The organism is Nonomuraea composti (assembly GCF_012034275.1).
Taxonomy (GTDB): Bacteria; Actinomycetota; Actinomycetes; order Streptosporangiales; family Streptosporangiaceae; genus Nonomuraea; species Nonomuraea composti.
The window spans coordinates 1-47976 of record NZ_JAATEP010000071.1 but is presented as its reverse complement, the minus strand read 5'-3'; the positions used below and the strand labels follow the sequence as shown (position 1 = coordinate 47976).

Annotated in this window: 45 protein-coding genes and 2 pseudogenes; 16 read left to right on the top strand and 31 right to left on the bottom strand. The window is 71.1% G+C overall.

The annotated features are described in order from the left end of the window. Positions 1-108: 108 nt before the first annotated feature. Positions 109-753: pseudogene (locus HCN51_RS51220) on the bottom strand (DUF4158 domain-containing protein); the annotation flags it as partial. A gap of 840 nt (positions 754-1593) precedes the next feature. On the opposite strand from HCN51_RS51220, the gene wrbA reads away from it, so the two are divergent. Together wrbA and HCN51_RS51210 are read left to right on the top strand one after the other, a co-directional pair. Next, complete coding sequence (wrbA, locus tag HCN51_RS51215) at positions 1594-2199, top strand: NAD(P)H:quinone oxidoreductase (protein WP_168020293.1); 606 nt, start codon at positions 1594-1596, stop codon at positions 2197-2199. A gap of 24 nt (positions 2200-2223) precedes the next feature. After that, positions 2224-2628: an FtsX-like permease family protein gene (locus HCN51_RS51210; protein WP_168020291.1), complete on the top strand. Its 405-nt coding sequence runs from the start codon at positions 2224-2226 to the stop codon at positions 2626-2628. Here the strand turns inward: HCN51_RS51210 and HCN51_RS51205 are convergent. The 11 genes and pseudogenes from HCN51_RS51205 to HCN51_RS58635 form a co-directional block, all read right to left on the bottom strand. Continuing rightward, entirely contained in the window at positions 2570-4219 is a 1650-nt protein-coding gene (locus HCN51_RS51205) for a Na+/H+ antiporter (protein WP_168020289.1), read from the bottom strand. The two genes, HCN51_RS51210 and HCN51_RS51205, sit on opposite strands and share 59 nt — an antisense overlap. 24 nt (positions 4220-4243) lie before the next feature. Next, positions 4244-5311, bottom strand: coding sequence for a PQQ-dependent sugar dehydrogenase (locus HCN51_RS51200; protein WP_206068882.1), 1068 nt, complete (start codon positions 5309-5311; stop codon positions 4244-4246). A gap of 127 nt (positions 5312-5438) precedes the next feature. Further along, positions 5439-6227, bottom strand: coding sequence for an SDR family NAD(P)-dependent oxidoreductase (locus tag HCN51_RS51195; RefSeq protein ID WP_168020287.1), 789 nt, complete (start codon positions 6225-6227; stop codon positions 5439-5441). Further along, on the bottom strand, positions 6224-7588 hold the full coding sequence (locus HCN51_RS51190; protein ID WP_346434106.1) for an amidohydrolase family protein: 1365 nt from the start codon (positions 7586-7588) through the stop codon (positions 6224-6226). Before HCN51_RS51190 ends, HCN51_RS51195 begins: the two co-directional genes overlap by 4 nt. A 13-nt stretch (positions 7589-7601) precedes the next feature. Next, entirely contained in the window at positions 7602-8171 is a 570-nt protein-coding gene (locus HCN51_RS51185) for a flavin reductase family protein (protein ID WP_168020276.1), read from the bottom strand. A gap of 59 nt (positions 8172-8230) precedes the next feature. Then, a complete protein-coding gene (locus HCN51_RS51180) occupies positions 8231-9004 on the bottom strand; it encodes an SDR family oxidoreductase (RefSeq protein WP_168020274.1) in 774 nt (257 codons plus the stop codon). 51 nt (positions 9005-9055) lie between these two features. Beyond that, on the bottom strand, positions 9056-9904 hold the full coding sequence (locus HCN51_RS51175; RefSeq protein WP_168020272.1) for an oxidoreductase: 849 nt from the start codon (positions 9902-9904) through the stop codon (positions 9056-9058). Between the two features lie 12 nt (positions 9905-9916). Next, the gene (locus HCN51_RS51170; protein ID WP_168020254.1) at positions 9917-10756 is read right to left on the bottom strand and encodes an SDR family NAD(P)-dependent oxidoreductase; all 840 of its coding nucleotides are present in this window, start codon (positions 10754-10756) and stop codon (positions 9917-9919) included. A 99-nt stretch (positions 10757-10855) separates the two neighbouring features. After that, a pseudogene (locus HCN51_RS51165) lies at positions 10856-11491 on the bottom strand (carboxylesterase family protein); the annotation flags it as partial. Positions 11492-11506: 15 nt separating this feature from the next. Continuing rightward, positions 11507-12502 (bottom strand): amidohydrolase family protein, encoded by a 996-nt coding sequence (locus HCN51_RS51160; RefSeq protein ID WP_346434105.1) that lies wholly within the window; start codon positions 12500-12502, stop codon positions 11507-11509. Further along, positions 12499-12741 (bottom strand): hypothetical protein, encoded by a 243-nt coding sequence (locus HCN51_RS58635; protein ID WP_206068881.1) that lies wholly within the window; start codon positions 12739-12741, stop codon positions 12499-12501. Before HCN51_RS58635 ends, HCN51_RS51160 begins: the two co-directional genes overlap by 4 nt. A gap of 48 nt (positions 12742-12789) precedes the next feature. Here HCN51_RS58635 and HCN51_RS51150 point away from each other — a divergent pair, with 48 nt between their 5' ends. After that, positions 12790-13248 carry a hypothetical protein gene (locus HCN51_RS51150; RefSeq protein WP_240974112.1) on the top strand — a complete coding sequence of 153 codons (459 nt, stop codon included), beginning with the start codon at positions 12790-12792 and terminating at the stop codon, positions 13246-13248. Positions 13249-13330: 82 nt separating this feature from the next. Here HCN51_RS51150 and HCN51_RS51145 read toward each other — a convergent pair whose 3' ends face one another. After that, entirely contained in the window at positions 13331-13819 is a 489-nt protein-coding gene (locus tag HCN51_RS51145; RefSeq protein ID WP_168020242.1) for a DUF6326 family protein, read from the bottom strand. 360 nt (positions 13820-14179) lie between these two features. Between HCN51_RS51145 and HCN51_RS51140 the strand changes: the two genes are divergently transcribed. Continuing rightward, complete coding sequence (locus HCN51_RS51140) at positions 14180-14854, top strand: TetR/AcrR family transcriptional regulator (RefSeq protein ID WP_168020240.1); 675 nt, start codon at positions 14180-14182, stop codon at positions 14852-14854. Positions 14855-14987: 133 nt separating this feature from the next. On the opposite strand, the gene HCN51_RS62790 is transcribed toward HCN51_RS51140, so the two are convergent. The 3 genes from HCN51_RS62790 to HCN51_RS51130 all read right to left on the bottom strand — a co-directional run bounded on the left by HCN51_RS62790 (position 14988) and on the right by HCN51_RS51130 (position 22911). Further along, the gene (locus HCN51_RS62790) at positions 14988-16499 is read right to left on the bottom strand and encodes a glycoside hydrolase family 2 protein (protein ID WP_206068880.1); all 1512 of its coding nucleotides are present in this window, start codon (positions 16497-16499) and stop codon (positions 14988-14990) included. Positions 16500-16507: 8 nt separating this feature from the next. Beyond that, positions 16508-18637 carry a discoidin domain-containing protein gene (locus tag HCN51_RS58625; protein ID WP_206068879.1) on the bottom strand — a complete coding sequence of 710 codons (2130 nt, stop codon included), beginning with the start codon at positions 18635-18637 and terminating at the stop codon, positions 16508-16510. A 65-nt stretch (positions 18638-18702) separates the two neighbouring features. Continuing rightward, positions 18703-22911, bottom strand: coding sequence for a GH92 family glycosyl hydrolase (locus HCN51_RS51130; RefSeq protein WP_168020238.1), 4209 nt, complete (start codon positions 22909-22911; stop codon positions 18703-18705). 434 nt (positions 22912-23345) lie between these two features. On the opposite strand from HCN51_RS51130, the gene HCN51_RS51125 reads away from it, so the two are divergent. Continuing rightward, complete coding sequence (locus HCN51_RS51125) at positions 23346-24038, top strand: hypothetical protein (RefSeq protein ID WP_168020236.1); 693 nt, start codon at positions 23346-23348, stop codon at positions 24036-24038. Here the strand turns inward: HCN51_RS51125 and HCN51_RS51120 are convergent. Beyond that, the gene (locus tag HCN51_RS51120) at positions 24027-24680 is read right to left on the bottom strand and encodes a TetR family transcriptional regulator (protein WP_168020234.1); all 654 of its coding nucleotides are present in this window, start codon (positions 24678-24680) and stop codon (positions 24027-24029) included. The two genes, HCN51_RS51125 and HCN51_RS51120, sit on opposite strands and share 12 nt — an antisense overlap. Positions 24681-24774: 94 nt before the next feature. On the opposite strand from HCN51_RS51120, the gene HCN51_RS51115 reads away from it, so the two are divergent. Beyond that, positions 24775-25581 (top strand): SDR family NAD(P)-dependent oxidoreductase, encoded by an 807-nt coding sequence (locus tag HCN51_RS51115; RefSeq protein WP_168020232.1) that lies wholly within the window; start codon positions 24775-24777, stop codon positions 25579-25581. 570 nt (positions 25582-26151) lie between these two features. Here HCN51_RS51115 and HCN51_RS51110 read toward each other — a convergent pair. Next, positions 26152-26991: a helix-turn-helix transcriptional regulator gene (locus tag HCN51_RS51110; protein ID WP_168020230.1), complete on the bottom strand. Its 840-nt coding sequence runs from the start codon at positions 26989-26991 to the stop codon at positions 26152-26154. Between the two features lie 161 nt (positions 26992-27152). Between HCN51_RS51110 and HCN51_RS51105 the strand changes: the two genes are divergently transcribed. Next, a complete protein-coding gene (locus HCN51_RS51105; RefSeq protein ID WP_168020228.1) occupies positions 27153-27524 on the top strand; it encodes a beta/gamma crystallin domain-containing protein in 372 nt (123 codons plus the stop codon). Between the two features lie 368 nt (positions 27525-27892). Then, complete coding sequence (locus HCN51_RS51100) at positions 27893-28222, top strand: transposase (protein WP_168020226.1); 330 nt, start codon at positions 27893-27895, stop codon at positions 28220-28222. A gap of 373 nt (positions 28223-28595) precedes the next feature. Here HCN51_RS51100 and HCN51_RS51095 read toward each other — a convergent pair whose 3' ends face one another. Next, the gene (locus HCN51_RS51095) at positions 28596-29183 is read right to left on the bottom strand and encodes a CGNR zinc finger domain-containing protein (RefSeq protein ID WP_168020224.1); all 588 of its coding nucleotides are present in this window, start codon (positions 29181-29183) and stop codon (positions 28596-28598) included. Positions 29184-29348: 165 nt separating this feature from the next. Here HCN51_RS51095 and HCN51_RS51090 point away from each other — a divergent pair, with 165 nt between their 5' ends. Together HCN51_RS51090 and HCN51_RS51085 are read left to right on the top strand one after the other, a co-directional pair. Next, complete coding sequence (locus HCN51_RS51090) at positions 29349-30680, top strand: MFS transporter (RefSeq protein ID WP_206068877.1); 1332 nt, start codon at positions 29349-29351, stop codon at positions 30678-30680. Between the two features lie 52 nt (positions 30681-30732). Further along, the gene (locus tag HCN51_RS51085; RefSeq protein ID WP_168020221.1) at positions 30733-31854 is read left to right on the top strand and encodes an epoxide hydrolase family protein; all 1122 of its coding nucleotides are present in this window, start codon (positions 30733-30735) and stop codon (positions 31852-31854) included. 605 nt (positions 31855-32459) lie between these two features. Here HCN51_RS51085 and HCN51_RS51080 read toward each other — a convergent pair. Both HCN51_RS51080 and HCN51_RS51075 read right to left on the bottom strand, forming a co-directional pair. Beyond that, the gene (locus HCN51_RS51080) at positions 32460-33653 is read right to left on the bottom strand and encodes an MFS transporter (protein ID WP_168020219.1); all 1194 of its coding nucleotides are present in this window, start codon (positions 33651-33653) and stop codon (positions 32460-32462) included. A gap of 30 nt (positions 33654-33683) precedes the next feature. Then, on the bottom strand, positions 33684-34421 hold the full coding sequence (locus tag HCN51_RS51075) for an SDR family NAD(P)-dependent oxidoreductase (RefSeq protein ID WP_168020217.1): 738 nt from the start codon (positions 34419-34421) through the stop codon (positions 33684-33686). A 3-nt stretch (positions 34422-34424) separates the two neighbouring features. Here HCN51_RS51075 and HCN51_RS51070 point away from each other — a divergent pair, with 3 nt between their 5' ends. Further along, positions 34425-34565, top strand: a complete 141-nt coding sequence (locus HCN51_RS51070) for a hypothetical protein (RefSeq protein WP_168020208.1) — start codon at positions 34425-34427, stop codon at positions 34563-34565. On the opposite strand, the gene HCN51_RS51065 is transcribed toward HCN51_RS51070, so the two are convergent. Next, a complete protein-coding gene (locus HCN51_RS51065) occupies positions 34546-35118 on the bottom strand; it encodes an NADPH-dependent F420 reductase (protein ID WP_168020205.1) in 573 nt (190 codons plus the stop codon). The genes HCN51_RS51070 and HCN51_RS51065 overlap by 20 nt on opposite strands. A gap of 120 nt (positions 35119-35238) precedes the next feature. Here HCN51_RS51065 and HCN51_RS51060 point away from each other — a divergent pair, with 120 nt between their 5' ends. Then, positions 35239-35730, top strand: coding sequence for a MarR family winged helix-turn-helix transcriptional regulator (locus tag HCN51_RS51060; RefSeq protein WP_168020203.1), 492 nt, complete (start codon positions 35239-35241; stop codon positions 35728-35730). Continuing rightward, the gene (locus HCN51_RS62785; RefSeq protein ID WP_346434104.1) at positions 35727-36170 is read left to right on the top strand and encodes a CocE/NonD family hydrolase C-terminal non-catalytic domain-containing protein; all 444 of its coding nucleotides are present in this window, start codon (positions 35727-35729) and stop codon (positions 36168-36170) included. Before HCN51_RS51060 ends, HCN51_RS62785 begins: the two co-directional genes overlap by 4 nt. A gap of 274 nt (positions 36171-36444) precedes the next feature. Here HCN51_RS62785 and HCN51_RS51050 read toward each other — a convergent pair whose 3' ends face one another. After that, a complete protein-coding gene (locus HCN51_RS51050) occupies positions 36445-36813 on the bottom strand; it encodes a hypothetical protein (RefSeq protein WP_168020201.1) in 369 nt (122 codons plus the stop codon). A gap of 303 nt (positions 36814-37116) precedes the next feature. On the opposite strand from HCN51_RS51050, the gene HCN51_RS51045 reads away from it, so the two are divergent. Both HCN51_RS51045 and HCN51_RS51040 read left to right on the top strand, forming a co-directional pair. Then, complete coding sequence (locus HCN51_RS51045) at positions 37117-38328, top strand: GDSL-type esterase/lipase family protein (RefSeq protein WP_168020199.1); 1212 nt, start codon at positions 37117-37119, stop codon at positions 38326-38328. Between the two features lie 89 nt (positions 38329-38417). After that, the gene (locus HCN51_RS51040) at positions 38418-38849 is read left to right on the top strand and encodes a hypothetical protein (RefSeq protein WP_168020197.1); all 432 of its coding nucleotides are present in this window, start codon (positions 38418-38420) and stop codon (positions 38847-38849) included. 269 nt (positions 38850-39118) lie between these two features. Here the strand turns inward: HCN51_RS51040 and HCN51_RS51035 are convergent, their stop codons facing one another. Then, entirely contained in the window at positions 39119-39718 is a 600-nt protein-coding gene (locus HCN51_RS51035; protein WP_168020195.1) for a TetR/AcrR family transcriptional regulator, read from the bottom strand. Positions 39719-39816: 98 nt separating this feature from the next. On the opposite strand from HCN51_RS51035, the gene HCN51_RS51030 reads away from it, so the two are divergent. Then, entirely contained in the window at positions 39817-41307 is a 1491-nt protein-coding gene (locus HCN51_RS51030) for a carboxylesterase/lipase family protein (protein WP_168020193.1), read from the top strand. A 550-nt stretch (positions 41308-41857) separates the two neighbouring features. Here HCN51_RS51030 and HCN51_RS51025 read toward each other — a convergent pair. The 7 genes from HCN51_RS51025 to HCN51_RS50995 form a co-directional block, all read right to left on the bottom strand. After that, the gene (locus tag HCN51_RS51025; RefSeq protein WP_168020191.1) at positions 41858-42823 is read right to left on the bottom strand and encodes an NAD(P)-dependent alcohol dehydrogenase; all 966 of its coding nucleotides are present in this window, start codon (positions 42821-42823) and stop codon (positions 41858-41860) included. 24 nt (positions 42824-42847) lie between these two features. Beyond that, positions 42848-43864: a permease prefix domain 1-containing protein gene (locus HCN51_RS51020; protein ID WP_168020189.1), complete on the bottom strand. Its 1017-nt coding sequence runs from the start codon at positions 43862-43864 to the stop codon at positions 42848-42850. Further along, positions 43861-44199 carry a PadR family transcriptional regulator gene (locus tag HCN51_RS51015; protein ID WP_218156036.1) on the bottom strand — a complete coding sequence of 113 codons (339 nt, stop codon included), beginning with the start codon at positions 44197-44199 and terminating at the stop codon, positions 43861-43863. The genes HCN51_RS51020 and HCN51_RS51015 overlap by 4 nt, the downstream gene beginning before the upstream one ends. Before the next feature lie 544 nt (positions 44200-44743). Next, positions 44744-45037 carry a hypothetical protein gene (locus HCN51_RS51010; RefSeq protein ID WP_168020187.1) on the bottom strand — a complete coding sequence of 98 codons (294 nt, stop codon included), beginning with the start codon at positions 45035-45037 and terminating at the stop codon, positions 44744-44746. Between the two features lie 685 nt (positions 45038-45722). After that, positions 45723-46331 (bottom strand): Rossmann-fold NAD(P)-binding domain-containing protein, encoded by a 609-nt coding sequence (locus tag HCN51_RS51005; protein WP_168020163.1) that lies wholly within the window; start codon positions 46329-46331, stop codon positions 45723-45725. A 203-nt stretch (positions 46332-46534) separates the two neighbouring features. Next, positions 46535-46723 (bottom strand): hypothetical protein, encoded by a 189-nt coding sequence (locus HCN51_RS51000; protein WP_168020161.1) that lies wholly within the window; start codon positions 46721-46723, stop codon positions 46535-46537. A 141-nt stretch (positions 46724-46864) separates the two neighbouring features. After that, the coding region (locus tag HCN51_RS50995; RefSeq protein ID WP_206068876.1) for a LacI family DNA-binding transcriptional regulator at positions 46865-47976 on the bottom strand (1112 nt) is incomplete at its 5' end.

Sequence of the window (47976 nt, the reverse complement as noted above, 5' to 3'; positions counted from 1 at the left end):
TAGCGGCCACGTCTGGGTCGACTGGTGCGGCAACAACAACAGATGACCGCTGGCGCCGATGAGGGGCCCGGAGGACCTGGCGGTCCTCCGGGCCCCGGTCATCGGGGATCAGCACTCGCCGCTCCACCGGGCCCGCACGATTGCTGGCCACGGCGGGACGCGACGGCACGGCCCGGATGTGGCGGATCGCCGACCGGCACCGTCCCGAGCCGCAGCTCGGCCGGCTTCACCGGCGCCACCCGGTGCGGTCCACCGCCCGGTGCCCAGCCCCAGCACGTACGAGGTGCGATCCAGCGCCTGCTCCGTCCCGGTGCCCGACAGCCTGGTCACCGCCGTACGCATCCACTCCAGAGTGGAGACCTTCCTGCCATCCGGCACCTGCAGGGTCGCCTCCAGTTCGGCCCGGCGCACCTCGGTGTCCAGCTGGGACAAGGTGGTGATGCCAGGCAGCAGCACCCGGTTGATGATCAGCCACAGCACCGCCCGGTCGAACAGCTCCCGGCGCGAGTCCCGGCTCTTGCGCACCCGAGAGGTGATGAACGTCGCCACCTTCTCCTCTGCGGCTGAGAGCTCGCGATAGCAGAGCATGGTCCCGATCTTGGAGGCATGCTCGTACGGCGTCTGCGGGCGGTCGCCGTACGACTTCGCCACCGAGACGTCGGAGATCCCCAACGGCTCGGCCACGTACTCCACCACCACCCGCGGCACGTCGGCCGGCCCGGAGTCGGTCAGGAACGTGCCGAGCATGCGCCCCGTGCCCCACTGGGGGGATCAGCCCAGGCGGTTGTGCGAGCGCCGTTTGTCCCGCGCTTCCTTCAGCGCGGCGGCGTCCAGGAAGAGGAAACCGCTCCAGTTCTTCCGGCGTCGGGTCCGCCACGAACCGGCAATACCGGTCAACTTGTGCGGCGGACAAATCCTCCGGCGCCCACAAGCCGTTACACTGCGCGCATTCTGGATTACTATCAGCTGGTTCGTCCAGATCGAGCCGGGCTCGCTCGATGCTCTCCCGCCATGATCCCGACGCCCTCCATGGCCCGCATACCAGGCGCTCGGAGGCTTCGCGAGATTTCCGGCCGAATATGACCAGGACCGCATCCCGGCGTCGGGGGCGTGGTCAGCGTCCTCGGCCTCTTCTGGCCAAAGGACCGGCGCCTGGCGGCCTATGCGGATCGACCACCGGGGAGGGCCGCATCACCGCTACGTCTGCTCTCGCACCATCGGTCCCTGACCTGGGCCCCCGGAAGCACGGCCGTATCGATGCCGCCACTCGCCTCGCCCCCGACTCATCACCCGAGCCGAGCCGGCGGAGAATCCCGGCAGCTAACGAGCTGTATCAACGAACCCATTCCTGACCTGGGGTGACGTAGGGTCCGATGCTGAAGGTTGTCACTTCAAAGGTCACCCCTTCCCGCAGTGAGCCGGCCACGGCTGTCCCCTCCGCAGGATCCAGCCGGGCCGCGCCGAGCGGTGCGGCCGAACCCGGTTAAGCAATTGTCGCCGAGGCCGAAGACGAGGCGGCATCGCCATGCTTGATGGACGCACGCGGCAGCGCAGTACTCGAAGCCGCAGGACGAGCGAGGAGTCCCCATCACCATGGACAGAACCATCAACGTGGCTGTCATCTACTATTCCGCTACAGGAACCGTCTTCCAGCTTGCCAAGGCCGCCGCCACCGCCGCAGAGAAGGCCGGGGCCGACGTCCGGCTGCGAAAGGTGGCCGAGCTGGCCCCCGAGGAGGCGATCGCCACCAACCAGGGATGGTCCGACCACGCCATGGCCACCCAGCACATCGTGACCGCGGCCTTGAACGATCTGGAGTGGGCGGACGTGGTCCTCCTCGGTGCGCCGACGCGCTACGGCCTGCCGGCCGCGCAGATGAAGCAGTTCATCGACACCACCGGCCCGCTGTGGAGTCAGGGGCGGCTGGTGAACAAGGTCTGCTCGTCCTTCACCGCCAGCGCCACGGCGCACGGCGGCCAGGAGAGCACCATTCTCGCCATGAACAACACGTTCTACCACTGGGGCTGCGTCATCGTTCCGCCAGGCTACGCCGACCCCGTCCAGTTCCAGGCCGGTAACCCGTACGGCACCAGCCACGTCTCCCAGAATGGCGAGATTCCGCCCGGTGAGATCCAGCTCTCGGCGATGGAATTCCAGACGCGCAGGACCATCGAGATCGCTCAAGCACTCGTGCGCTGAGGGCATCTCGCGTCCGCAACCACCATGAGCACCTCCACGCCGCTGGTCGTGCTCGGGCTGGGCGGTTTGTACGCGTTCATCGGCATCATCAATTCCGTGGTGATCGCCGGGTCGGAGCGGCGGAGCGAGTTCGCGGCGGCGCGGGCGGCCGGTCTGACACGGCGCCAGGTCGTCCGGATGGCACTGATGGAGAGCTGGGCGGTGGCCGTGGCCGGGCTGTTGCTGGGTTGCTTGGCCGCCACTGGGACGCTCACGGCGGCGCTGGCCGTCACGAGCGGCGTCACCGGGGTTGCGACGGTGGCTGTTCCCCGACCGCTCGCGGGCGGCGTGCTGGCAGGCGTGCTGCTGGCGACCGGGGTGACGAACGTGCTCACGACCCGTGCCGCTCCGCGTCCCGCTCTGGTGTCGCTGCTGCGGACCCGTGAGTGACGCTGCCGTCGCGCACCTCGGCCGGCGCGGCTCGAGCGTTGTCCTGGTCTTCGTCGAGGCGGAGTTGTTCGGCGTCCAGCCGGGCCTGCAGGTGGCGCAGGACGATGTCGTCGATGTGCCGGTGGTCGCGGAGCCGGATCAGGGTGGCGCGCTGTACTTGGAGCAGGGCCAGGCGCAGCCGCCGGGCATGCTCGGCCGTCTCCGCCTGGCCGTGGCGTCCGGAATCCGCGAGCTCGCGGGCGAGCGCGTCGGCGACGGGCGCGGGGGTGCCGAGGCGGGCGGCCTGCTCGGGGAGGGCGGTCAGGGCGGCGCGGGTGATCTCACGTACGGCCAGGCGCTCCTCCTCGGCCTGGGTGGGGTCGGCGGGCAGGCGGGCCCAGCGGATGAGGGCGGGCAGCGGCGGTCCGAGCAGGACCAGGCTGATCAGGATGACGACGGTGGTGATGAACACGATGACGTCGCGATCGTGGACGGGCAGCCCCTGCGCGGTCAGGGCGGGCACGGACAGGGCCGCGGCCAGGGAGATGGCGCCGCGCATGCCGGCCCAGGCGAGCGGCAGCCGGTGCCGGGCCGCGATGCGCCGGTCGCGCTGGCCGGGCCGCCGGTCAAGGAGCCGCACCAGGTAGGGGACGGTGTAGAACCACAGCAGGCGCACGCCGATGACGACAGCGCTCACCCCCGACGCGAGCAGCAGCGCGTGCGGCAACGCGAAGGACGCCAGGCCGCGCACCGCGGCCGGGAGCTGCATACCGACCAGGACGAACAGTGCTCCGTTGAGCAGGAACGTGGTGACCTCCCAGAAGGAGACGGCCTGCAGACGGGCGGTCGGCGGGATGAGCCGGGGGCCGGCCTGGCTGAGGGCCAGGCCGCAGGTGACGACCGCCAGGACGCCGGAGGCGTGCAGCAGTTCGGCGGGCAGGAAGGCGGCGTAGGGGGTCAGGACGCTCAGGCCGCTGTTGAGCATGGGGTCGCGCCAGCGGCGGCGGATGAGGACGATGATCCCGGCGGCGGCGAGCCCGGTGGCGATGCCGCCGGCGTAGGAGAGGGTGACGCGCAGCGTGGTGCCGCTCCAGGAGAATGGCACGCCCTCCACGGCCGCTTCGAGCGCGACCGCGAGCAGCACCAGCGCGGTGGCGTCGTTGATCAGGGATTCGGCGCGCAGCATGGTGACGGTACGGCGGGGCAGGCCGCCGGCCACCGCGGCCACGGCCACCGCGTCGGTGGGGCCGAGCACGGCGCCCAGCACGAAAGCCAGGGGCCAGGACAGCCCGGCCGCGTGGGCCAGGACCGCTACCGCCGCCGTGGTGAGCACGACCAGGCCGGTGGCTTGCAGGGTGATGGAGCGCAGGTTGGCCCGGATCTCGCGTAGCGAGGTCGTCAGGGACTCGTAGTACAGCAGAGCCGGCAGGAAGAGGAACAGCACGACCTCGGGCGGCAGCGGGATGTCGCCGAAGCGGGGCAGCAGCCCGATCAGGGCCCCGCCGGCCAGCAGCAGCATGGGCTCGCTGAGCCGGAATCTCCTGGCGAGCCAGGTCAGGGCCAGCACGGCCGTCACCACGACGACCACGATCTCGATGCTTCGGTGGCTCATCGGCGGGGTTTCCTCGAAGGGTCGTCACTGGTGGGGCACAAGGCGGATGAGACGGCCGGGGGCGGCGTCCTCGACGTACCAGACGGTGCCGTCGTCGGCCACGGCGACGTCCCGGGTGCGGCTGCCCATGTCCCAGCGTTCGGCTTCGCGGGCGCGGCCTGCGGCATCGATGGTGACGCGGACCAGGGACTCGGAGGCCAGACCGGCGAGCAGGAGGGAGCCGTCCCAGGCGGGGAAGGCGTCCCCGTAGGAGAAGGCCATGCCGCCGGGACGCAGCAGGTTGAGCTCGTCGCCGCCCTGCGGGCCCATCTCGCTCTGCCACAGGCTCCCGTCCGGGGCGTGTGCCAGGCCGTAGCTGGTGCGGTGGCCGCTGGTCCAGACCTGGCCGCGCACGCCGCCCGCGGCGGCGTCGGGGTTGTCGGCGGGGGTGGAGCCGTCAGAGTTGAGGCGCAGCACCTTGCCCAGGGAACGGTCGCCGTCCTGGGCGCCGGACGGGTCGGTGGAGTTGCGGGCGGAGTCACGGACGGCCAGGAACAGGTGGCGGCCGTCCGGGGAGAAGGTGATGACGCCGCCCCAGAAGCTGCCGTTGTTCCTCTCCTGCCGCCAGATGATGTCGATCGCGGTCAGGCGCGCGGTGGCGCCGCTCTCGTCCAGCCGGGCCCGGGCCAGGCGCAGACCGCCGTCGGGGCCGGGCGCGGAGTAGGTGAAGTAGAGCAGGTGGTCGGTGGCGTGGCCGGGCGAGACGGCGATGTCGAGCAGGCCGTTCTGGATTCCGGCGGAGACGGGCGGGATCCCGTCGACCGGTTGGACGAAGCCGCCTGTGGTGATCAGGAGGAGTCTCCCGGCTCTCTCGGTGACCAGGACGCGGCGGTCGGGCAGGAAAGCGAGAGCCCAGGGCGTGTTCAGGGTGGCGATGGTGACCGGTTCGAACGGACGGCTCTGGCCGGTATCGTTCTGATCGGTGGTGCTGGGGACGGCGATGGCGGGGGTGGTGACGCCGGGACCGGCGGGTGCCGCGGTGCCGGCGCAACCGACGATCATGATGAGGGCCAGGGCCGCACCCGCCAGGACGGTCGGCACGGTTCGTGGCATGGTTTGTTCCTTCTCCAGGTGGGGTGCGCGGGTGCGGGGTGCGCCTCCCGCCGGTGGCCGCCGCCGATGGCGAGGGTGGGGAGCGGCCGGCGGCGGGATCGTCGAGCCCGCCGGGCTGGGCCGAGGGTCAGAGCCAGGGACGCAACAGGCGGGTGGTGGCCTGGCGCAGCGCGTCCTGCGCGGTGTGATCGCGGGCCTGGCGGCCCGGCCGGGCGGGCTCGCCGTCGTCCAGATAGGTGCCGGCGGGCAGGCTGGGGGCGGTGGCGGCCTGGACGACGTTGCGGGCGCCGTGGCCGGTGGGGGCGCCGCCGGCGCCGTACATGGCGTGCAACAGGCCGGTGCTGATGACGCCGGGACTGATGGCCACGATCGCCGGGCCGGGGTGGCGGGCCTGCCACAGGGCGTGCATCACCATGGCGAGCTTGGAGCGGGCATAGGCGATGGTCGGGCTGTAGGGGTGGCGTTCCAGGCCGAGGTCGTCGGCGTCGAGACTGGCGGACAGGTGGGTCGCCGAGGCCACGTGCACCACCCGGCCGCCCCGCAGGAGCGGCGCGAGCCGCTCGGTGAGCAGCACCGCGGCCAGATAGTTGACCTGGAAAGTGATCTCGTGACCGTCGCGGCTGAGCGACCGGGCGGGCGGCCCCGGCCGGCCCGCGTTGTTGATCAGCACATCGACGTGGCCGGTCAGCTCGCCGACGCGGTCGGCGAGCGCGGCGGCCTGGCCGAGGTCGCCGAAGTCGCCGGGCACGTAGTCGATCGGGGCCGGTGCGGGCAGCTCCGCCAGCAGGGGCTCGACGGCCGGGCGGGGCTCGGGACCATGCAGGATGAGCCGGTGACCGGAGCGGGCGAGCAGCCGGGCGGTGGCCAGGCCGATGCCGCTGGTCGCGCCGGTCAGGACGATCGTGCGGGCGGTCATGACCGGTGGCCCGCGGCGTGCAGGACACGGTCGCGGGAGGCGCGCACGTCCTCGCGCAGCGCGGCCGGATCGACGTCCAGGACGGTCCCGGCCCACTTGCGGACCCGGCCGGCGATGAAAACGGCGTCGATGTTGCGCGCGTCAGAGCCGAGGACGAGGGTGCCGATGGGGTCGTTGAGCGGCATGTTGTTGAGGTCCTCGGCGTGTACGACGAGCACGTCGGCCTGCTTGCCCGGAGTGAGGGAGCCGGTGACGTCACCCAGGCCGATGCTCCTGGCGCCCTGCAAGGTGGCGAAGTCGAGCACGTCGGCCACGCCGATCCGGGCGGGCTGCTCGCCGGTGCCGTAGGCGGCGTGGGCGGCGCGCATGCGCTGGATGGCGTGCAGGGCGCGCATCTGGGTGAACATGTCGCTGGCGAGGGCGACTTCGACGTCGATGCTCAGGCCGGGGCGGATGCCGGCGGCGAGTGCCTCGTCGATGGCGGGGATCGCGCTTTCCAGGCCGATCTGGGCGTCGGAGGTGGGGGCGAGCGCGACGCCGGCGCCGGTGTCGGCCATCGCCTGCCAGGCCTGGGGGGTCAGGCCGGTGCAGTGGATGAGGCAGACGTCCGGGCCGAGCAGGCCCTGCCTGGCCCAGCCGAGGATGGCCTGGGAGGAGGCCGGGCCGAAGACGGCGTCGATGCTGACGCCGATGCCGAGGTCGCGGGCGGTGCGGGCGAGATGCTCTCCGTAGGCGAGGTCGGGGCCGGCGACCTCGTCGGTGGCCAGGGCGGCCAGGCGCAGGGTGAGCAGGGGGTTGCCGGCGATGTGGGTGTCGTGCAGGCGGGTCAGGTCGGCGGGCCACTGCCCGTCCCAGTCACCGAAGTGCGGGCGCATGGAGGCGTGCACGCCGCGGATGCCGGTGTCGGCCAGCGCACGGACGGCGGCGTCGGAGTGGGCGGCGGTTCGGGAGTTGTGGGAGAAGTCCAGCATGGTGGTGATGCCGCTGTCGATGGCGGTCAGCGCGGCCAGGCGGGTGCCGACGTACATGTCCTGCGGCTGGTAGGCGGGGGCGAGGCCGGCCAGGGTGGAGGTGACGTACTCGCCGAGGTCGTTGACGTCCGGCATGATGCGGCGCAGTTGCGCCTCCCAGGCGTGGCGGTGGGTGTCGACGAAGCCGGGGGCCAGGACGGCGCCGGTGACGTCGATGACCAGCGCGTCGCCTGCCGGCAGGTCCGCGCCGACGGCGGCGATCCGGTCGCCGTCGATGAGCAGGTCGCCCCGGGGCAGGACGCCCAGCTCCGGGTCCATGGTGACGACGGCGGCTCCGGTGAGCAGGATGCGGCGGCCGGGACGGCGCAGTTCGTCCAGGGTGGGGGTCACGGCGTTGTCTCCTTCAGGGCTGGGTGAGGTACTGCCACTTGGTCATGCGGTGGCGCAGGTCAACGGTGGCGGCGTTGGCGGAGAAGGTGCCGTCGCCGCGGTGGTGGAACTCGCCCGCGCCGCGCCGGTCCGGGTCGATCCAGGCCCGATCGGCGCGCAGGATCCACAGGTGGTGGTCGCCGGCGAGCCGGTCGTCGGCCACCGTGCACTCGAGGTTGGCGAAGCACTCGGCCACCAGCGGCGCCTCCACGGTGGCGGCGGGAACGGGCGTGAAGCCGAAGCGCCGCCACTTGTCGGTGTCGCGGCCGCAGGTGTTGCCGACGTCGACCACCCGCTCGGCCAGGTCGACGGACGGGATCGCCAGGACGCACTGCCCGCGCTCGCGCAGGGCGGCGTAACTGTGGTCCCACGGGCCGACGATGAGGCCGATGAGCGGCGGCTCGTGCGAGACGGGCATGTTGAAGCCGTTGGTCATCAGGTTGGCCCGGCGGCCGTCGAAGGTGGACACGAGCAGGACGGGCCCGGGTTCGATGAGCCGGTGCACGTGCTCCAGCGGGTAGGGGATGAATCCGGCGGGATCCATGAGGTGCTCCTTGGTCCGGCCGGCCCGGCTCTCCGAACGGAGCCGGGCGGGAGGCGGGGTCAGACGGCCTGCGCGGTGGGCAGGATGGTGATCTCGGTGAGGTTGACGTGGCGGGGTGCGGCGGCGATGAAGGCCACCGTCTCGGCCACGTCAGCCGATCGCAGCGGGTCGATCTCGGTGAGCAGCCCTTCCATGAGGGCGCTGGCGTCGGGGTCGGTGACGTGGCTGGGCAGTTCGGTGTCGACCATGCCGGGCTCGATCGTGGCCACCCGGATGTTCTTCGGACCGAGTTCGACGCGCAGCAGCCGGGTGAGGTGGCTGATGTAGGCCTTGGTGCCGGAGTAGACGGAGAACTTCTCCAGGATGCGGGTGGCCGCGATCGAGGAGGTGGTGATCAGGTCCGCCGGACGGCCGGAGCCGGCGGCGGCGGTCAGGTGCGGCAGGAAGGCGCCGATGACGTTCATGACGCCGGTGATGTTGAGGTCGATCTGGCGCTGCCAATCATCCTGGCGAAGGTCGGTGATCGGCGAGATGAGCTGGACACCGGCGTTGTTGACCACCAGGTCGGCGGTGCCCAGCCGCTCGGCCACCTCGGCTGCGGCGTCGTTGACGGATTCCCGGCCGGTGACGTCCACGGGAAGGGCGATCGCGGTGCCGCCGGCGGCCTGGACGGTGGCGACCAGGTCGTCGAGCCGATCCTTGCGCCGGGCCATGACGGCGACCTTGGCGCCGAGTCCGGCCAGGCGCAGAGCGGTGGCGGCGCCGATGCCGCTGGACGCGCCGGTGATCACGGCGACGCGGCCGGCGAGCGGGGTTCCGGTGAGTACGGTCATGACGAAGTCCTCCTGAGAATGAGTGCGATCAGTTCTGCGCGGACGGCGAGGTCACGCCTGTCCGCCGCTTTCGGGGAAGTCGGCCGCGTGGGTGGTGCTCTCCCACGCTTCGAATTCCGCGCGCAGGGCCGAGAGCTTGGCCATCGCCGTGTCGTACGCCTCGTTGCCGAGCAGCAGGTGCAGCGGTGGCCTGGGTGAGTGCACGGCGGCCACTACAGCGCGGGCCGCACGGTCAGGATCGCCCGCCTGGCGGCCGACCGAGGCGTGATACGCGCGCCGGGCCGCGCCGGCGGTCGCGTCGTAGTCGTCGATGACGATGGGAGACTCCTGGGAGGAGCCGGCCCATGCGGTGCGGAAGGCGCTGGGCTCGACGAGCATGACGTTGATGCCCAGGGGTTCGACCTCGTGCCGCAGGCTCTCGGACAGCCCTTCCACGGCGAACTTGGTGGCCGAGTAGTAGCCGACCGCGGTGAACCCGGCCAGCCCGCCGATGGAGGTCAGGTTGACGATGAACCCCTTTCCGCGCCGGCGCATGCCGGGCAGGACGGCGTGGATCGTCCGGGAGACGCCGTGGAAGTTGACCTCGAACAGCCGCCGCACGGCGGCTTCCTCACTCTCCTCGACGGCGGCGAAGTAGCCGATGCCGGCGTTGTTGACCAGCACGTCGATCCCGCCGAAATGCTCCTCGGCCCGCTCGACGGCGGCCTGCACGCTGCCGGGGTCGGTGACGTCGAGGGGCAGGATGAGGGCGTCGCCGCGCTCGCTCAGATCGCTGATCCGGCCGGTGTCCCGGGCGGTCACCGCCACGCGGTGACCGGTGTCGAGAAGGTGCTCGGCCAGGCTGCGTCCGAACCCGGTCGAGCAGCCCGTGACGAACCAGGTGTCGTAGTCCCTGCTCATGTCCTGTCCCGGTCAGGCTGCGTCGTCGTGGGCGGTGGCGGCGGACTTCTCGCGCCAGGGGGCCACGTCCTGCTCGATCTGGTCGAGCTTGACCTGGAGCCGCTCCAGGGTGTCCGGTCCCAGATACAGGTGCGTGGGCAGGCTGTCCTGGCGGGTGACCTCGTAGATCAGGGCCGCGCCCTTGACCGGGTCGCCGAGCTGGGCGTGGTTGGCGGTGCCGGCCCAGTCGAGGGTGACGTGCGCGGGCGTGCCGTCGTAGTCGGCGATCCGGTGCGCGGCCACCGACAGGGAACTGGCGTCCAGGAAGTCGGTACGCAGCACGCCCGGCTCCACCACCATCGACTGGATGCCGAACGGCGCCAGTTCCTTTGACAGCGCCTCACTGATGCCCGCCACCGCGAACTTCGAGGCGGAGTACAGGCTGACCCCGGGCTCGCCCTCGAAGCCCGATCGCGAGCCGATGTGCACGAGCTTGCCGGAGCCCTGGCGGCGCATGACGGGCAGCACGGCGCGGGTCATGTCGATGAGGGCGAAGACGTTGAGGTCGAACAGGGAGCGGGCCTCGGCGTCGGTGATCTCCTCCAGCGCGCCGAGCAGGCCGCGGCCGGCGTTGTTGACGAGCACGTCGATCCGGCCGAACCGGTCCACGGCGGCCTGGACGGCGGCCGGGATGGCGGCGCTGTCGGTGACGTCCAGGGCGACGGTGAGCACGTTGCCGGCCTTGGCGAGGTCGTCCGGGACGCGGGCCGGGTTGCGGACCGCGATGACGACGTCGTCGCCCTGGGCGTGGGCGGTGCGGGCGATCTCGGCGCCGAGCCCGCGGGATGCTCCGGTGATGAACCAGGTGGCCATGACGGTGTCCTTCGCTTCCGTTCCGATTGGCTGACATTTGTGAGTTTGCCCAGGTCAGCGAGGCGGAAGAAGGTCGGGAGTTTCCTGGGAGTGATGTACCTAGGAACTGGGCCGCGATAGCCGTAGCGCACCGAGATTCTCATGCCGGACCATGAGCGCTCCGCTACCGGGCCGGTGAGAGCATTGAGGATCTGCGTGAGGCCACAGAGCTGACCAGCCGGGCGAGCGGTGCCGGCAGACCAGGTGCCGGGCGGGGGCGTGGTGGGCCGCGACGATCTCGTCGGCGGGGCCGCCGGCGATCTCCTGGGTGTCCGGGCCGTCGTGCCCGATGGCGGTGAACAACCGGGTCTCCTCGGCGGTCGTGGCCACCAGCAGCGGCACCTGCGCGGGGTTCCGGCCGCCGAGCGCCGCGACGGCCGCCGCCGTCCAGGCGCGGGCGCGGCCGGGGGTGAGGAGGCCGTACGGTGCGGGGCTCATGGCCGCGGCCCTGGCGAACAGCCCGGGAGCGCAGGTCATGAGGGCCGGCACGCAGGTGCTCCCGGCGGAGTGCCCGGCCAGGGTGACCCGGCCGGGATCGCCTCCGAACGCCGCCACGTTCTGTCGCACCCACCGCAGGGCGGCGATCTGGTCGCGCAGGGCGAGGTTGGCGGGCACGCCGTCGCCGTACCGGAGCCCGGGCAGCCCGAGCCGGTCGTTGACGGTCACCACGACGATCCCGTGGTCACGGGCGAGGGCGGTGCCGTCGTACCGTCATCGGGCGAGCCCGAGGAAGGCCGTGGCGTTGCCGCCGAGGACGGCGGCGCGGGCGGCGTCGTCCAGTTCGGGGCAGGCTTTGACGACCGCGCCGGGCTCCAGCTCGCCCAGCGGGAACGGGAAATCGGTGCCCAGCAGCACCCGCTCGGCCCCCATCACCTCCACCAGCAGCCGCAGGGCGCGCGGGTCGAACACGGCCGAGTCGACGAAGAACCGGTCGGTGTACGCCGACGGCGGCCGGGGCGAGTGCGCGCGGACGAGGTCGCGGTTGTGCCAGGCGTTGTCGGCGCGTCCGAGCAGGAAGGCGAAGCTGCCCCCGCCGTGGCAGAAGCACAGCCGCAACGAGCGCGGCAGCCGTTCGAACGCGCCGGAGAGCATCAGTGACAGGATGCCCAGCTGCGTCTCGGCGGCCATGCCGACCAGCCACGGCAGCATGTGGCCGGCCATGCGGTCGGCGCCCAGCATGTCCCAGGGGTGCACGAGCACCGGCATGTCCTGCTCGGCGCAGTGCGCGAGGAACGCCACGATGTCGGGGTCGTCCAGGTTGCGCGGGCCGACGTGGTTGCCGATGTGCACGCCGCGGTGCCCGGCGGCCTTGGCCTCGGTGACGGTTCTGGCGGCCAGGTCCGCGTCCTGCAACGGCACCTGGCACAGCGGCAGCAGCCGGTCGGGGGCCTGCGCGCAGTAGGCCAGGATGCGGTCGTTGACCATGGCGCACCACTCGGCCGCGCGGGATGCGTCGGCGGCGTAGCCGAACAGCAGCGGCGTCGAGGAGACCACCTGCACGTCCACGCCGGTTTTGTCCATGGCGGCCACGCGGGCCCCGGCGTCCCACAGCTCCGGCGTGACGGGGCGGTAGTCGTCCTCGCCGCTCATCATCATGTCGTCGCGCAGCCAGGGCTCGCCCGCTCCGGCGAGCGTCCTGGCCTCCTCGCGGGAGATCCGCGGGAAGACGTGCGTGTGGACGTCGATCACCGGCACCGGACCAGTCACCGGGCCACCGGCCGCAACTCGTCGGGCCAGTCCTTGCCGGGGTGCTCGGCGCCGCAGTGCGGGCAGGTGCGCTCGTCGATCCAGTTCTGGAGGTTGAAGGGGGGCATCATGGCCGGCTCCTTTGCGGCAGGGGGGGCGATGCAGGAGATCTCGATGAGCAGGCGGGGGTGCGGAAGCTGGTGGACGGCGACCGCGAAGCCGCCGTCGGGGCGGCGCGAGCTGGTGCCGGAGCCGAACACGACCTCACCCGCCCGTCTGCGTGCGGGAACCGGTCACGGGGGCGGGCCTTGCCCTCGACCAGCAGAGCGTCGTTCGTCATCGGGTGGTCACCTCCACGTGGCCGAGCCCGCAGGTCGCGCAGGTTCGGCACCCGCCAGATCGACGGCGCGCTGTGCGCGCTCGGCGCGGGAGCCGGCAACTCTTTCACCGAGGTGCCGGTGGCGACCTTCGAACGGCTCGGCATCCCCACCGGCGTGGACGTGCAAGGTGCGCTGGCCGCCGCCGAGGACATCGTCAAGCCGTTTCTGCACCGCCTGCCGTTCGCCGACCGCTCGGCGATCACCCAGGGCTGTGCCGGGGTGTACTCCAGCTCCCTGCTGCACGGCGAACGCGCCGCCGAGCGGGACGGCGTCCCCGCCCACGAGATCCTCCAGCGGGTGGGCGAAGCCGGATACGTCGGCGGCCAGGAAGACTTGATCATCGACGTCGCCCTCCAGCTCGTTTCCGAACGCGACCGAGCCACCTGACGGAACGGAGAGAGGGCCCCCGGGACGCTCTGGGCCTTGGGAGCCCTCTCGCCGGGGGATCACCGGAACACGGCGCGGACGCCTACGGTCGAAGGTCCTGTCGAAGGTCGGTCGTCGCGGGACCGGCTGAGGCGGCGCGGGTCCGGGGCCAGGTCCAGGCGGAGCGCAGGATGAAGGCCAGGAGCAGCACCTCGATCCCGATGGAGAGGCCGTAGAAGGGGGCCCAGTTCCAGGACTCGCCTGCCGCGTTGAACACCGAGTAGGGGATGGAGAGCGCTGCGACGACGAGGTTCGTGGCGCGGTTCACCCGGGCGGGCAGCGTCATGGAGAGCATCACCATCAGGGACGGGATCGCCACGGACGCGAGCATCATGGTCAACAACGTCGGGCTGATGTCGAACTCGAAGACGACGCCGGCGCGGAGGTTGTCGATGACGCCGGGCTTGTGGAGGTGGAAGTAGTCGACGTAGATGTAGAGGAACATGAAGCTGGCCCATGCGGCGGCGAGCTTGGCCTGCACGGGGACCGGCGGGTTGTCGAGCAGGTCCGGGGTTTTCGTTCGGATGGTCATCGGTTCTTCTTTCGAGAGGAGCGGTCCCTCCGCCGGAGTGGCGGCAGGGATGTACCGAGGCCGCGCCCACCTGCACGAGCCCATCGCCTCGACCGGGCAGCGGTAGCCCGGACCTCGGACGGATCGAGCGCTGAGGGCAGGCCGTAGCGGTGCCGGTCGGCGGCCCGCGTCGTCGTCGCCCCGGCGGGACTCGCCCCCGGCGCCAGGCGTCCTTCGGCATCCGCTCGCTGTTGGATTCCCACAGAAGCCTCCGCACGTCCGAGCTGCGACTCTCGCTGGTTCGTACATCGTACGTCGTACGATGTACGATGACTGGAGGTCGAACGACTGTCAAGCCGTTCGAAGGACCGAGGAGACCCGTTGTCGGCAAGGGAACGACGCCAGGCCGCGTCAGATGCGGGGCTGAGCAAGCAGCGGGTGGTGGCCGAGGCGGTCCGGCTCGCCGACCGCGAGGGGGTCGGCGAGCTGAGCATGCGCGGGCTGGCGCGCGCGCTCGGCGCGGGCGCGATGTCGCTCTACTACTACGTGGCGAGCAAGGAGGAGTTGCTGGACGCCATGATCGACGTCGTGTTCGAGGAGATCGAGCTCCCGCCTGAAGGGACCGACTGGCGGTCAGCGATGCGACGTCGGGCGATATCCGCCCGGCAGGTTCTCGCACGCCACCCGTGGGCGATCGGCCTCATGGAGTCGCGGACATCGCCGGGGCCCGCGAACCTCCACCACCGCGAAGCGGTCACCGCCTGCCTGCGGAGGGCCGGCTTCCCGGTCTTGATGGCGACGCACGCCAACTGGTTGCTCGACAGCTATGTCTACGGTTTCGCTCTGCAGGAAGCCGGCCTGCCGTTCGACACCGCCGACGAGTTCGCGGACATGGCCGAGCACGTCTTCCTGCCCCGGCTTCCTCCTGACGAGTTCCCCTACCTCAACGAGTCCGCCTCGGTGCTCGCCGCTGCCGGCTACGACCCGGCGGAGGAGTTCACCTTCGGCCTCGACCTCGTCCTGGCCGCCCTCGAGTCCCTGAGAGTGCCTACGTGAGCCTCCATCCGTGATGTCGTCAGGTGATCGGGTGGATGTTGTCGTGTTACTCCAGGTCGCCGCCCGGGCCGAGGCGATCATCCGCGCCCGCGACGCCGGGCCGGGCCTTGAGGGGGAGCGGCTGCGGGGACGTTCATGCACGTGCACGGGTTGAGACCAGGGCCGTGCGATAGCCCTGGGCCGTCACCTCCAGGTCACCCCGGCGGCGCTGCCCGCGCGGGCAGGTGATGGTGATGTCCCGTCGCTCGCCGGGCAGGAGCCACAGGAAGTTGCCGGAATAGGTGGCAGGGAGCACCCGATCGCCCGATCGGTGGTCGCGCAGGGACATCCGTACCATGGGCGCGATCACGTCGCCGCTGTTGCGGAGGTTCACGGTGATCTGCAGCCGGCCGTCCCGCTCGGAAGTGCGTCCGCCGGTCAGGTGCAGCCGCGCGCCGGACAGCCGGTTCAGGGCGAGCAGGTCCTGTGGTTCGCCGTAGCGCCAGTAGGTGTTCTCCGACAGGGTCCTGCCGCCGGGGCCGAGCAGGCGCAGCCGGACCAGGTGCAGCGGGGGAGCGGCCGGCGGCCGTTCGAGGGTGAAGGCCGGGGCGGTGGCGGACGCGGCCAGGTCGATCACGGCGCGCTTGCGTCCGGCCAGCGGCCTGCCCGTGAGGTCGAGCACGTCGCCCTCGACGACCGCGCCCCGCAGCGGGTCGCGGGTGTGGTTGACGGCGAGGACTTCCCAGGTGCGGGGGTCGGCTTGCACGTGGTACGGCTCGCAGCCGGCTCGGGCGCCGTAGTAGGCGCCGTTGACGTCGAGGTCGTAGTCGTAGGTCTGCCAGACCGTGCTGTGCCAGGCGGGGTTCGACATCCACAGCAGCAGGCCGCTCGCGTCGCTCCACAGGTGGGCGTTCCAGGCTTCGAACATGGCGCGCATGCTCTCGAAGTTCACGAACTGGGCCTTGGCGCAGAACTCTTCGAGAGAGCCCGACTCGCCCAGCCGTTCGTCGATCGCCGCCTTGTAGCTCTGCGGATGCTGGCCGCCGCGCGTGGCCCAGTCATGGTGGTTCCACACCGTGCTGATCGGCCAGCCCTCCTCGTCCCCGACGAGGTTGCGCATGCTTTCGACCACCGGCACCGTCGGGATGCCGATCTCGGTGTGGAAGCCGAACGTGCCGTGCGCGTAGGTGGCGGCCGAGAAGTACTGCCGCGGGTCGATCCAGGCGTACGGCCCGCTGCCGCTGACGATGCCGGAGGCGGAGTTGCTGATGTAGAGGACGTCGGGGTGCTCCTCGGCGACGGCCCGCCGCCCGCCCTCGTCGATCTCACCCGACGGCGTGCCCTCGTTGGCGCCGCACCAGACCACGATGCACGGGTGGGACCGGTAGCGGCGGACGGTGTCGCGCACGTGCTCCAGGTACAGGGCGTGGTCCGGCGGGTCGAGGAACCAGGCGTTCCAGAAGTCGTTCCACACCAGCAGCCCGTTCTCGTCGCAGCGGGCGTAGAACTCCTCCCGGTTGCTGCTGCCGAGCCAGTTGCGGATCATCGTGAAGTTCATGTCGCGGTGCAGCTCGATGACCGCTTCCATGCGGCCGTTCTGCATGCGGCGCAGCAGTTCGTCCCAGCCCCAGTTGCCGCCGCGGCACAGGACGGGCACGCCGTTCACGGAGATCTTCAACTGCTGCGGGCGTTGCTGACGGGTGTGACGTCGGTCCAGCTCTGGCCGTCCTGGGAGACCTGGACGGTGAAGGTCAAGGCGTAGGCGGTTTCCCACAGCAGCGTGATCCGGTCGAAGTCCGTCTCCTTGCCCAGGTCGAGCTGGATGTACTGGTTGTCGGAGTACGCCGACGACCAGCGGGTGTCGGGATCGCCGTCCACGGCGTTTCCCGCCGCGTTGGCCGGAGAGTCCGTCGACGAGGCGGTGGCCACGGCGTTCAGCGCGAGGTCCACGCCGGGGTTCCGCCGGTCGACGACCGACAGGGTCCACAACGACACGCCCCAGTTCGTGGCGCGCTTACCGGCCTGGATACGGACATGGCGGGCGCGCTGACGCGGGAGGTCGACGTGCTGCTGCACGCGGTTGGCGCCCGGCTCGAACCTGATGGGATTCTCGGACTCGTAACGTACGTCGCGCAGCCCCACACGGCGCGTGCGCCGGTCGCTGATCGCCTCGCCGGCCAGGACGGTCAGGTCGAGGTCGTGCAGCGCCGGCTCGCCGTACCCGTTGGGCCACCACAGTCGCGGGTCCGCCACGCGCAGGGCGGGGAAATCCTCAGGTGCGAAGACCACGTCGACGCTCGCGCCGCCGCCGACCTGAACGGTGCGCTCCACGTGGATGCCGCCGAGCCTGGCCCGCACCTTGACGGTCTGCGCCGCCGGCGCCACGTTGCGCACCGGGACGGTGAGCGTGACCTCGGCCCTGGAGCGGTCGGGCAGGCCGGGAAGGGACGTCTTGACGTGCGGGTCGCCCAGGAGCACCGGGCCGGTGGAGCGCAGGCGGACGTGGTTCCAGATGCCCATCACCCGGTCGCGCACCGCCGGCATCCAGTCCCAGCCGGACACGGCCAGGTAGGTCGGGCCGTTGCGCATCATGATGTCCGACCCGGCGTCGGCGTAGGCGTTGCCGTCCGATCCTCTGTCGCCGGGGCTGCCGGGGAAGGGCATCGGGTCGATCCGTACGGCGAGAACGTGCTCGCGGTCGTCGGCCAGCTGCCGGGTCACGTCGAAGGCGCCGCGCGCGGACGGGTGCGTCAGCTCTCCCACCTTCGTGCCGTCGAGCCAGATCTCGGCGTGGTGGTTGATGCCGTCCAGCTCCAGCCAGACGCGGCCACGAGCCGGGAAACGCCTCGGCAGTGTGAAAGCCCGCCGGTACCACCAGGAGTTGCGGCTGAGCGCTTCCGGGCAGCGCAGGTTGTCGAAGCCCCGCACGGGGTCCGGGAGGTGGCCCTCCGCGACGAGCGAGGCGAGGATGGTGCCGGGCACCTGCGCGCGCAGCCACCGCGAGGTGTCCACGCCGGGCGCGGAGAGCGCGGCGCCGTCTTCGGTGCCGGCGAACTCCTGGAGGGTCACGTTCCAGCCCGACTCGATCGGGACGGTGCCGTCGGCCTCCACCCGCAAGGCGGGAACGGGCCTGGCGCCGCTGGTCCAGTCGGTCCACCCCGTCGCCGCGGGCCTGGTGCCGAGAGCCGTGCCGTGGACCTGGAAGGAGTTGAGGCCGAGCGGATGGGGGTGGGAGCGCGAGAGGCCCACCATGCGTACCCAGCGGGTCGTCACGGGCTGGGCGAGGGTGATCTCGACGGTGCCGCCGGTGTTCGTGCTCGCCTCGTGGACCGGCGTCCACTGCTGTCCGTCCGGCGAGGACTCGATGCGGAAGGCCGTGGCGTAGCTGGACAGGACCTCCCATCCGGTGGTGCCGTTGCGGGGGTTGTTGACGTCGCCGGACGGCTGGTAGACCTGGTCGCCTTCCGCCGTCTCGAAGACGAGCGTGATCGCTTCGACGCGGCAGGGTCCTTGGAGATCGACGGCGATCCACTGCGCATCGCCGTCTTCGGCCCGCCAGCCGCTGCCGTACACGTTGCGGCGGGCCATGCGGTCGACGACGAAGTGGGCGGGGGTGGGCGCGTAGGCGGTCGAGGAGGCTCGTACCGGCCGGTAGAGGGCGAGGTCGGAGGCCTCGCCGGCCGCCGCCGCGGGTCGCGGCGGCGCGCCGGTCAGGCTCACGGCGGCGAGCACGGCCGCGCCCGATCGCAGGAACGTCCGCCGGGACGGGCCGCCGGAGTCGGCGATGGTGGGATCATCACGCACGAGGGGCTCCTTGGGGTTTTGTTCAAAGGCCGGGGCGCTGTTCGGAAAGCCGAGGGGGTGGCGGGTCAGCCGGTGGTCTCCAGGCGGACTCCCGCCAGCCAGCCGCCCCAGCCGTCCTGCGGGAGACTGTCGGAGATCTTCAGATACAGGTTCGATCCGTCGCCGCCCGCCTGCTCGCGCAGCCGCGCCAGGTCGACGGCCCGCTGGTCGCGGTTGCCCTGGAAGATGACGGGGTTCGGCTCCCGCAGGACGGTCGTCCAGGTCCGGCCGTCGGCGGAGGCCTCGACGAGGAACTGGTTGGCGAGGTCCAGGGTCACCGTGCCTGTGGTCACCCCGGCCGGCACCGGCAGCCGGTAGGTGAAGGATCGCCGCTCGTCGGCATAACGGGCCTGCCCGCCGGCGCCGTCGCCGGTCAGCTGCGAGCCGTTGTCGTCGACCAGCACACCCTCCTCCGAGGCGGTGCCTGGCTCGATCTCGGTGACGTCGCCGACGACCCGGGCCGTGCCCTCGCCGGCCACGGCCCAGCCGTTCCAGCGGGCGGTGACCCGGATCGGCTGAGCGCCGGGAGCGGCGTCGGCGGCGGCCGTCACCTCGACGGTGACCGTGGCCGATGCGCCGGGGGCCAGGCCGGGCACCCTGGTGCTGCCCGGCCGGGCGGACCAGGACGCGGGCACGGCGACGGTCAGATCCGGCGCGAGCGTGGAGTCCCCGGTGTTGGTGAGCGTCACCTCGACCGGCCCGGTCGTTCCCGGGCGGAGCGCGACGTCGGCCACGCGCACCTGGAGCGGGGAGGACGGGATGGCGTCACGGGTCAGCAACTCGATCTCCGCCAGGGAGAGCGCCGCCTGCCCGGCGGCGCCGGTGAAGCGGAACCGGTACTGCCGCATCTTCGCCGGATGCCTGATCTGGAAGGGTCTGGTCTGGTTGCGCCAGCGGAACCGCTCCCCGTCCCGCTCGTCCAGCTTCTTCCATCGCCTGCCGTCCCGCGAGCCTTCCAGAACCCAGTGGCCGGGGTCCTGCTCGGCGGAGGTGGTGCCGGAGGTGAACGTGTAGAACTCCACGCGGGTGGCGTCGCCGCCGTTGACGCTGTACCGCACGGTGGTGCCGGGTCCGTCGAGCACGGCGGCCGTGCGGGAATCGTCGTCGAACAGCTTGCCGACGTCGCCGCCCACCGCCAGACCGCGGTTCTGCCCGGTCACGTCGTGCAGCGGGCGGGGGCGCTCGCCGACCCGGGTCATCGAGTCCGGCACGTCGCGCGCGCCGGTGCCCCAGCGGGACGGCTCCGGCCCCATGGTGAAGCGGAGCCGCCCGCCGTCGGCCAGCTCCCGGTGGGAGATGGACGTGGACGTGTGAGGCCTGCCGTCCACCGTGAGCGCCTGCACGTAGCCGTTCCCGCGGCTGGTGCCGGGCGCCTCGATCACCAGATCGCCGCCGGGCAGGTGGAGGGTCGCCTGCTCGAACAGGGGCGAGCCGATGGCGTACTGGCCGGTGCCGATCTGCAGCGGGTACAGGCCCAGGGCGCTGAAGACCCACCACGCCGAGGTGGCGCCGTTGTCCTCGTCGCCGGGGTAGCCCTGCCCGATCTCCGAGCCGAGCCAGCCACGCTCCACGGCCTGCCGGACCTGCTCCTGCGTCTTCCACGGCTGCTGGGTGTAGGCGTACATCCACGGGATGTGGTGGGAGACCTGGTTGGGGATGCTCCACTGGCCGAGCCGCAGGTCCCGGGTCTCGCGCATCTCGTGGATCACCCAGCCGTAGGAGCCGGGGAGCTTGGCCGTCTCGGGGGTGGCGAAGAACGTGTCGAGCTTGGCCGCCAGGCCGTCGCGGCCGCCGTACAGCTCGGCCAAGCCCTGGCCGTCGTGCGGCGCAGGGAACGCCTCGTTCCAGCCGTTGGCCTCGGTGTAGTCGTGATCGTTGCCCCACACGCGCGGGTCGTACTCTTGCGGTGGGGTCGTCCACGTCCCGTCGGCGGACCGGCCCTGGAAGAAGCCGGCCGACGGGTCGAAGACGTCGACGTAGCCCTGGGACCGGTTGCGGAAGTACGCCGCCTCCTCGCGCAGGCGCCTGCGCTCGGGACCCGGCGTGCCGCGCTTGCCCGCCATGGACTCGGCCATGGCGGCGATCCCGAAGTCGTTGACGTATCCGTCCAGGGACCAGGAGAAGCCGGAGGCGAGGTCATTGGGGACGTAGCCGAGGAAGGCCGAGCGGGCCAGCCCGTCACGGCCGACGCTGCCGTCCTCCGGCCGCACGGTCGCGTTCTTCAGGGCCGCGGCGTACGTGTCGGCCGCGTCGATGCCCGGCACGCCCTTGACGTAGGCGTCGGCGAAGGCGGCATCGGAGTTCGTGCCGGTCATCACCCGCGCGTAGCCGGGGGAGGACCACGGTGAGATCCAGCCGCCGTCACGGTACTGCTGGACGAAGCCGTCCACGAGCTCGCCAGCCGTCTCCGGCGCCAGCAGGTAGTACGCGGGCCAGGCCGCCCGGAAGGTGTCCCAGAAGCCGGTGTTGACGTACGCCTTGCCGTCGGCGATCCTGGCGCCCGTCCGCGTCGGCGAGCTCGGCGGGGGGCTCCAGGAGCCGGAGGACTGGACGGCGTGCCGGTAGCGCGGGCGCTCGCGGGTGCCGGTGTTCTCATGGGCCGAGTTCGGATACAGGAACAGCCGGTACAGGTTGGAGTAGAGCGTGATCAGCTGATCGTCACGGGCTCCGCGCACCTCGACGACGCCGAGGCGGTCGTCCCACGCGGACCGGGCGCGGGCGGCGACGTCCTCGAAGCGGTCCGCGGCGGCGATCTCCAGGTCGAGGTTCTTCCTCGCCTGGTCCACGCCGATCAGCGACGTGGCGATCCGCATGGTCACGACGTCCTGGCCGAACGACACGTAGCCGGTCGAGGGCCGCTGCCCCTGGGTGAGCAGGCCACTGCCGGTGATGGGCGCGTCGAAGGTCGCGTACATGTACATGCGGGTCATGCCCGCCGAGATGACCCGGGTCTCCGACCAGCCGGAGACGGTCCCGGCGTTCGCGTCGATCGTGAGCCCGGCCCGGTCGTCGACGTTGTCGAAGATCAGGTGCCGTCCGCCCCCCGCGGGGAACGCGAAACGGAACATCGCGGCATGGTCGGCAGGCGCGATGTCGGTCCGCAGGCCGTTCCGGAACGTGACGGCGTAGTGGTGCGGTGACGCCCGCTCGTCCTGATGGCGGAAGGGCAGCGCCCTGGCCTCGCGGCCCGGATCCGGCACACCGGCGGCGGCCGACGGCATCACCTGGAACGTCTGGCGGTCGCCCATCCAGATGCTCGTCTGGTGGCTGGCCGAGAACGCCTGGATCTCGGGCAGGTTCGCCGCGTTGTTGCCGTCGTGGTAGCGGTACAGCGTGCCCAGGGAGCCGGCGTCGGTCACCGGGGTCCAGAAATTGAACCCGTTGGGCACCGCCGTCGCCGGGAAGGTGTTGCCGCGCGAGTAGTCGCCGTTGGAGTGCGTGCCCCGGGTGGTGATCACCCAGTCTGACGGCCGGGACCGGACGGGCTGGTCACGGCTGCTGTCGATGGCCAGGTCGTCGATCCAGCCGCCGAGGTCCGCCGGTCCCGCAGGGCCGTCGTAGGTGAGCAGGATCTTGTCGATGGTCTTGCCGGCCGCCGCCTTGCCGATGACGGCCGAGCGGCGGTTCCACTGCAACGGGGCCAGGGTCTTGGCGTCACCCTGAGCGCGGGCGGTCAGCCGCACGCCGTGCTGGTCGTCAACGGCCAGCTCGCTGAGCCGCGAGCCGTCGGTGAAGGCCAGGTCGACGGCCACGTACGTGCCGGCGTAGTCCACCGCCGCCTCGTCGAAATCGGGCAGCACCAGGTAGGACAGCTCCGTCTCCGGGCCCACCGGGACGTCGACGTCGGTCAGGACGTGCGTCGCGTGCGCGGGTCCCTGAGGCGTGTGCCGTCCGGTGTAGTGCAGGGCGTGCAGCCCGGTGAACCCGACGTCGGTCTTCGCCGCGTAGGCGCGGTCCGGCCCGTCGTCGACGATCGTGCGAAGGCCCGGTTCCGCGGAGCCCGGGCGGAGCACACCTGAGACGTCGGGTCGGCCACCGGGACCGGTGGCGAGCGTGCCGTCGAGGGACACGTCGCCTTCGAACGAGGTGCTCCAGTCGCCGGGGGCACTCGCCGCCCCGGCGGTGTGCGGCGGCATGATCGCCGGCCCGGCGAGGAGGGACAGAGCGAGGGCGACGGCCAGGGTTGCGGAGGGGCGAAGGGCGGACCAGCACAGACGTAAGGGGGACAGAGTCATGCAGACTCCCGTGCTGAGGGGGTGCGCGGTCGTGCGTGCCGGGATGACATCGTTGTCATCGGATGTGTCATCGAATATGAACGGGGGTGGCGGGTCGCGTCAAGGGCGGACCGCTGCGAAGTGTGGTGCCGCTGGGCCGAGCGAGGCTGCTGGGCGGGGGCGGGGCTGCTCGGCGGGGCGAGGTGGCGAAGGACGTCGGGATCGTGGTGCCGCGGCCCTGGGCGGTCTGTCCTGGGGCCGGCCACCGCCCCCGGCCTCGCGCAAGCCTGAACCCGGCGGACCTACCACCGATATACCGCACATCCACACCGATGACTGGTTCCGCGGCAGGGTCAGCGCCTCCTGCGAGCCGGACGGTTCGCACGACCTGATCAAGAAGATCCAGTGACAACGTCACGCCGGGCAAGTGGCACACCCACTACCCCTACCGAAAGGTGGAGTACAAGAAGAAGTGGCACGTCGATGCCATGTTCGTGGTGCTCCTGACCGGCTGCGGCACCGCGACCGATCAGCCGTCGCCGGTGACCGAGCGCCCGCTGGAGATCGTGGCGGTGTCCGCGGAGGGCGTCGTGGTGGCCGATGACCGGGCACGGGCGTTCTACGGGATGGATCGGTCGGGCAGGGAGGTGTGGCGGGATCCCGAGCCACGTTCGCTCGCGGGCGCGTTCGCGCGATCCGGCGCCCGGATCAGGCGGGTGCCGACCGCACGTAACGCCTCGGACGCCGTGATCATTGAGAGCGACGGCGCGGAAGCGGGCAGCCTGCGGCTGCTCCGCCCCGCGCGGCCCGCGGGCGAGGACGCGCGCATCCGGTTGAAAGGGGCCATGTCCTGGGCGGAGCGCGCCTATATGCTGACCGGCGCGGACAAGCCGGTACCGATCACCACGACCCTCCCGGTTCTCGCTGGATGCGCCGCCGGAACGCAGGGCCTCGTCGTCTGCACCTACTGGCGCGACGGCGACGGCAGGCGCTTCACCGGCCTCCGGGGCGTCGACTCCGCCGGCAGGCAGACGTGGTCACGCGAGATCGCCGCCGAGGCTCAGATCCGCCCATCCGTGTCAGTTGGTTGCCGGATTCGGCATGCTGAGGTGGACCCGCAGGTCACGGGGTATCGCTTAACCTTCTGAGGTCTTCCGCGGGCGGGCGGCGGCCACGCCCTCTTCGGTGGCCGCCGCGTTTCCCCGTACCGCCGCGACCGCCGCGAGGACCAGGTCTTCCAGCGGTGTGGTGCCGTTGCCGCGGGTCCAGGCCTCGCCGGCGACGTCGAGGCAGGTCAGGACGCAGGCTACGATGGCCTCGGCGCGCAGGTCGTGCTCGTCGTCCGGGGCGACCCCGAGGCGGCGGCGGATGTCCGGAGTGAGCAGTGTCTGCCATTGGAGGTGTTTCTCCAGGCTGCGGGCCCGCAGGGACGGGGTGTTGTAGAGCATCTTCGAGATCTCCAACGTGGTCCCGTCGTCCTGGCCGGGCCGTGGCGAGTGGCGCAAGGCGTTGAGCAGGGCCGTCCAGGCGTCCTCGGCGGCGGGCCTGGCCTCCAGTTCCTTGCGGATCGCCTCGCCGTGGGCGGCGAGGTCGCCGAGCACGATGTCCTCCTTGGTGCCGAAGTAGCGGAAGAAGGAGCGCCGGGAGATGCCCGCTGCCGCGGCGATGTCGTCGATCGTCGTCGCCTCGAAGCCACGCTCCAGGAACAGGCTCATCGCGGTCCGGGCGACCTGCGCGTGGACGGCCTGGCGGGTGCGGGCCCAGAGCTTCTGGTCAGGACTGGCTGGCATGCCCGCAGTCTAGCACCTCAGTGACAAATTGACACTCAGTGCCAGCCTGGCTTACGGTGCCATCGTTGTTCCCGACCGGACTCCTGGAGGAGCCATGACACCCGTGGACTACCACGGTCAGACCACCCTCATCACCGGCGCCAGCGCGGGCATCGGCGCCGAGTTCGCCCGGCAACTCGCCGCGCGGGGCTCCGACGTCGTGCTCGTCGCCCGGCGGCTGGACCGCCTCGAACACCTCGCGGACGAGCTCGCGAGGGCGTACCGAATCACCGCGACCCCGATCGCCATGGACCTGGCCGCCCCGGGCGTCGCCGCGGCGCTCGACGCCGCGCTCACCGAGCGCGGCCTCACCGTCACCAGCCTGATCAACAACGCCGGCTTCGCCACCAACGCGGCATTCCACCAGGAAGACCCGCAGCGGCTGGAGGCGGAGATCGCCGTCAACGTCACGAGCCTGGTCGGCCTCAGCCGCCAGTTCGTCGGACGGCTGCGCGCCCACGGCCGCGGCGTGCTCGTCAACGTCGCGAGCATGGCCGCCTACCAGGCCACCCCGACCATGGCCGTCTACGGCGCGACCAAGGCGTTCGTGCTCAGCTTCACCGAGGCACTCTGGTACGAGTCGCGCGGCACCGGGCTGCGCGTGATGGCGCTGTCGCCGGGCGCCACCGAGACCGAGTTCTTCGACGTCGCGGGCGCCCAGGCCGACGGCGGTACCGGCCGGATGCGCCCCGAGGAGGTCGTCACCATCGCGCTGAAGGCCCTCGACCGGCCTGCCCCGCCGCCCAGCGTGATCACAGGCACCAGGAACCGGCTGATGGCGCACGCGGGACGCCTGGCAGGCCGCCGCCGGATGACCATGACGATCGGCTCGATGATGGACCGGGCGCGAGCAGGTCGCTGAGCCCTGCCTCCCGATCGGCCCCGGCATCGGTCCCTTCACCTGGCCGCACTCCGCTGGGTGACGCTCCGAGCGGTCTCGAACTCGCGACCATGCGCGGGGCGCTACCGGAGGCCGCCCAACAACGTCCGCTACCGCGCCCCGCTCACCGACGAAGAAACCAGCATCTTGCTGGCCGCTCACGTCCTCCAGGGCCACGGTGAATAGGACAGCTGGCGCCAGGACCACCTTGACGCCGAACGAGCACTCAAGGACAGCGGCCTGCTCCACAGCCAGAACGGGCCGTACCGCGTCGGCCTGGACGACGATGTTCGTACCAGTCTTCGATCACCGGCCCAGCGCGCCGGCCGGCACCCACGCACCGCGAGACGGCTTCCAGGCGGGGAGCGTGCCTGGGCCGGCAGCGGCGCTCGGTGGCAGCGGTCTATCGGGAGGTAGGACGCCGGTGCCGTCCCGGCGGGCTGCCGTCCCGGCGCGCAACACGCCGGCACGGAGGATCGAGGCGCTGGATCCGGCGGCGGCCGCCGCCGACGCAGGAGGGCGCAGACGGGGGGCGCCGTCTGCGGCCGGCCGCTATCGCGTGGTGCTGTCTTTGGTCATGGCGCCGGTGATGTTGAGGAGTTTGAGCCGGTCGGCGGCGTCGCTGCCGGGGGCGGCCGTGAAGGCGACGATGCGCAGGTCGCTGCCAGGGGCGGTGAGGATGTCGCAGTCGAGGGTGAGCGTGCCGGCGTCGGGGTGGTGGAAGGTCGTGGTGTGGGGTTCGTGGACGCCCACGGCTCCGGTGTCCCACAGGTGCGCGAAGTTGGGGCTGACGGCCCGTAAGTCCTCGACCAAGGAGCGCAGGCGGGCATCGGCGGGGTAGCGGGCGGTCGCCGCGCGAAGATCGGCGACGAGGGCCGTCTCGAACCGGCTCGCCTGCTCGGGGACGTGGCTGATCCCGGTGAAGAGCCGCCAGGCGACGTTGCGCTCGCGTCTGCGCCAGGTGGACGCGTCCCCGCACAAGGCGGCCCACAACGGGTTCCACAGGATGATGTTCCAGCTCGCGTCGCACACGTTCAGCGCCGTGCCGTCGAGTTGGTCGAGCAGCCTTCTGACGCTCGGCGGGATGTGGGTCGGCACCTTTCCGGGGCCTGGTGGCGGCTGGCCCGCGAGGAGAAAGAGGTGTTCGCGCTCGGCCTCCGACAGCCGCAGCGCGCGGGCCAGCGCGGACAGCACCTGCGCTGAAGGGGAGGTGGCCCGGCCCTGTTCCAGGCGGACGATGTAGTCCACCGACAGGCCGGCCAACTGCGCCAGTTCCTCGCGCCGTAACCCGGCGGCCCGCCGTACCCCCTTGGCGGTCACTCCTAGCGCGGCGGGAGAGATGCGGTCGCGCCAGCCGCGTAGCGCCTTGCCTAGTTCCCTGGATCCGCCCATATATCCCAGTATGTGCTGCTGCGACATCTGAGACAGCCTGGTACTGACAGTCCATAGGCCGCACAATGCACTTTCTGTCGCCTGGCGATGCGACGAGGGTGGAGATCAGCACCGATGCACTCGTTTCCACCGCATGAATCTCACCTGCAAAGGAGAAGTCCATGAAACGCATCGCCAAACGCGCGGGCCTGGCCACTCTGGCGTCCGTCGCGGTGACGGCCTCTCTTGCCGTCGCGCTCCCGACGGCGGCGTACGCGATCAATGAGGTCGCGTGCGGCAACCGGACCGACCTCGTGCGCGCCACAATCCACGCAACCAACGGCTCGTCGGTCGACTACTGTTACGCCAACGCCGGGGAGGACATGTACGCCCTGAACATCTGGTGGGTCACCCGGATCTCGACCGGTAACAACCGCGTCCAGTGGTACGGGGACGGAAGGTGGCAGCCGGCTCAGCCGATCCCGAAGTGGACCGTGTTCACCTGGCCGAACCATCCCGGTGGGGTCCGCATCCAGGGGATCAGGATCCTCTGAACTGCCGGCGATTTCGGGGCGGCGGTCCTGCCCGATCGCCGCTCCGGCCGGCAGGGCCCCGGGGCACAGCCCTGGGAAAGCCGGGCCTTCACATCGAGGTCGCGAGTTCGCGTCACCGCCACTGACATCAACGGGCTCTGGCTCACTCGCGATGATCGGCTACTCAGGGTGAGCTCGGCGAGAGGATCCCGGTGCTGTCTCCCGTTATCGCGATCTTGTAACGGACCCCATACGGAGACGGCCGCTCGTCAACGATCTGGTTCGTCGAGAACCTGATCACCAACGAGCGGCCATGGGGTTCGTTGTGCTGCACGCTTCGGCAGGCGAGAACGCCTGCAGCCTTCGTTTGTTCTGCCCGCGCCGCGGAGATGGACGTCCTCGATGTCGAGGACCTCGGTGACACCATGCTGATCGCAGCGCGCACCGTGGCGAGCCAAGCCCCATGTCCGAAGTCTGGGCTGCCCTCGACCCGGGCGCACGATCGCCGGACCGGATGGGATCTGGCGACGGGCCGGCGGCCGGTCAAGGTCGAGCTGGAGGTGCGCCGCTTCTTCTGCGGCGAACCCTCTTGCGACCGAGAGATCTTCGCCGAGCAGGTCGGCGGGCTGACCCAGCGGCATGCCCGTCGCAGCACCGCCCGGCCGCCACCTGCGGATGCGGGGTGTAGCCGATGCGCGTGCCGATCGCCACCGTCGTGATGATCTCGGTGCCGCGCATGAATCGGCTCCTGTCCAGTGTGGTTGGAGTGACAGGCAGGGAAATCCAGGGACGCGCGGTATGCCGTAGGCATGTCGCCGGGGACCTTGGATGTTGAGCGCAGATCCCACGTCTGCAGCACCTGCTCCAGCCGGGCGTCGGCCGGATCCAGGGCATCGGGGAACGAATTGTCAGCGTGCGCATCCATTCCCGCCGCATGTCGTGAGATCCGACAACCCCCGATCAAGATCGGATGCAGGTTTCTACAGGTTCAAGGCGACCGCGGGCGGGTCACAGCGCTGATGTGCCCTTGGGGGCCCGAACGAGTTCGTCGAAGGCGGGCTGGGACGAAACCCCGGCGCCGGCCCGGCAGGGTCAGGTGCCGGCGCTCAAGCTGCGCCGGCTCCGGTAGGCCGCGACGCTGGCCCGGTGTGCGCAGGTTCGGGTGCAGTACTGCTTCGAGCCGTTGCGCGAGAGGTCCACGAACGTGGCCCGGCAGGTCGGCCCGGCGCATACGCCGAGACGAGCGGGACCGAGTGTGGCGATCACGGAGGCCAGCGCGCTGAGCGTGGTCGCGGCAAGGTGCGCCGAGCAGCGGTCGGTGTCGGAGGTCACCTCGGTCCACCAGTGGTCGTCCTCGTGGCGCAGTACCGGGGTGGCGCGGCTGCGACGCAGACCGTCGTTGATCAGAGCCGCAGCTTCGTCCGCGTCCGCGTTCGCCCGTTCGAGCACCTTACGCACCGTCTCGCGCAACGCACGGACTTCCGCCAGGTCGGCGCGGGTGAGATGCCGCGGACCGGTCCCTTGGTTCGCGGCCGGACTCGGAGGCTCGGCTGCGGGATGGTCGTCAAGGAAGTCCCGGAGCTGCTCCACGGTCTCGAGCGCGTCCTCTCCCTTGATCGGCCTCAAGGTGTTGGCCAGGTCGACGGCCGTCTGGACGAGGCTGTAATACGCATCCTTCATTTGACGTGTCTCCTCACTGCTCCGTAATGTTACACACAAAGGAGCTTTCACATGTCACAACATACGCGGCAGGGGACGACATCGCAGACGATCACGCCTGGAGGGACGCCGGCATCGGAGCGAACCGAGGCCCTGGACGGCCGTCGGCTGGGGCTGATTTTGGGGATGCTGGTGCTGCCGATGTACGTGGCGCTGGGAGCGCCGTCGGTGGCCCTGCCGGCCATCGGCCGCGCACTCGCGGTGCCGTTCGGGGCCACCGCATGGATTCTCGCCGGGTGGTCGCTGACCTCCGCGCTCGCGATGCCGGTCGCGGGTCGGCTGCTGGTCCGTTGGAGCCCCTTCCAGGTCCTCGTCGCCGGGGTCGTGGCGCTCGCCGCGGGCTCCGTGCTCGCCGGAGCCGGGCCGACATTGTCCGTCGTGATCGTCGGCCGGCTGATCGGGGGTGCCGGGGCGGGCGCGACCGTGATCGCCGTCTTCGCCGCGGCCACCGCCCTTCCCGGGCGGCAACGGATCCGTGCGCTGGGAATCATCGCGGCCGCCAGCGCGACGGCGTCGGGGTGCGGGACACTGCTGGGCGGGGCGGTGACCGCATGGCTCGGGTGGCGTGCCGTGCTCGCGATCCCGGTCCTCGCGCTGCCCCTCTTGCTGGCCGCATTGCCGAGCAGGCGCGCGCTGACGGGGAGCGGTAGCGGCGAGCGGAACGGCTCGACCGGGCGACTCGATATCGTCGGCGCGGCCGTGCTGTCGGTACTCGCCGGCTCCTTGATCACGTTGCTGCAGGCGCACTCGGTCGGCCTGCCCGCTCCGGTCACGCTCGTCGTGGCTGCCGCCGGGGCGCTCGCCGCCGGGGGACTGTGGTGGCGCGTGCGAAGCACGCCCGACGGCTTCGTGCCTCGGCGGGTGATCGCATCCCGCGGCTTCCTGGCGGCCGGGCTCATCGGCGGGACGGTCTTCGCCGGCTACTACGGGGTGCTGTTCCGCGCCCCGTCCCTGATCGAGCAGGCCACGGGCGGTGGCCCCCTGGAAGCGGGCGTGCTCTTGGCCCCGGCCGCCGCGTGCTCGGTGCTGGCCGGGCGGCTGGTCGGCACCTTGACCGACCGGTTCGCCGGCTGGCAGGTGTCGGCCGGGCTGGCGGCACTCACCGTCGTCGGCGTGCTCGTGGTCGCGGTCTTCACCGGGCCGATCCCGATTGTCGCCGGCACGGCGTTGACCGTGTGCGGGTTCGCCGGCGCCCAAGCCGTACTGGTGAGCCTCGCGCCGGACCTGGTCGCCACGGGCGACCGCGACATCGCACAGGGCCTGCTCAACTTCATGAACGCCCTGGGTGGCGGGATCGGTCCGGCCGCTGTCGCGGGTCTGTCCGGCATCGTGCCGGTGCCGGTGGCCCTCGCCGTGCTCGCGGCACTCCCGTCGGCCGGACTCGTTGTCAGCCTGACCTGGCGCCCTGCCGCCGGCCGCCGCCCCGAACCCGGCGCCACGCGGGGGAGCCCGCGATGACGGCCTGCCTGCCTCTGATCCGATAACACCTTGACCAGTAAGGAGCCATGCCATGTCCGCCGAGCCGTTCGAGGTCAGCATCACCGAAGCCGAGATCGCGGACCTGCGTGAACGATTGCGACGGACACGGTGGCCCGAGCGCGAGCCGGTGGACGACTGGTCACAGGGTTTGCCGCTGGCGTATGCGCAGGAGCTGTGCCGTAGCTGGGCCGAGGACTACGACTTCGGGTTCGCCGCGCGGCTGAACGTCTTCCCGCAGTACCGCGACACGATCGACGGGCTGGGCATCCACTTCCTGCACGTCCGCTCGCCGGAGCCGGACGCGTTCCCGCTCGTGCTCACGCACGGGTGGCCGGGTTCGGTGCTCGAGTTCCTGGAGGTCCTCGGCCCGCTGACCGACCCGCGCGCGCACGGCGGTGACCCGGCGGACGCCTTCCACGTGGTCGCGCCGTCCTTGCCCGGGTACGGCTGGAGTGACAAGCCGTCGACGACCGGGTGGGGCATCACTCGCATCGCGCGCGCCTGGGACACCTTGATGGTCTCGCTGGGTTACCAACGGTACGGCGCGCAGGGCGGTGACTGGGGTTCGGCGGTGTCCGGGGCGCTGGGCGAGGTGGCGCCCGAGCGGGTCGCCGGCGTGCACGTGAATCTGGGATCCGTGGCGGCGGGCACGTTCGACGACCCGACGCCCGGGGAGCTGGCGAATCTCGAGGCCGAGAAGGAGATGCAGCGCACCGGCCGGGGGTACTCGGCGATCCAGGCCACCCGGCCGCAGACGCTCGGCTACGGCCTCACCGACTCCCCGGCGGGGCAGGCCACCTGGATCGCCGAGAAGTTCTGGGCGTGGACGGACAACGACGGCCATCCCGAGGACGCGTTGTCGCGGCAGACGATCCTCGACGAGATCTCGGTCTATTGGTTCACCGCGTCGGCCACGTCGTCGGCACGCCTGTACTGGGAGAGCTTCGCCAACTTCCGGGACAAGGTGACCGCGCCGTCCGGGCTGTCGGTCTACCCGCGCGACATAACCCGCCCGTCGAGGCGGGAGGCCGAGCTGCGGTTCACCGACCTGCGCTGGTTCGAGGAACTGCCGCATGGTGGCCACTTCGCCGCGCTGGAGCAGCCGGAGTCGCTGGTCGAGCAGGTGCGCGGATTCTTCCGCCTGATCCGCTGATCGTCCGTACCATCCCCTGGAAAGCCCTCCCGCACCCAGGGGAATCGAGCCACCGGCCGGACCTATACCGGTCTTGACGACTTCCGAGCCAACAACGACCTGCTCAGCTCAGACGACATCATCCTGGCGCCGCGCAACATCACCGCCGTGCCGGGCGAGGGCGAGATCGTCACAGTGTGGGGCAAGGAGTAAGTGAGCTTGCTCCGCTTCGACGGACACCATCGTTGTGGTGGCCAGGCCGCCGCGACCGCCTCGTAGCCGGCGGGGCTACGGTAGCCCGAGCTGCTGTGCGGGCGATGCCGGTTGTAGCAGCCCTCGATGACCCTGTCGCCAATTGCGCGACCAGTTGGGGTTGCTGTTTGCCGATGAGGAATTCGCCTCCGCGTTCGGGCGCCGAGGGCGTCCAGGAGTATCGCGTGGTCTCGCCTGCCGGCAGATCCTGAAGCGGCTCGATGACCCTGTGGCTCGCGATGGGGTGTGCCGGTGCGCCCTGAGGGCCTACCACGATCCGGCAATGCGCGCTGTTGGGCCGGGGTGGACCGCTGGGTGGCCCAGGAGGATTGCCGCGCATGTCTCGGCGTCGTCGTAGGACGTGTATCCCCACGTCACCGACTCTGACAGGAGCCGCAGCAGGAGACCGACCCGAGCGGCGGCTCACGGCCTGGGAAGCGCAGGCTCACCAGCCCGGTCACGGCCAGGCCCGTCAGGCCCAAGGCCATGCCGATCCAGGCCGGTGCCGCGTATCCATGTCCGGCCTCGACAGTGAGTCCGGCGAGCACGGAGCCGAGGGTGTTGGCCAGGTTGAACGCGCCGATGTTGGCCGCCGAGGCCAGGGCGGGCGCCTGCGAGGCGCTGTCGAGCACCCAGGTCTGCAGGGGCGGGATCGTCGCGAAGGCGGCCATCCCGAACAGGACGATCGCGGCGATGAAGGCCGGCTGGTTGCCCGCCGCCACGGCGACGATCGCGGACAGGACGGTGAGGGTGCCGACGGAGAGGTAGACCGCGGGGAGTACGGCCCGGTCGGCCAGGCGGCCCCCGAGGAGGTTACCCGCGACCAGGCCGATTCCCAGGACTCCCATGACGACGGGAACCGTACCGGGGGAGAAACCGCCCACGTCGGTCATCATCGGTGCGATGAAGGTGATCACCGTGAACACGGGCGCGAATCCGAACACGGTCATGGCCAGCGCCAGCCACACGCCGCCCTGCCGGAAGACGCTCAGCTCGCGCAGGAGGCTCTGCTCCTGGGGGCGAGGGCGGGAGGGGACCAGCGCCGCCACCCCGGCGAGGCCGACCACCCCGATGGCGACGACGGCCCAGAAGGTGGCGCGCCAGCCGAGCGCCTGCCCGATCGCGGTGCCGGCGGGCACGCCGAGGACGTTCGCCAGGCTCAGGCCGGAGAACATGATTGACAGCGCGCGGGCGCGCTTGGCCGGTTCCACCAGGTCGGCCGCGACGACGGCGCCGACGCCGAAGAAGGCACCGTGGGCGAAGGCCGCGGTGATCCGCCCGGCCATCAGCACGCCGTAGGTGGGGGCCAGCGCGGAGAGCAGGTTCCCGGCCAGGAAGAGGATCATGAGAGTGAGCAGCATGGCCTTGCGGGGCAGGCGCGCCCCCGCCATGGTGAGCAGGGGCGCGCCGATGACCACACCGGCTGCGTATCCCGAGACCAGCAGCCCGGCGGCCGGGATGCTGACGTCGAAGTCGGCGGCCAGCTCGGGCAGCAGGCCGTTGATGATGAATTCGGTGGTTCCGATGCCGAACGCGCTGATCGCGAGGGCGAGCAGGGCCACGGGCATGAGGGGCTCCTGTCAGCGAAGAGGGACAGGTCAGCGCGGGTAGGCGCCGCCGTCCAGGCTCAGCACTTGATTGGTGAGATATCCGTTGCGCAGGACGGCCAGCGCCAGGTCGGCGACCTCCTCGGGCCGGCCGAACCGGCCGACGGGCAGGGCACGGGGATCGGCGTTGCCGGGCAGCATGCGCGTGTCGTCGATCAGAGCGGGCGCCAGGGCGTTGACCGTCACGCCGCGGGAGGCGACGCGGGCGGCCAGGAAGTGGGTCAGGCCGTGCAGCCCGGCCTTGGAGGCGGCGTAGTCCGCGCCGATGACGCCGCCGGTGAAGGCGGCGACCGAGGACATGAACAGCACGCGCCCGTACCCGCGCGCGGCCATGCCCGGCAGGGCGTGCTGGGCCAGCAGGAAGGGGGCGCGCAGGTTGACCGCGAGCGTGCGGTCCCACGCCTGGAGGTCGAGCGTGGTGTAGTCCTGCTGGCGCGCATGGCCGGCGTTGGGGATCAGGAGGTCCACGGGGCCGCCGAGCGCGTCGGCGGCCTCGTCCAGCAGCCTGGCCGGGACATGCGGGTCGGCGAGGTCGCCGGCGAGCGCCACCGCGCCGACTCCCGCGTTCTGAGCCTGGGTGACCAGTTCGTGGGCCGGGCCGGCGTGTGAGCCGTAGACGAAGGCGGTCTTCACGCCGGCGGCGATGAGGCGCCGGCCCAGTGCCTGGCCGATGCCGCCCGACGCCCCGGTGAGCAAGGCGACCCTGCCGGACAGGTTGTGATCGTTCATTGTTTGTCCTTTCCCGCGCACTTCGCGGTCGTACGGCTGGCCTCCTCGCCGGAGGTACGGGACGAGATCCGCTCGTACGGGCTGACGCCCGCCGAGCGGAATCCCATCGTCCCTGTCGGAGTCGTCACGCCCGCGCCAGGGTGAAGCCGATGCCCGCGCCCATCCCGCGCCCGTACGCGAGCTGGATCAGCAGCTCCACGGCCGGCTCCAGGTAGCGGGCGTTGGCCAGCGGGCCGGCGTCCACGGCGTCGAAGCCGAGCTGCGTGCCCAGCTCCAGCACGGTCTTCCTGGCGGCCTCGTCGTCGGAGGCCACCGGCAGGAACAGGCCGGGGGTGTCCAGGGTGGCGGCGAACACGGTGTTGAACGCCTTGACCACCCGGGCGCCGGGCAGGGCGGCGGCGACCTGCTCGCCCGCCGAGGTGGTGTGCCCGATGGTCAGCGACATGAAGTCGGCCGCCAGCGGGTTGGTGACATCGATCACGACCTTGTCCCGCAGGGCCGTCTTGACCTGGGCGTCGAGCTGGGCGATGGCGGTGAACGGCACGGCCAGCACGGTGACCTCGGCCTCGGCGGCCTGCGCCGCGACCTGGTCGGCGGCGGTGGAGGAGTTCGCCGTGGTGACCGTGTGCCCGACCGCGACAAGACGGCGCGCCAGCGCCGAGCCGACGTTGCCGTGGCCGATGATGCTGATCTTCATGAGAGAGCCTTTCGCGATGGGATGCGACGACACCCAGATGCGTCGAATTCGACGCATTGGGGCAACGGTGATGATCGTACGGTTGCGTCGAATTCGACGCAACTCCGGTAGGCTCTCCCCATGAGTGAACCGCGGTGGTTGAACGAGACACAGATGCGCGCCTGGACCGGCTTCCTGGAAGCCTCGGGCCTGATCCAGCGCCACGTGGAGCGGCAGCTTCGCCAGGATGCCGGGCTCACCATGATCCAGTACGAGATCCTGCACTGGGCCAACGAGTGCGCCCCCCAGCGCCGGTGCATCACCGACCTCGCCGACCTGATGATCACCTCCCGCAGCGGTCTGAGCTACCAGGTGGCCCAGCTGGAGAAGGCCGGCCTGCTGCGCCGCGAAACCGACGCCGACGACGAGCGCAGGGCCATGGTCGTCATCACCGACGACGGCCGGCGACTCCTGGAGAAGACCGCGCCCGGACATGTCGAGGCGGTCCGCGACGGCCTGGTCGACCTCCTGACCGACGAGCAGATCGCCCAGCTCGCCGACATCATGGACGAGGTGCGCACCCGCCTGCGTCCCCGCGTACTGCCGACCGCCCGCCGCAAGAGAGCCATGTGATCGGCACGCTGCCCCACGGCCGTTCGCTGTTTCGCTTGTGTCCTGCCCGGACGAATCACGACTCCTGGGCGGCTGTGGGGGTCTATCGGCGTTCGCCGGGCTTGCCGTCGACGAAGAGGACGCCAGGGCGACCAGGTGGGCGCCGTTGGCCGCGACACGCCAGGCCGAAGCGGTCCGGTTCGGGGGTCAAGGCTGGATGCGGCCCCGGGAAACGTTCAGGTCCGCGCAGTGCCCTGAATCGCGGCCGGTTCCGGCGCGGCCACCGCATCCGCGTCCAGGTCTCCAGCGGCGCCTTCCCGCGCTACGACCGCAACCCCGGCACCGGCGAACCCCGTACCACCGCCACCTCCCCGCGCGCCGCCGATCAGCAGGTCTTCCACGATCCCCGGCACCCCTCCGCCGTCATCCTCCCGAGCGCCCTACCAGCCGAGCTTGCATGAACTCGAAGTTTCGGCCGCCGCCCCGGTCTCGCAGCACTGACTGCCGGCGATCCTGCCGTGGTCGGCCGCATCCGCCATGCCCGGGCGACGCTACGCCCAGGCGCGCCGTCAGCTGGGGCTTTCGTAGCGCGAGAGGTCGGAAGAGGTGTCACGGTCGCGGCAGCAGGGCGTCGAGGTGGTCGGTCCGCAAGGTTCTCGACATTCCATGACTGCTGTATGAATCATCGATTCAGAAATCTACAATGTAAAGGCGCTCGGTTGATATAAAATTCAGTCAACATGAAAGGCACGGGCTTCGCCCGTACTCATCAACCAAAACCGGCGTGATCGCCGATCGCCGTTGAGTGGTCCCGGCGACGGTGTCCTTCTCGATCCGCGGTCGGGCATGCCGGTCCCGAGGTTTAGCCGGACGGGATGCGTTCGCGAGCCCGTCATCCGGCGGCGACCGGCCCGTCGAGGCCGCGTCCAGCCGGTCCATGGCCGCCCCGGCCCGCTCGGTCGCCGGCAGCTTTCGCCCGACGTCCAGCAGTCGCAGTTCGTCCGCGACCTCGCCACGGTGGTGACGCAGGCGGCGTTTGCCGCTGGGCGGCCACGCGGGCGCGCTGCTCGGCCGCCTGCGGCAGGTCATGCGCCAGCCGGTCATCTTCCCGGATCAGGTGGTCTCTCCGCGCCATGACTTCCTGATTCGGCCGCGTCCGGACACCCGCACAAGCTCGAACTGATGCGTCCGCTCAGGCGTCGCAGGCAGGACAGAGTCTCCTCACCTAAGCGATACATCAACACACGGTTACAGATGACTACGCTGTGTGTTCGCTTGTCCGGCGGATAAGCGGCCACCGAATCTTCAGCAGCCCCGAATACCGAGATCGGCCATGCGTTCACGTTCGTCCACGCGCCCGAAGGCCCGACTCAGAAGGCGTTTCCCGCCCACAGTGAAGGAGCAGCAGTGAGCGCTACCAGCCCGCAGCATCCCCGCAGTGTCCCCGCCGCTTCCCGCCGGCTGCGCCGTGCCGGGCCTGCCGGCCGGGTCCTGGCACTCCTGGCGCTGAGCGCGACGGCTCTGGCCGTTCCCGTGCCCGCGGGGGCGGAGGCCAGGGCTGAGCAGGTGGCGGTGTCCCTGGGGGACAGCTTCATCTCCGGTGAGGCGGGCCGATGGTGGGGCAACAGCACGGTGACCGCCGCTGCGGGTTGCACTCGCGGCGGAACCGACCGGGCCGCCTATCGCCAGCGTCTGATCTGCCACTACGACGCCGAACGGGTGTACGGCGACACGGCCGTGCACGGAGCGGGCACCGGGTGTCATCGCTCCGACGTGGCCGAGATCACCGGGCTGCGCCAGGCCGGGCTCACCCCGGTCAATCTGGCCTGTTCGGGGGCGGAGACCCGGCACATCATCGACGAGGCGTTCAAGGAGAACACCACTTCCCAGGCCGACCTGCTGGCCCGGGTCGCCGCCACCCGGCAGGTCGAGGTGGTCGTGCTGTCGATCGGCGGCAACGACCTGAACCTGTCCGGGATGCTGCGCCGCTGCGCCGCCCTGTACATGGCGTCGGACGAACGCTCCTGCGCCGCCACGGGCGAGGGTGATCGGTTCCTCAGCGCGCTGCCGGAGGTGGAGCAGCAGGTGACGCGGGCGGTGCAGAAGATCCGCCAGGTGATGCGCCAGGCACCGGCCCGTTCCGCCGGCTACCGGCTGATCCTGCAGTCCTATCCCTCCCCGGTGCCCTCCTCGTCGCAGGTGCGCTACAGCGAGGGCAGCGGCGGCAAGACCGCCACGCGGACGCTCGTGGGCGGCTGCCCGCTGTGGGACGCCGACTTCGACCTGATGCACGACACCCTGGCCCCCGAGATCGACGCCATGCTGCGCCGGGTCGCCACCGCGACCGGCGCGGAGTTCTTGAGCATGCTGGGCGCCGTGGAAGGCCACGCGTTGTGCGAGCGGGGCACCCGCCAATCCGGCACGCTGGACGACGCCGCCGAACTCGGCGACACGATGGAGTGGGTCCGGTACGGCACCGTCGGCGCGAAGATCAGCCAGGGGCATCAGCAGGAGGCCATGCACCCCAACGCGTTCGGCCAGCAGGCACTCGGCCGCTGCCTGCTGTCCCTCTACCGCGACCCCCGCAGCCGGGCCTGCGACGCGACGGCCCGTACATAATCGCTCGACGACACCATCAACGAACGTATGTGGCGCGCGCGCTGTTCGGCGATGCCCAGAAGAAGCCATGCCGGACGCATACTGCAGGTATGCGCTTACGTCCGCTGCTCGTGAGCCGGTTCGCGAACGCCTTCGGCGGGGCCGCGATGCCGTACATCGTCCTCGCCGTGCTGGCCGGGGGATGGGATCCCCCCGATGACACCACCGCGACGGCGATCGTTGTGGCGTTCGCGGCCGTGGCGCTGGTGCTGGCGGTCCGGGGGTTCAGACTCGGCGTGGTATGCGGGCCGGCGACCATCACCGTGCGGGGGTACTCGCGGAGCCGGACCATCCCGATCGCGGAGATCTCGGAGGTTCAGGACGTCTTGCTGGCGTCCGTCCGATGGCGGGACGGGCGCGGGCGCGTACGGAAGACGCCCATGCTCGCCTTCAGCACGCCGATGCGTGTGCATTCCTCCGTGGCCGCGCACGCCGAGAGCTCACTCCAGCAACTGCAGCACTGGATCGAGCGCCACCGGTGACGAGAGCGGAGCAGGGGGCGCGGCGCACGATCCCGGCAGCCGACCCGGCTCGTCTCGACACACGCCCTGGTCAGGGCTAGCGGGACCAGCGCCGGTGCGAGGTGGCGGGATCGCACACCCGTCACGGCCCAGGGCTGATACCACCAGTAGAGTCCCGGCCTCGGGATGCAGCACGTAGGTGGTCACCGAGACTGTCGAGATGGAGTACTTCCTGAGGAGGGTCTTGCCCATGGTGGGCTGCAGCGGGGCTTCGGCCTCGCCGAGGCGGGTCACGTAGTCCCGAACAGCCGGTCCAGGTGCGCGTCGATCGCGGCGAGCGCGTCCTGGGGCTGGATCACGTCGAGTTCGATCAGGGAGGTGAAGCCGGTGAGGGCGAGGAGCAGGTTGGTCTCGGTCGCCGGGTCGCGGCCGGGGTCGATGTGGCCGTCGGCGATCGCCTGGCGGACCAGCTGCTCGACGCGGGCCCGCCCTTGGACGAGGCCGCGTCGTGCCTGCTCGTGCACGGCCTCGTTGTGCAGCGCCTCCAGGACGTAGGCGGCGCTCATCCGGCTGGTGGCGCGGGCGTCGGCGTGCAGGGGGAGCATTTCCGCGAGCGTCAGTCGCAGCACGTCGCGGGGGTGCGGGCGGTCGCCGAGCTTTTCGAGGCCCTGGTGTACGCGCGCCGCGGTCTGCTCGGAGGCGAAGTCCATGGCGAAGGAGAGCATGGCGGTCCGGGAGGCGAAGTAGTGCTGCAGCTGCCCGAGTGACATGCCCGCCTCCTGCGCCACCACGCGCATCGTCAGCTGGGTGACGCCGCGCTGCTCCACCACCCGCCACAGCGCGCGGGCGATCGCTTCACGGCGTCGCCGGTGATCCACCTGTTTCGGCATCGCCGGCCCCTCCCTCGTAACCCCTGAACTGTTCCCATACAGTTGACATAATACACCTGACCCATAATCCTGGGGTGCATTCGAGGGAAGGAATCTTCATGTCCGAACAGCCCAAGGTACGGACCACGGAAGGCGTGGTGCAGGGGCGCCGGCGGCAGGGGCACGCGGTGTTCCGCGGCATCCCCTACGCCCGGCCCCCGGTCGGCGCGCTCCGCTTCGCCGCGCCCGCGCCGCCGCACCGCTGGGAGGGGACGAGGCAGGCGGTCGAGTTCGGCCCCGTGGTGCCGCTGTCCCTGCCGATCGAGGTGCCCCCGCAGGGCACCGACTGGCTGACGCTCAACGTCGGCACCCCGGATCCCGGCGCGGCGGGACTGCCGGTGCTGGTGTGGATCCCCGTGGGCGGCTACCTCGCGGTGGCGTCGAGCGACCCGATGTTCGACCCGGCAGCGCTGGCCGAGGCGGGAGTGGTCGTGGTGACCATCAACTGCCGCGTGGGCGCGGAGGGATTCGCGTTCCTCGACGACGCGCCGCCCAACCGCGGATTCCTCGACCAGATCGCGGCGCTGGAGTGGGTGCAGCGCAACATCGCCGCCTTCGGAGGCGACCCCGGCCGGGTCACCGTGGGCGGACAGTCCGCCGGGGCGGGCTCGGTCGCCGCCCTGCTGACGATGAAGCCCGCGCGTGGCCTGTTCCGGCGGGCCATCGCCCATTCGGTGCCGGGGCTGTACAGCACCCCCGCGCTGGCACGGCAGGTCACCGCCGCGTTCGCGGACCGGCTCGGCGCGGCGGCCCCCACCGCCGAGGCTCTGCGCGACATCGACCCGTGGCACCTGGCCGCCGAGCTCACCTCCTTCAACGCCGGCCTCCACGCGCACCGGGACAGCTGGGGACGCCTCACGGAGACCGGCACCGCGCTGTGCCCCGTCGTCGACGGCGAGGTCCTCCCGGAAACGCCCTGGCCCGCGCTGACCGGCACACGCGCGAACGGGACCGAACTGCTCGTCGGCCACGCCCGGGACGAATTCCGGTACTTCAGCGTCATGAGCAGACGGTACGGCACCTTCACCGAGCAGGACGCCCACGCGGCCCTGGAACTGCTCGCCCCGCAGCCGGACGGCGCGCGGGCCTACCGAGCCGCGTTCCCGCAGGCAGGCCCGGAGGAACTGGTGGAGACGGTGTACTCCGACGCCCTCTTCCGCATGCCGTCACAGAAGCTGGCCGAGGCGAACGCAGGAGCCGGCGGCACCTCGTACCTGTTCGAACAGTGCTGGGCCGCTCCGGCCCTCGGCGGCATCCTGGGCGCCTGCCACAGCCTCGACGTGCCCCTGGCGTTCGGCACCCTCGACAGCCCCGTCGGCACCCAGCTCATCGGCGAGCAGCCCCCTCCCGAGGCCGTCACGCTCTCGCGCGAACTCCAGGAGGCATGGGTCCGCTTCGTCACCACCGGCGACGCTGGCTGGCCCGCCCACCGGCCCGGCGAGCACCTCACCCGCGTCCTGGACACCGAGCCGAAGACTCTGCCTTACCCTGAACAGGCCTCCCGCCAGATCTGGGAAGGCCGCTTTCCCGCTCCTTTCGATCTCTCATGATCGGCTCCCGGCCGGAGGCGGCCTCGACCTGCGGTCACTCGCTCTTGTAGCAGGTCAGGCAGCCACGGGTGATCGGTGTGTCGTCCATCCCCTGCGGGATGCGCGCGTCCGATGCCGAACGCAAGGGCCCTCGCGGTGAAGGTTCTTCGGGCAGGGTGCGGTGGCCGCGCCGGCGCCGGAACGCATCGCCGGCAGCGCCTGAGAGGGCCAGAGTGGAAGGGTGATCACGTCTTGGTTCGTGCTGTACGGCGAGGTGTCCGGGTCGATGTGCGGCGCGAGGTCCGGCGTGTTGCGGTCCGGGACCGCGGGGTGGCTGACGGCCCTGTCGCCCGCCCGAGCGCGAGCCGGTGGCCGTCGCCGAACACGGGGTTCACCTCGGCGAGGACGTGGGCGAGTGGCAGATCCGCCCCTTCGAGTGCTCGGTCATGGATCGATCCTGCGATGAGAGGCGGGGACGGCTCATCGGGCCACCGGCCCGACCTGCGCCCGCCCCTCGGCCGACCGCGATCTCGTACTTTCCGCCAGGCCCAGGGCACCCGGCCTCCTCGTCCTATGCCAGAAGGACGATCTTGCCGCGGGCGTGCTCCCGCTCCAGGAGCCGGAGGGCGTCGGCGGCCTCGCTGAGCGGATACGTGCGTTCGATCACCGGTGTCACCTTGCCGTCGGCGACGAAGCCGGCGAGCGTCCGCAGGTCCTCGGCGGTGCTCCGGGAGGTCAGGACGCGGAGCCGCTGCCGGACGAACGGCGTCTGCGCGACCGTGGCCAGCAGCCGGGGAATGGGCCCGAGCACCGGCCCACCCGCGCTGTTGGAGGCGATGTAGATGCCGCCGGGGGCGAGGAGCCGGCGCAGCGCCGAGATCGGGTGGTTGCCGACCATGTCGATCAGGACGTCGAAGCGTCGTGTGTCCCGGGTGAAATCCTCGCGGGTGTAGTCGATCACGTGGTCGGCGCCGAGCGAGCGCACCAGCTCGGCGTTGCGGGTGCTGCACACGCCGGTGACCTCGGCGCCGAGCGCCTTGGCGAGTTGCACGGTGAACGTGCCGACCCCGCCGGAGGCGCCGTTGACCAGCACCGTCGTGCCGGGGCGCGCGGTGCCGAGCCGCAGCGCCTGCAAGGCTGTGGTGCCGGCGACGGGTAAGGTGGCCGCCTGCTCGAACGTCACCTGCTCCGGCTTCCTGGCCAGGCGTTTCGCCGGGATCGCGACGTATTCGGCGAAGCCGTGCTGGGCCGTCTCGCCGAAGACCTCGTCGCCGACCTGGAGGTCCTTGACGTCCGGGCCGATCTCCGCCACCGTGCCCGCGACGGCGCGTCCCAGGACGGTGGCCTTCGGCCGCCGCACCCCGAACGCCAGGCGCAGCAGGAGCGGCGTGCCGCGCAGGGTGAGCAGGTCGGCGTGGTTGAGTGCGGCGGCGTGCACCCGGATCAGCACCTCACCCGCGGCCGGGGCGGGACGGTCGACGTCGGCGTGACGCACGACGTCGGGCGAGCCGTATTCCTGATAAACGATCGCTTTCATGCCGGTCTCCTGGTTCGTGTGGGTTCAGCGACGCGTGGCTCGGGCGATGCCGTCGATGACGGCGAAGACGATCGTGAGGGCGGACACGACGATGAGTGCGGTGTTGACCCAGGTGGTCGCGCTCTGCGGCCAGGCGGCGGCCTGGGTGAAGCCGGGGTTGAGCACCCGGTCACCGGCGGCGAGCCAGAGCAGCGCGATCGGGCAGGCGATCTCGACCAGTGTCCCGGCCACGGCGAGCGGAACGCTCCACCGGGCGTAGTGCTTGGCGTAGGCGACGGCGAGGTTCAGGGTCACCAGGGCGATGAACGCGTACACGAAGCCGGTCTGCCACAGCCACGGCGCCAACACGCCGATGGGGGCGCCGTGCGCGTCGGTCTCGGTGCTAATCACCGGGGAAAGTAGGACGAAGGTGGTGAACAGCACCATCGCCACGGTGTAGATGATCAGCTCGCCGTAGCGGGCGCGGCGGGTGGGCGGCTCGGGGAGCGCGTCGGGCGTCCAGCGCCTGGCGGGCGTGCGGGGTCCTGCGGCGCCTGCGGTGACGCGTCCGGCGACGCGTTCGATGGTCGCGAACAGCAGCGTGGTCCAGCAGACCAGGTGCGCGGCGGTGGTGAGCGCCGCACCGAGGGTGTCGCCGATCAGGTCGAACGCGCCCGCCCCGCGCAATCCCTGCACGAGCCCCACCGCCACGGCCACGGCGGGCACGATGGTCACGAGCAGGGCGGTCAGTAATCGCGTGTAGTCGAGGTAGAGCGCGGGGCCGATGAGCTGGAGCGGACGGTCCGCGTAACCGGCCGCCAGCCGCGCCGGGTCGCCGAGCTCGGTGAGCACCGCGAACTCGGCCTCGGCCCGGTCGGCGCCGGCCTCCACCCGGCCGTCGACGGCGTCGGCGATGGAGGCCCGCAGCTCGCGTTCGATGTCGATGTCGGGCCGCTGGTCCTCGGATCGCCGGCTCCCGCTCCGCCGGCTTCCGGGCAGGTGGCGCAGGACCGCCGCGACATAGCGGTCGGTGAGTGTGTCGGTGGTGGCAGGAGTGGTCATGACGCGCCTTTCAGGGAGCGGAGTACGGTGTCGAGCTCGTCCCAGTCGCGACTGAGCGCGGCGGCGAGCGCCGCGCCCCTGTCGCTGGTGCGGTAGAACTTGCGCGGCCGGGATTCCTCGGTGTTCCAGTCGCTGGTCACCAGACCCTGTTTCTCCAGGCGGCGCAGCAGGGGGTAGAGGGTGTTGGCGTCAACGGCGAGGCCCGCCCGGGTGAGGCGGTCGAGCAGCGCGTAGCCGTAGTCGGGGCGGTCGAGCATGAGCAGGCAGGCCAGGACGACGGTGCCCCGCCGCAGCTCCTGGAGATGGGTGGCGAGCAGCTCATCGTCATCGTGCACATGCCACACGATACTGTGTGGCACACACTATTGCAACGAGCACGGCATAGCTGGACCGTTCAGGGTGGCGCGACAGCGCTGGAAGGGCGCGACAAGGGCTCGACAGGACCCCGTCACCGCAAGCCACGTAGCCCACAAACACGGCTTGGGAGTTCGGCGCGGACCTGGCTGACCGGCTTCGACGGCACCCCAGATCACTTCGCTCGCCTGCGTACCGGAGTCGAAGCGCGGCACGGGGGAGGTGCGGGTCTCGACGGCGCGCGCGTCGGCGGCGCTGAGCAGTCCGGTCGTCGGCGCGCCCCGGACCGCCAGGAGCGTGGTGCCGTCGTGGCAACCGGCCCAGCGCACACCCGGCGCCGGGGAAGCGGGCGATGCTGTGGCGTCGGCCTCTCTTCGCGGGATGGGGACTTTCCTCTTGTGCCCGCCCGGCGGTGCGGTCACTGGTTCGGTGCTCAGCGCGCTTACAGCGGACGGCACGATCCGCCACCACGGTTGGGCGATGGCCTCGATCTGGGCCTCGAAGGTGGCCGCCGTGCGCCGGGCTTCAGGCAGGGCCTGACGCGAGGGTGCAGTTGTCGGCGCCGAGCTGGCCGTTCCACATGAATGTCCAGCCGCAGTCGTACGTACCGGCCGCGGAGCCGAAGCGGATGGTGACGCTCGTGCCGCTGTGGCCGTCGCACCCGATCGCCGACACCTCGTAGTACCCATCGCCGGTCGGCGTCCGGGTCCCCGAGAAGCAGACGGCGTCACTGGCCGCCGCCGCGTGGGCAGGAGCTGCCCCCAGCGAGACGGCGAGAACCGCCGTGCTCAAGGCGACCGCCGTCCTGATCGTTGTCATGGTGGCTCCTTCCGCATGGTCGTCGATCACTCCAACAGCCACGGTAATCGGCGGGGGAGGGCCCGCCCATGAGCATCTGTCACCGATCAGATGTGCATTCCTCCCCGCGCGCACCGCACCGCCGGTCACGGTGCGGCCGTCGCCCCGTCCGTCGCCCCGTCCGTGGTGATCGCCGGCGGCGGTCGTGCCGCCCTGATCGCCGCGCCCGCGTCAGGCCCGCACCCGGCCTCCAGCCAGTGGTTCCCGATCGCGACGTCGACGGCGTGCGCGACAGGGTCGCCGGTCTCGTCCAGCTGCTGGCAGTTCTGCCCTTTCTCTCTAATGAAGTGATGAGCTTCTACTGCTGCTGAGGGTGGCAACGAACAGTGCGAGGAGCAGGTCGCTGAGAGCCACGAGCACCTCTTGTTCGCCGCGGTGCGGGATCAGACCATGACGCCGGGGACGCCCTCACCCCCGCTCTATCAAAAATCTACAATGTAAAGGCGCTTGCTCGATACAAGATCAAAAACACCGTAAAAGGCACGGGCTTCGCCCGTACTCACCAAGCAGAACAAGACGTGCCGCCGACCGCCGTTGAGTGGCGTGACGCCGCCATCCGCCGACTACGAAGCCCGCCACAGCGGCCTGACCACCACAACGATGGTGGATGGGCGTGGTGACCGGGCCGGGATGGAGGAGAGGGGTCTCAGCGCGGGGTGGTCGGGGGGGCGTCGAAGTAGTGGCCCTGGCCGAGGTCGTCGATGAGGCTGGGCTGGGTGGGCTTCCAGCCCAGGAGGTGGCGGGTCAGCGTGCTGGAGGACGGGTTGTCGGCCTGGGCGTGGGCGCTCAGGAAGCCCGAAGTGGGCTTCGGCCTGGGTCGGCGGGATGCTGACCGCGGGAGGTTCAGCCCGCGGCCGATGCCCTCGATGAAGCCGTTGTGGTCGAGCGGGCTGTGCACGGTCGGGGGGAGCCGGACGGCGGACGAGCGGATGCCGCGCTCGGTGAGGGCGGCATCCGCGTTCTCGGCGTCGATTCGCGGTCCTGCGTCGAGCGTGTCGTCCTCGGTGAGCGTGTCGTCCTCGGTGAGGGTGTCGTGCAGTCCTGCGAAGGCGAACAGCACGGTTCCGGACGTGGTCACCAACGGCTTGCCGGTGTCGGCGAGGGCGTCCCCGAGCGCCTGGATGGCGCGCAGATCGGCCGCAACCGCGCCGTCGAAGTCGCCGGCGAACATGGCGTCGTGCTTGAAGGCCAGGTGAATGACGCCGTCGGCTGCGGCGGCGGCCGCGGCGAGACCGTCGAGATCGCCTCGGTGCACCTCGGCGCCGGCGGGACGTCACCGAAGCGGAATCAATATCGTCTCGATACCGCTGATTCCCGTTCCGATACTCCCCAAGGGCCTGTCCGTCGAAGCGGAGCGAGCTCAGCACGCAGTGTGACCGCCGAGCGTACGTGGTCGTCGGCGCAGCAGCGGGGAGGCCCGTTCACCGAGCCGATCGGGAACGATGCGGTCGCTGGTCGTCATCCGTGTGAGCGGGGGACAGGGCCGGCTGCCTGGGCGAGTCGGTAGGTGTCGGCGATGACGCCGGTGGCCTTGGCGGGCTCGGGGATTGTGTGGCCGATTGCCACCCATACGACCAGGAGCCAGGCGTAGCCCACTGCCAAGGGGGTGCGGATCTCTCGCACGCCGGGTAACAGCGTCGTCGGCATGCCCTCATTGTGCGGCGCGGGCTCCTCCAGGAATATGCCTGTGACGGCGCGTTCCTGGCGGTCGTGGCTGGGATCGCCTCCTGCGGTGTTCTGTGCGGGTGCTGCCGGAGTGGGCGGGTTGGCGGGCTTGATGCGGCTCGGCTACGTGGCGGGAGTTCGCTCATGGCGCGCCGGCGGTCCGTCGGCCACCGGCGCGATGGAGCCGCGCCGGATCAAGGTGGCGGGAAGGGGTTGCAGGGGCGGGGGGTTCGTGGCGCCGCCGATGAGTGCGGCCAGGCGGGCTCCGGCCGCGTATCCGATGTCGTACGTCGGTTGCGCCACCACCGTGATCGGCGGTGTGACCAGCCGGGCCCAGGGCTGGTCGTCGTACATGAGGACTGAGACGTCGTCGGGTATCCGCAGGCCCTGCTCCTGCAGCGCTCCGACGACGACCTGGCCGATGAGGCTGTCGGAGGCGATGAGGGCCGTGGCCGGGCTGGGGCTGTGGACGAGGTCCAGCACGGCCTTGCGGATGGCGGCTTCGTCGTGCCGGCAGGGCCGCAGCAGGTCGGGATCCCAGGTCAGGCCGCGTTCGGTGAATCCGGCGACGAGGCCGGCGACGCGGGCGGCCACGGGGGACGGCAGCGGGTGGGGGCCGTCCGGGCGGACGTCGCTGCCGTCGGCGGTGGTGATGTAGCCGATCCGGCGATGTCCCAGGTCCAGCAGGTGGTCGGCCGCTTCGCGGGCGGCGGGCTCGATGTCGGCCCGGGCGGCGTCGACGGCGAGCCCGGGGACGGTGCGGTCGAGCAGGACGAGTGGGCGCCCGGCGTCGACGACGGCTCGCAGGTGGGGTGAGTCGCCGGTGGAGGCCGGGGCGACGATGAGGCCGTCGACTCGTTTGTCCATCAGCATGTTGACTGCGGCGCGTTCGGCCATCACGCGTTCGCTGGTGTTGGTGAGCACCACGGTGAAGCCGGACCGCTCGACCGCGTCGGAGATGCCTCGGGTGGCCAGGGAGAAGTAGGGGTTTTCGATGTCGCCGACGACGACGCCGATGCTGTGGGAGCGGCCGGTGTTCAGCGTCTTGGCCAGTTGGTTGGGGCGATAGCTCAGCCGGGAGGCGGCGGCCAGCACGCGTTCGCGTACGGCGTCGCTGACGGCGCCGTACGCGCCGAGCGCGCGAGCCGCCTGTGCTTTGGAGACGCCGGCTTCGCGGGCGACGTCGGCGACGGTGATCTCGCGGTGGTTGCCTGCCTTGGCCATGGATCCTGCCT

Coding starts and splice junctions, on each gene's coding strand:
- HCN51_RS51030 (WP_168020193.1), top strand. CDS start 39,817: ATGTCCGAACAGCCCAAGGTACGGACCACGGAAGGCGTGGTGCAGGGG.
- HCN51_RS51100 (WP_168020226.1), top strand. CDS start 27,893: ATGGACGTCCTCGATGTCGAGGACCTCGGTGACACCATGCTGATCGCA.
- HCN51_RS51180 (WP_168020274.1), bottom strand. CDS start 9,004: ATGACCGTACTCACCGGAACCCCGCTCGCCGGCCGCGTCGCCGTGATC.
- HCN51_RS51065 (WP_168020205.1), bottom strand. CDS start 35,118: ATGAAGATCAGCATCATCGGCCACGGCAACGTCGGCTCGGCGCTGGCG.
- HCN51_RS51025 (WP_168020191.1), bottom strand. CDS start 42,823: ATGAAAGCGATCGTTTATCAGGAATACGGCTCGCCCGACGTCGTGCGT.
- HCN51_RS51035 (WP_168020195.1), bottom strand. CDS start 39,718: ATGCCGAAACAGGTGGATCACCGGCGACGCCGTGAAGCGATCGCCCGC.
- HCN51_RS51170 (WP_168020254.1), bottom strand. CDS start 10,756: ATGGCCACCTGGTTCATCACCGGAGCATCCCGCGGGCTCGGCGCCGAG.
- HCN51_RS51010 (WP_168020187.1), bottom strand. CDS start 45,037: ATGACAACGATCAGGACGGCGGTCGCCTTGAGCACGGCGGTTCTCGCC.
- HCN51_RS51120 (WP_168020234.1), bottom strand. CDS start 24,680: ATGCCAGCCAGTCCTGACCAGAAGCTCTGGGCCCGCACCCGCCAGGCC.
- HCN51_RS51020 (WP_168020189.1), bottom strand. CDS start 43,864: ATGACCACTCCTGCCACCACCGACACACTCACCGACCGCTATGTCGCG.
- HCN51_RS51095 (WP_168020224.1), bottom strand. CDS start 29,183: ATGAAGGATGCGTATTACAGCCTCGTCCAGACGGCCGTCGACCTGGCC.
- HCN51_RS51085 (WP_168020221.1), top strand. CDS start 30,733: ATGTCCGCCGAGCCGTTCGAGGTCAGCATCACCGAAGCCGAGATCGCG.
- HCN51_RS51115 (WP_168020232.1), top strand. CDS start 24,775: ATGACACCCGTGGACTACCACGGTCAGACCACCCTCATCACCGGCGCC.
- HCN51_RS51200 (WP_206068882.1), bottom strand. CDS start 5,311: ATGCCACGAACCGTGCCGACCGTCCTGGCGGGTGCGGCCCTGGCCCTC.
- HCN51_RS51090 (WP_206068877.1), top strand. CDS start 29,349: ATGCTGGTGCTGCCGATGTACGTGGCGCTGGGAGCGCCGTCGGTGGCC.
- HCN51_RS51185 (WP_168020276.1), bottom strand. CDS start 8,171: ATGGATCCCGCCGGATTCATCCCCTACCCGCTGGAGCACGTGCACCGG.
- HCN51_RS51205 (WP_168020289.1), bottom strand. CDS start 4,219: ATGAGCCACCGAAGCATCGAGATCGTGGTCGTCGTGGTGACGGCCGTG.
- HCN51_RS51210 (WP_168020291.1), top strand. CDS start 2,224: ATGAGCACCTCCACGCCGCTGGTCGTGCTCGGGCTGGGCGGTTTGTAC.
- HCN51_RS51175 (WP_168020272.1), bottom strand. CDS start 9,904: ATGAGCAGGGACTACGACACCTGGTTCGTCACGGGCTGCTCGACCGGG.
- HCN51_RS51110 (WP_168020230.1), bottom strand. CDS start 26,991: ATGGGCGGATCCAGGGAACTAGGCAAGGCGCTACGCGGCTGGCGCGAC.
- HCN51_RS51075 (WP_168020217.1), bottom strand. CDS start 34,421: ATGAACGATCACAACCTGTCCGGCAGGGTCGCCTTGCTCACCGGGGCG.
- HCN51_RS51145 (WP_168020242.1), bottom strand. CDS start 13,819: ATGACCATCCGAACGAAAACCCCGGACCTGCTCGACAACCCGCCGGTC.
- HCN51_RS51050 (WP_168020201.1), bottom strand. CDS start 36,813: ATGACCGGCTGGCGCATGACCTGCCGCAGGCGGCCGAGCAGCGCGCCC.
- HCN51_RS51105 (WP_168020228.1), top strand. CDS start 27,153: ATGAAACGCATCGCCAAACGCGCGGGCCTGGCCACTCTGGCGTCCGTC.
- HCN51_RS51060 (WP_168020203.1), top strand. CDS start 35,239: ATGAGTGAACCGCGGTGGTTGAACGAGACACAGATGCGCGCCTGGACC.
- wrbA (WP_168020293.1), top strand. CDS start 1,594: ATGGACAGAACCATCAACGTGGCTGTCATCTACTATTCCGCTACAGGA.
- HCN51_RS51000 (WP_168020161.1), bottom strand. CDS start 46,723: ATGCCGACGACGCTGTTACCCGGCGTGCGAGAGATCCGCACCCCCTTG.
- HCN51_RS51195 (WP_168020287.1), bottom strand. CDS start 6,227: ATGACCGCCCGCACGATCGTCCTGACCGGCGCGACCAGCGGCATCGGC.
- HCN51_RS51130 (WP_168020238.1), bottom strand. CDS start 22,911: ATGACTCTGTCCCCCTTACGTCTGTGCTGGTCCGCCCTTCGCCCCTCC.
- HCN51_RS51040 (WP_168020197.1), top strand. CDS start 38,418: ATGCGCTTACGTCCGCTGCTCGTGAGCCGGTTCGCGAACGCCTTCGGC.
- HCN51_RS51080 (WP_168020219.1), bottom strand. CDS start 33,653: ATGCCCGTGGCCCTGCTCGCCCTCGCGATCAGCGCGTTCGGCATCGGA.